Annotated in this window: 54 protein-coding genes and 1 rRNA gene (1 of these 55 only partly in view); 24 read left to right on the top strand and 31 right to left on the bottom strand. The window is 58.2% G+C overall.

The window, feature by feature from the left end; translation table 11 throughout:
- Positions 1-663, bottom strand: partial view of a DUF2066 domain-containing protein gene (locus JIF53_RS02360; protein ID WP_153741331.1) — the 5' portion only. 657 nt of this gene lie to the left of the window's left edge; the window shows 663 of its 1,320 coding nt (coding positions 1-663); the start codon lies at positions 661-663; the stop codon falls past the left edge of the window.
- Positions 664-851: 188 nt separating this feature from the next.
- Between JIF53_RS02360 and purM the strand changes: the two genes are divergently transcribed.
- From purM to JIF53_RS02345, 3 genes are all read left to right on the top strand, one after another.
- Positions 852-1,916, top strand: coding sequence for a phosphoribosylformylglycinamidine cyclo-ligase (gene purM, locus JIF53_RS02355; protein ID WP_199451767.1), 1,065 nt, complete (start codon positions 852-854; stop codon positions 1,914-1,916).
- Complete coding sequence (gene purN / locus JIF53_RS02350; protein WP_014421897.1) at positions 1,913-2,575, top strand: phosphoribosylglycinamide formyltransferase; 663 nt, start codon at positions 1,913-1,915, stop codon at positions 2,573-2,575. The genes purM and purN overlap by 4 nt, the downstream gene beginning before the upstream one ends.
- A gap of 73 nt (positions 2,576-2,648) precedes the next feature.
- Positions 2,649-3,389, top strand: coding sequence for a DUF3108 domain-containing protein (locus JIF53_RS02345; protein ID WP_199451766.1), 741 nt, complete (start codon positions 2,649-2,651; stop codon positions 3,387-3,389).
- Here the strand turns inward: JIF53_RS02345 and JIF53_RS02340 are convergent.
- The 4 genes from JIF53_RS02340 to apbC form a co-directional block, all read right to left on the bottom strand.
- Positions 3,386-4,663: a valine--pyruvate transaminase gene (locus tag JIF53_RS02340; protein WP_199451765.1), complete on the bottom strand. Its 1,278-nt coding sequence runs from the start codon at positions 4,661-4,663 to the stop codon at positions 3,386-3,388. The two genes, JIF53_RS02345 and JIF53_RS02340, sit on opposite strands and share 4 nt — an antisense overlap.
- A gap of 63 nt (positions 4,664-4,726) precedes the next feature.
- Positions 4,727-5,326, bottom strand: coding sequence for a YjaG family protein (locus JIF53_RS02335; RefSeq protein WP_011784458.1), 600 nt, complete (start codon positions 5,324-5,326; stop codon positions 4,727-4,729).
- Entirely contained in the window at positions 5,323-5,889 is a 567-nt protein-coding gene (dcd, locus tag JIF53_RS02330) for a dCTP deaminase (protein WP_011784457.1), read from the bottom strand. Before dcd ends, JIF53_RS02335 begins: the two co-directional genes overlap by 4 nt.
- 340 nt (positions 5,890-6,229) lie before the next feature.
- Positions 6,230-7,330: an iron-sulfur cluster carrier protein ApbC gene (gene apbC, locus JIF53_RS02325; protein ID WP_041656205.1), complete on the bottom strand. Its 1,101-nt coding sequence runs from the start codon at positions 7,328-7,330 to the stop codon at positions 6,230-6,232.
- Between the two features lie 180 nt (positions 7,331-7,510).
- On the opposite strand from apbC, the gene metG reads away from it, so the two are divergent.
- Genes metG through nth form a run of 8 tightly spaced genes read left to right on the top strand, consistent with a single transcriptional unit; the run spans position 7,511 to position 15,725 of the window.
- The gene (metG, locus tag JIF53_RS02320) at positions 7,511-9,547 is read left to right on the top strand and encodes a methionine--tRNA ligase (RefSeq protein WP_011784455.1); all 2,037 of its coding nucleotides are present in this window, start codon (positions 7,511-7,513) and stop codon (positions 9,545-9,547) included.
- 22 nt (positions 9,548-9,569) lie between these two features.
- Positions 9,570-10,151 (top strand): electron transport complex subunit RsxA, encoded by a 582-nt coding sequence (gene rsxA / locus JIF53_RS02315; protein WP_022990084.1) that lies wholly within the window; start codon positions 9,570-9,572, stop codon positions 10,149-10,151.
- A 15-nt stretch (positions 10,152-10,166) separates the two neighbouring features.
- The gene (gene rsxB / locus JIF53_RS02310) at positions 10,167-10,745 is read left to right on the top strand and encodes an electron transport complex subunit RsxB (protein ID WP_199451764.1); all 579 of its coding nucleotides are present in this window, start codon (positions 10,167-10,169) and stop codon (positions 10,743-10,745) included.
- Positions 10,745-12,574 (top strand): electron transport complex subunit RsxC, encoded by a 1,830-nt coding sequence (gene rsxC / locus JIF53_RS02305; RefSeq protein ID WP_011784452.1) that lies wholly within the window; start codon positions 10,745-10,747, stop codon positions 12,572-12,574. The genes rsxB and rsxC overlap by 1 nt, the downstream gene beginning before the upstream one ends.
- A gap of 20 nt (positions 12,575-12,594) precedes the next feature.
- A complete protein-coding gene (gene rsxD / locus JIF53_RS02300; RefSeq protein ID WP_011784451.1) occupies positions 12,595-13,647 on the top strand; it encodes an electron transport complex subunit RsxD in 1,053 nt (350 codons plus the stop codon).
- Between the two features lie 2 nt (positions 13,648-13,649).
- Entirely contained in the window at positions 13,650-14,351 is a 702-nt protein-coding gene (gene rsxG, locus JIF53_RS02295; RefSeq protein ID WP_011784450.1) for an electron transport complex subunit RsxG, read from the top strand.
- 2 nt (positions 14,352-14,353) lie between these two features.
- Positions 14,354-15,070: an electron transport complex subunit E gene (locus tag JIF53_RS02290; protein ID WP_011784449.1), complete on the top strand. Its 717-nt coding sequence runs from the start codon at positions 14,354-14,356 to the stop codon at positions 15,068-15,070.
- 16 nt (positions 15,071-15,086) lie between these two features.
- Positions 15,087-15,725, top strand: coding sequence for an endonuclease III (nth, locus tag JIF53_RS02285; protein ID WP_011784448.1), 639 nt, complete (start codon positions 15,087-15,089; stop codon positions 15,723-15,725).
- 73 nt (positions 15,726-15,798) lie between these two features.
- Here the strand turns inward: nth and JIF53_RS02280 are convergent, their stop codons facing one another.
- From JIF53_RS02280 to JIF53_RS02200, 17 genes are all read right to left on the bottom strand, one after another.
- Entirely contained in the window at positions 15,799-16,374 is a 576-nt protein-coding gene (locus JIF53_RS02280) for a chalcone isomerase family protein (protein WP_011784447.1), read from the bottom strand.
- Positions 16,375-16,569: 195 nt separating this feature from the next.
- The gene (gene rpoS, locus JIF53_RS02275; RefSeq protein ID WP_011784446.1) at positions 16,570-17,568 is read right to left on the bottom strand and encodes an RNA polymerase sigma factor RpoS; all 999 of its coding nucleotides are present in this window, start codon (positions 17,566-17,568) and stop codon (positions 16,570-16,572) included.
- Between the two features lie 194 nt (positions 17,569-17,762).
- Positions 17,763-18,536, bottom strand: a complete 774-nt coding sequence (locus JIF53_RS02270; RefSeq protein WP_041656697.1) for a peptidoglycan DD-metalloendopeptidase family protein — start codon at positions 18,534-18,536, stop codon at positions 17,763-17,765.
- 287 nt (positions 18,537-18,823) lie between these two features.
- Entirely contained in the window at positions 18,824-19,813 is a 990-nt protein-coding gene (locus JIF53_RS02265; protein ID WP_011784444.1) for a DUF368 domain-containing protein, read from the bottom strand.
- Complete coding sequence (locus JIF53_RS02260; RefSeq protein ID WP_011784443.1) at positions 19,813-20,469, bottom strand: protein-L-isoaspartate(D-aspartate) O-methyltransferase; 657 nt, start codon at positions 20,467-20,469, stop codon at positions 19,813-19,815. Before JIF53_RS02260 ends, JIF53_RS02265 begins: the two co-directional genes overlap by 1 nt.
- The gene (surE, locus tag JIF53_RS02255) at positions 20,466-21,236 is read right to left on the bottom strand and encodes a 5'/3'-nucleotidase SurE (protein WP_011784442.1); all 771 of its coding nucleotides are present in this window, start codon (positions 21,234-21,236) and stop codon (positions 20,466-20,468) included. The genes JIF53_RS02260 and surE overlap by 4 nt, the downstream gene beginning before the upstream one ends.
- Before the next feature lie 20 nt (positions 21,237-21,256).
- Positions 21,257-22,312 (bottom strand): tRNA pseudouridine(13) synthase TruD, encoded by a 1,056-nt coding sequence (gene truD, locus JIF53_RS02250; RefSeq protein WP_199451763.1) that lies wholly within the window; start codon positions 22,310-22,312, stop codon positions 21,257-21,259.
- Positions 22,309-22,788 (bottom strand): 2-C-methyl-D-erythritol 2,4-cyclodiphosphate synthase, encoded by a 480-nt coding sequence (ispF, locus tag JIF53_RS02245; RefSeq protein ID WP_199451762.1) that lies wholly within the window; start codon positions 22,786-22,788, stop codon positions 22,309-22,311. The genes truD and ispF overlap by 4 nt, the downstream gene beginning before the upstream one ends.
- 34 nt (positions 22,789-22,822) lie before the next feature.
- The gene (gene ispD / locus JIF53_RS02240; RefSeq protein ID WP_199451761.1) at positions 22,823-23,524 is read right to left on the bottom strand and encodes a 2-C-methyl-D-erythritol 4-phosphate cytidylyltransferase; all 702 of its coding nucleotides are present in this window, start codon (positions 23,522-23,524) and stop codon (positions 22,823-22,825) included.
- A gap of 144 nt (positions 23,525-23,668) precedes the next feature.
- Positions 23,669-23,941, bottom strand: a complete 273-nt coding sequence (locus tag JIF53_RS02235) for a septum formation initiator family protein (RefSeq protein WP_011784438.1) — start codon at positions 23,939-23,941, stop codon at positions 23,669-23,671.
- 199 nt (positions 23,942-24,140) lie between these two features.
- Positions 24,141-25,436: a phosphopyruvate hydratase gene (eno, locus tag JIF53_RS02230; protein ID WP_011784437.1), complete on the bottom strand. Its 1,296-nt coding sequence runs from the start codon at positions 25,434-25,436 to the stop codon at positions 24,141-24,143.
- A gap of 248 nt (positions 25,437-25,684) precedes the next feature.
- On the bottom strand, positions 25,685-26,530 hold the full coding sequence (gene kdsA / locus JIF53_RS02225; RefSeq protein ID WP_199451760.1) for a 3-deoxy-8-phosphooctulonate synthase: 846 nt from the start codon (positions 26,528-26,530) through the stop codon (positions 25,685-25,687).
- A gap of 2 nt (positions 26,531-26,532) precedes the next feature.
- Positions 26,533-28,161 (bottom strand): CTP synthase, encoded by a 1,629-nt coding sequence (locus tag JIF53_RS02220; protein WP_011784435.1) that lies wholly within the window; start codon positions 28,159-28,161, stop codon positions 26,533-26,535.
- Positions 28,162-28,249: 88 nt separating this feature from the next.
- A complete protein-coding gene (gene tilS / locus JIF53_RS02215) occupies positions 28,250-29,587 on the bottom strand; it encodes a tRNA lysidine(34) synthetase TilS (protein WP_199451759.1) in 1,338 nt (445 codons plus the stop codon).
- On the bottom strand, positions 29,571-30,524 hold the full coding sequence (accA, locus tag JIF53_RS02210; protein ID WP_011784433.1) for an acetyl-CoA carboxylase carboxyl transferase subunit alpha: 954 nt from the start codon (positions 30,522-30,524) through the stop codon (positions 29,571-29,573). Before accA ends, tilS begins: the two co-directional genes overlap by 17 nt.
- 102 nt (positions 30,525-30,626) lie before the next feature.
- On the bottom strand, positions 30,627-34,109 hold the full coding sequence (dnaE, locus tag JIF53_RS02205) for a DNA polymerase III subunit alpha (protein WP_228285445.1): 3,483 nt from the start codon (positions 34,107-34,109) through the stop codon (positions 30,627-30,629).
- A gap of 2 nt (positions 34,110-34,111) precedes the next feature.
- Complete coding sequence (locus tag JIF53_RS02200; RefSeq protein ID WP_141067926.1) at positions 34,112-34,588, bottom strand: TlpA family protein disulfide reductase; 477 nt, start codon at positions 34,586-34,588, stop codon at positions 34,112-34,114.
- A gap of 67 nt (positions 34,589-34,655) precedes the next feature.
- Between JIF53_RS02200 and arsC the strand changes: the two genes are divergently transcribed.
- From arsC to JIF53_RS02180, 4 genes are read left to right on the top strand one after another with little or no spacing between them, the layout of a single operon-like run.
- Positions 34,656-35,009 (top strand): arsenate reductase (glutaredoxin), encoded by a 354-nt coding sequence (gene arsC, locus JIF53_RS02195; RefSeq protein WP_199451757.1) that lies wholly within the window; start codon positions 34,656-34,658, stop codon positions 35,007-35,009.
- Positions 35,010-35,024: 15 nt separating this feature from the next.
- Positions 35,025-35,630: an NAD(P)H:quinone oxidoreductase gene (gene wrbA / locus JIF53_RS02190; protein WP_023007903.1), complete on the top strand. Its 606-nt coding sequence runs from the start codon at positions 35,025-35,027 to the stop codon at positions 35,628-35,630.
- Between the two features lie 42 nt (positions 35,631-35,672).
- A complete protein-coding gene (locus JIF53_RS02185; RefSeq protein WP_014421925.1) occupies positions 35,673-36,032 on the top strand; it encodes a DUF2069 domain-containing protein in 360 nt (119 codons plus the stop codon).
- A gap of 38 nt (positions 36,033-36,070) precedes the next feature.
- Positions 36,071-37,864: a GspE/PulE family protein gene (locus tag JIF53_RS02180; RefSeq protein ID WP_370231760.1), complete on the top strand. Its 1,794-nt coding sequence runs from the start codon at positions 36,071-36,073 to the stop codon at positions 37,862-37,864.
- Between the two features lie 13 nt (positions 37,865-37,877).
- Here JIF53_RS02180 and JIF53_RS02175 read toward each other — a convergent pair whose 3' ends face one another.
- From JIF53_RS02175 to smrA, 8 genes are all read right to left on the bottom strand, one after another.
- Positions 37,878-38,939 (bottom strand): DUF3080 domain-containing protein, encoded by a 1,062-nt coding sequence (locus JIF53_RS02175; RefSeq protein WP_199451756.1) that lies wholly within the window; start codon positions 38,937-38,939, stop codon positions 37,878-37,880.
- A gap of 10 nt (positions 38,940-38,949) precedes the next feature.
- On the bottom strand, positions 38,950-39,642 hold the full coding sequence (gene mtnC, locus JIF53_RS02170) for an acireductone synthase (RefSeq protein WP_199451755.1): 693 nt from the start codon (positions 39,640-39,642) through the stop codon (positions 38,950-38,952).
- On the bottom strand, positions 39,642-40,199 hold the full coding sequence (locus JIF53_RS02165; protein ID WP_199451754.1) for a 1,2-dihydroxy-3-keto-5-methylthiopentene dioxygenase: 558 nt from the start codon (positions 40,197-40,199) through the stop codon (positions 39,642-39,644). The genes mtnC and JIF53_RS02165 overlap by 1 nt, the downstream gene beginning before the upstream one ends.
- Positions 40,196-40,822 carry a methylthioribulose 1-phosphate dehydratase gene (locus tag JIF53_RS02160; protein ID WP_199451753.1) on the bottom strand — a complete coding sequence of 209 codons (627 nt, stop codon included), beginning with the start codon at positions 40,820-40,822 and terminating at the stop codon, positions 40,196-40,198. Before JIF53_RS02160 ends, JIF53_RS02165 begins: the two co-directional genes overlap by 4 nt.
- Before the next feature lie 89 nt (positions 40,823-40,911).
- Positions 40,912-43,110 (bottom strand): xanthine dehydrogenase family protein molybdopterin-binding subunit, encoded by a 2,199-nt coding sequence (locus tag JIF53_RS02155; RefSeq protein ID WP_199451752.1) that lies wholly within the window; start codon positions 43,108-43,110, stop codon positions 40,912-40,914.
- Position 43,111: 1 nt separating this feature from the next.
- Positions 43,112-43,600, bottom strand: a complete 489-nt coding sequence (locus tag JIF53_RS02150) for a (2Fe-2S)-binding protein (RefSeq protein WP_023011385.1) — start codon at positions 43,598-43,600, stop codon at positions 43,112-43,114.
- A gap of 59 nt (positions 43,601-43,659) precedes the next feature.
- Positions 43,660-43,851 (bottom strand): hypothetical protein, encoded by a 192-nt coding sequence (locus tag JIF53_RS02145; protein ID WP_023011386.1) that lies wholly within the window; start codon positions 43,849-43,851, stop codon positions 43,660-43,662.
- 53 nt (positions 43,852-43,904) lie between these two features.
- Complete coding sequence (smrA, locus tag JIF53_RS02140) at positions 43,905-44,486, bottom strand: DNA endonuclease SmrA (protein ID WP_014421934.1); 582 nt, start codon at positions 44,484-44,486, stop codon at positions 43,905-43,907.
- A gap of 181 nt (positions 44,487-44,667) precedes the next feature.
- Between smrA and JIF53_RS02135 the strand changes: the two genes are divergently transcribed.
- The 9 genes from JIF53_RS02135 to JIF53_RS02095 all read left to right on the top strand — a co-directional run bounded on the left by JIF53_RS02135 (position 44,668) and on the right by JIF53_RS02095 (position 56,919).
- The gene (locus tag JIF53_RS02135; protein ID WP_199451751.1) at positions 44,668-46,584 is read left to right on the top strand and encodes a putative nucleotidyltransferase substrate binding domain-containing protein; all 1,917 of its coding nucleotides are present in this window, start codon (positions 44,668-44,670) and stop codon (positions 46,582-46,584) included.
- Positions 46,585-46,599: 15 nt separating this feature from the next.
- Positions 46,600-47,307, top strand: coding sequence for a PolC-type DNA polymerase III (locus JIF53_RS02130; RefSeq protein ID WP_121208670.1), 708 nt, complete (start codon positions 46,600-46,602; stop codon positions 47,305-47,307).
- 210 nt (positions 47,308-47,517) lie between these two features.
- Entirely contained in the window at positions 47,518-47,781 is a 264-nt protein-coding gene (locus JIF53_RS02125; RefSeq protein ID WP_011784417.1) for a DUF4212 domain-containing protein, read from the top strand.
- 6 nt (positions 47,782-47,787) lie between these two features.
- On the top strand, positions 47,788-49,554 hold the full coding sequence (locus JIF53_RS02120; protein ID WP_022991676.1) for a sodium:solute symporter family protein: 1,767 nt from the start codon (positions 47,788-47,790) through the stop codon (positions 49,552-49,554).
- 97 nt (positions 49,555-49,651) lie between these two features.
- On the top strand, positions 49,652-50,158 hold the full coding sequence (locus tag JIF53_RS02115) for a hypothetical protein (protein ID WP_199451750.1): 507 nt from the start codon (positions 49,652-49,654) through the stop codon (positions 50,156-50,158).
- Positions 50,159-50,185: 27 nt separating this feature from the next.
- Positions 50,186-53,704, top strand: a complete 3,519-nt coding sequence (locus tag JIF53_RS02110) for a PAS domain-containing hybrid sensor histidine kinase/response regulator (protein ID WP_199451749.1) — start codon at positions 50,186-50,188, stop codon at positions 53,702-53,704.
- Entirely contained in the window at positions 53,701-55,341 is a 1,641-nt protein-coding gene (locus JIF53_RS02105; protein WP_199451748.1) for a tetratricopeptide repeat-containing response regulator, read from the top strand. The genes JIF53_RS02110 and JIF53_RS02105 overlap by 4 nt, the downstream gene beginning before the upstream one ends.
- Positions 55,338-56,018 (top strand): sensor histidine kinase, encoded by a 681-nt coding sequence (locus tag JIF53_RS02100; RefSeq protein WP_014421940.1) that lies wholly within the window; start codon positions 55,338-55,340, stop codon positions 56,016-56,018. Before JIF53_RS02105 ends, JIF53_RS02100 begins: the two co-directional genes overlap by 4 nt.
- Before the next feature lie 148 nt (positions 56,019-56,166).
- Complete coding sequence (locus JIF53_RS02095) at positions 56,167-56,919, top strand: response regulator (RefSeq protein WP_199451747.1); 753 nt, start codon at positions 56,167-56,169, stop codon at positions 56,917-56,919.
- 66 nt (positions 56,920-56,985) lie between these two features.
- Here the strand turns inward: JIF53_RS02095 and rrf are convergent.
- Positions 56,986-57,072 (bottom strand): 5S ribosomal RNA (rrf, locus tag JIF53_RS02090); the annotation flags it as partial.

Genomic DNA, 57,072 nt, shown 5'->3' with positions numbered 1-57,072 from the left:
ACTGATACGCACCAGAGCCAGGGCGTCGTGGGACAGATCGTCTGAAGCTTGTTCGATGCGGCCGACAAACTGGCCCCACAAATCCGACAGCAAGGCCCGGTCACCGGCATAGGTCTCCGGCGGGAAGGCGATGGGCAGACCGCGATCGGCCGCTGCTGATAAGAGATGCTGGGCCCAGAGCCCCTCGTTACTGCCCGCCGCTGAATCTGCTGAACGGGTCAGTAATTGCCGGTCTCCCCGGTCTTCCACGGCAATCCAGGCCAGTGTCAGGGGGCGGTTGGCGCCCCATACCGGCGCCTGCACAGACGCCAGCGCGCGGTTAACCCCCACGGCCCCGAAACTCATCTGCAAACGCGACTGCCCCGCGGTACGGTTCACCTGATAAGACAGCAACATGGACTCGGCGTCTGCCAGTACCTCGTCTATCCCTTCGAGTTCCAGCACCTCACGGGTCCCGGACACCCTCACCATTACCTGACGCAGCCCTTCAGCGTATCCGGCCTTCAAGGCATCCGCCGAGGTGCCTGCAACCGGAACATCGGCCGTGTAAAGTCCCGACACGCTGACCGCCGATGCCGGGCCGGCCGAGAGTACCCAACATACTGCCGCCAACAGAAACGCAGCAACTCGCCCGTTCCTGGCTGTTTTCACTGATTCGGTCATGAAACACCTTGCCATTCCCATGGTTGGCGCACAGGATACACCATCACCAGAGCCGAGAGTAGCAAGCACAGGTTGCAGTCAGGCAATCTGAAACCGGCAATATTGCCTGTGCTCCCAATTCCATTTGGAGCCCCCGTGCGCACCTGTTAAAATCCGCGCCTTGACTCACAGGCCTACGGTTATTTTCCATGAGCGAACAGAAGCCCTCCCTGACCTACCGCGATGCCGGCGTGGACATCGACGCAGGTAACGATCTTGTCAACCGAATCAAGAGCACTGCAGCGCGCACCCGTCGCCCGGAAGTACTCGGCGGCCTCGGCGGCTTTGGTGCCATGGTATCGATTCCGGCAGGCTACAAAGAGCCCGTACTGGTTTCTGGCACGGACGGCGTAGGCACTAAGCTTCGGCTTGCCATGCAACTGCAGAAGCATGACAGCATCGGCATCGACCTGGTGGCCATGTGCGTGAATGACCTGGTGGTCGGTGGCGCCGAGCCTCTGTTCTTTCTGGACTACTACGCAACCGGCAAACTGAATGTTGACGTTGCCGCCCAGGTAGTAGAAGGCATTGGCCAGGGTTGTGAGCAGGCCGGATGTGCTCTGGTTGGTGGCGAGACCGCCGAGATGCCGGGCATGTATGAAGGCGACGATTACGATCTGGCCGGCTTCTGTGTAGGCATTGTGGAGCGTGACAAGATCATTGACGGTAGCCGCGCGCAGCCGGGTGACGCCCTGCTGGCGCTGGGCTCCTCCGGCCCCCACTCCAACGGCTACTCGCTGATTCGCAAGATTATCGAAGTCAGTGGCGCAGACCTGAGCCAGTCAATGGGCGACACCACACTGGCCGACGCCCTGATGGCGCCCACACGCATCTATGTTAAGAATCTGCTTAAACTGATTCGCGAAGTCGATGTTCGGGCCCTTTCGCACATTACCGGCGGCGGCCTGCCCGAGAACATCCCCCGGGTACTGCCCAAGGGCACCATAGCCGCACTCGACACCCAGAGCTGGGAGCTGCCCCCGGTATTCCAGTGGCTTCAGAATGCCGGCGGCGTAGCCCAGGAGGAAATGTATCGCACCTTTAACTGTGGTATCGGCATGGTCATCTGTGTACCGGAAGACCAGAAGGCACTGGCCATGGACACCCTGAATGCCATGGGTGAAAAGGTATGGCAGATCGGCGTAATGGAAGTAGCCGAATCCAGCGATGCTGAGCCCGTTGTTCGCTACGCACCGGGGCTTTTGACGGCATGAAGGCAGATCCGGCCCCCGTTCCGAAGATCCTGGTGCTCGCCTCTGGCAGCGGCACCAACCTGCAGGCTTTGATCGACGCCACCCGTGAACGCGACTTTCCGGGTGAGATCATTGCCGTTGGCTGCAACAAACCGGGCGCGTTTGCCCTGGAGCGCGCCGCCCAGGCCAATCTCACCACCTTTGTGGTCGACCATACAAAATACGGCTCCCGAGAAGAATTCGACGCCGCCCTGCTGGCCGAAATCCTTCGCCACAATCCGGATCTGGTAGTGCTGGCCGGCTTCATGCGGATTCTGACCAGCGACTTTGTCCGCGCATTCCGTGGCCGAATGCTTAACATTCACCCGTCCCTGTTGCCGGCCTACACCGGACTGAACACCCACCAAAGGGTCCTGGAAGCCGGTGACCGCACCCACGGTGTATCCATTCACTTTGTGACCGAGGAACTGGACGGCGGGCCCGTCATCGCCCAGGCGGAAGTTGCCGTGGCAGAGGATGACACTCCGGAGTCCCTGGCGGAAAAAGTTCAGCAACAGGAGCACGTGCTCTACCCCATCGTCGTGCGCTGGTTCTGCGAGGGTCGCATACAGCTGGGCGCTGAGGGCGTTCTGTTTGACGGCGCGCCCATCGAGCGTCCCATGCGACTGCCGGCGAACTGAACAGATTGTCATCACAAGGCCTCGCCGAACCAACTACACTGTCGCTAGCGTAGACGGTCAAAGAGGCTTTTTGATGCACACAGACACCCCCCACAAACCACGTTTTCAGCTCTGGGCAGCCCTAATTGCCGGCATGATTGCACTGCCGGCGTCCGCCGGCGATGTTGATTATGCCCCTCTGGCACCCTATGAGGCCCGCTACACCGCCTCCATGTCCAAGGGCGTCAGCCTCAACGGCGAAGGTGTTCGGGAACTGACAGACCAGGGCAATAACGTCTGGCTCTACCGTACGGATGTCGACTCCTTCATCGCCGATATCAACGAATCACTGATTTTTCGCTGGGAAAATGGCCAGGTAATTCCCCTGCGCTACCGCTATCACCTCTCCGGCTTCCTGATCAAGGATCGCAAACAGTCCATTGATTTTGACTGGCAGGCAGGCACTGCCACCGGCAGCTATCGCGGCGAGAAGTTTGAAGTCGAGTTGCGGGATAAGACCCTGGACCCACTGGGCTACCAGTTACAGCTCCATCAGGATCTCAAGGCGGGCAAACGCGATGTCACCTACCAGGTGCTGGACAAGGGGGATTACGACGACGACCGCTTTGCTGTCATCGACGAAGATAGCCTGGGCGACAATGGCCGCACCATGAACACCCTGAAGGCGGAAAAGGTCCGGGACGAAGACTCCAAACGCCAGACCCTGATGTGGTTTGATCCGGCCCGGGATTACCTGCTGGTTCGCCTGCTCCAGGTAGAGCCGGACGGCAGCGAGTACGAGCTGAAACTCAAAGACGCGACACTGGCCGACTAACCGGCCAGTCCCTGCTCGGCCCACACCGCTTTTACTTCTTCAGCAATGATTCTCAGGCCCTCAGCCACCCGGGCATCGTCCTGCGAATAGGTGACCCTGAGGCACTCATGGCGATGACGCCAGCCATCCTCGGGCAAGCCCGGGAAGAAATAATGCCCGGAGACCACCAGCACACCCCGAGCCTTGAGGCGCTGATAAAGCTCCAGACTGGAGACTGGCAAATCCGGGAACCAGAGCCACAGGAACATGGCGCCTTCGGGCTTGTGGATGTACCAGCGGCAACTGTCTTCGCCCATGGCGTCCCGGAACACCGATACCGCCCGCTCCATTTTTGCTTTATAGAACGGGCAAACCACATCCCGGCTCAGGGACAGAATCTCTCCGGAGCGCACCAGCGGTTCTGCCAGCATCGCACCAAAGCTTCCGGTGGCCAGGTTCATGATGGCGTTGATACCCGACAATGCCTTGATAATGGACTCTTCGGCAATAACAATCCCGGTTCGCGCCGCCGGCAAGCCCAGCTTTGACAGGCTCAGACACAGGATAACCTGCTCGTTCCAGCTCGGCTGCGCGTCGACAAACAGCAGGCTCGGAAATGGCGTTCCATAGGCTCCGTCGACAATCAGCGGAATATCGTTTTGCCGGGCCAGTTCTTCCAGCCGGGCCAACTCCTCATCGGTGATGACGTTTCCCGTGGGGTTTGTGGGCCGGGATACACAGATAGCGCCGGTTTCTCCGGTCACCTCCACGGCCTCAAAATCCACCCGATATTTGAATTCATGGGCATCGGTGAAGGAGATGTCCGGCTGTACCGCGTGGAACAGCCCTTGCTCAATGCCGGCATCGGCGTAGCCAATGTATTCAGGCGCCAGCGGCAACAGGATATGCTTGCGATGTCCATCACCGTAGTCACCACCAAACATGTTGAAAAGCATGAAGAAGGCAGCCTGACTGCCGTTGGTCAGCGCAATGTTTTCGGGCTTCAGGCCCCAGCCGTATTCCTGATTCAGCAACTGGGCCAGGGAGGCAATAAACTGTTTTTCCCCCTGAGGGGGGTCGTAAATACCCACCAGCCGACGTACGTCCGCTTCACTGGAGGCCATCTCCGCCAGAATGCTCTGAACTCTCTGCTGGATCTCCGGAATGTGGCCGGGGTTACCACCGCCCATCATGATCATGTCCTCACCGGAGGCCATGGCATTCCCGAGATCGTCCATCAGGGAAGTAATGCCGGCATCAGCGGTGAATTTACGACCGAAAGCAGAGAGTTTCATGATTCATTCCGTTCAATAAAGTACTGAGGGAGGTTACAGGCAGTGTAGCTTGGTTGCCTTATGTCAGCCTTCCAGGGAGATTCCCAGATTGCTGACACCGTCGTTGGCGGCACCGGCTCGGAGTTCAGCCAGGAAGGCTTCTTTGGGTGTTCGCTGCTTTTTCAGCGCCATGACGGTGTCACGCTGAAACAGTTTGTCGTCCTTGAGCAGGGGGTGGTGTTCAAACACGCGCACCAGTTCGTTTTCATCCATTCCCTCACCTTCGGACATTTCAACAAAATCCATGACGGTGCGGGTCGCCAACTGGGAAGCTTCGGTGGCGCGATGCTTGTTCGGATTCAGGCGGTTCAGCAGCGCCTGCTCAAGCAACTGGCAGAAATCGAAGGCTGGGTAGACACCGTAGGCATCGTACTCATCCACATTGGGGCACAGGGTTTCTAGCTTACTGAGCAGCTGCGGAATTGCGGCATCGGCCACGTCTTTCTGGAGCATGTCCCAGGCCAGATCGAGCAACTGGCGCATCTTGCCGCCGGTTTTCAGGCCAACGGCGTCGGCGAACAGGGCGTAGTTGGGAAAGGAGCGTTCGGCCAGGGCCAGCAGGAAGGCGCATTCGCGCCAGCCCTGCAGCTGTGAGACGGCTTTGAGAAACTGGTTGGCGTTCATGTCCTGGGCAGGGTCACGCCGGTCTGGCCAAGGTACTTGCCGCCGCGGTCTTTGTAGCTGGTTTCACAGATTTCGTCGGATTCGAAGAACAGCATCTGGGCAACGCCTTCGTTGGCGTAGATTTTCGCTGGCAAATTGGTGGTGTTGGAGAATTCCAAGGTTACCTGACCTTCCCACTCCGGCTCCAGCGGGGTGACGTTCACGATGATGCCGCAGCGTGCATAGGTGCTTTTGCCCAGGCAGATAGTGAGTACGCTTCTGGGGATGCGGAAGTATTCAACGGTGCGCGCCAGGGCGAAGCTGTTCGGCGGGATGATGCAGACGTCGCCGGTGTAGTTGACGAAGCTGTTTTCGTCGAAGTTCTTCGGGTCTACGGTGGCGCTGTGGACGTTGGTGAAGATTTTGAATTCGTTGCTGCAACGTACGTCGTAGCCGTAGCTTGAGGTGCCGTAGGAGATGACGCGGCCTTTTTCGCTTTCCCGAACTTGTCCGGCTTCGAAGGGTTCGATCATGCCGTGCTGTTCGGACATCCGGCGGATCCACTTGTCGGATTTGATGCTCATGGGTGAATTCTCGTTTCCAGCTGGTGGGAAAATTGGGGCGTAGTTTACCTTGTCGTGCGGTGACTGTCGAAGATATAGGACTGGTTGCCCAACACCGCGCACTGGGGGCTGCGCCATCAGGCCCTTCTGTCCAAAAACCGCTACGAGCACCCGCAAGCGGGTCCAGCCAGCAATCATAGATTGCTGTCGTTCGGCGGCGCATGAAGCTTTGCTTCATAAACGCTTGCCTCACCCATGTGCGCTTCTCTCCGGCCATCCATGGCCTCCGACATTTTTGGACAGAAGGGCCTGATGCCGCGAACAGACTATGGAGCTGGAGTCCCTCTGTACCCGGTCTTGGTTAATGCTCCGTCACGGAGACACTGGAAATCGTCCCACCAAGATTCCGCTCGCGGGTGGACAGCTCCGCCCCCACCCTTCTGGCGATGTCGCGGTAGCGTCTTGCCACTTCCGAATCCGGCTCGGCGACCACAGTCGGGGCGCCGCTGTCGGTCTGCTCGCGGATGGTCATGTGCAGGGGTAGCTGGCCCAGGAGGGCGGTTTCGTATTCTTCCGCGATGCGTTCGCCGCCACCGTGGCCGAAGAGGGGCTCTTCATGGCCGCAGTTGGAGCAGATGTGGACGCTCATGTTTTCGACTACGCCCAGCACCGGGATGTCGACTTTGCGGAACATTTCGATGCCTTTTTTGCCGTCCAGCAGGGCGATGTCCTGGGGGGTGGTGACGATGACGGCGCCGGTGACCGGGACTTTCCGGGCCAGGGTGAGCTGGATGTCGCCGGTGCCGGGAGGCATGTCGATGATGAGGTAGTCGAGTTCATCCCACAGGGTTTGCTGGAGCAACTGCATCACCGCACCGCTGACCATGGGGCCGCGCCAGACCATGGGGGTTTTGTCGGTGGTGACGAAGGCCATGGAGTTGGCTTGCAGGCCGTGGGCCAGCATGGGGACGAAGTATTTGTTTTCGCGTACGTCCGGGCGTTTGCCTTCGGGTACGCCGAGCATCATGCCGATGCTGGGCCCGTAGATATCGGCGTCAAGGATGCCGACCCGGGCGCCTTCGGCGTGCAAGGCGAGAGCGAGGTTGACGGCGGTGGTGGATTTGCCCACGCCGCCTTTGCCGGAGGCGACGGCGATGATGTTTTTCACACCGGGGACGGCCGGCAGGTCTTTGTTGGTTTTGTAGCTGTGGATTTTCTGGGCTACGTGTACTTCGGCACTTTCAACGCCATCGACAAATTCCAGAGCGTTGGCGACGATCTGTTTCAGACCACCAGCGATGCCTTTTGAAGGGTATGGCAGTTCGACCATCAGGGTCACGTTGCCGCTGTCGTCTGCGCTCAGGTTTTTCACAGCTCCCAGTTCGTACAGGTCTTTGTTCAGGTAGGGGTCCCGGTATTCGCGAACGGCGGCTTCTAGGGCCTGTTGGGAAATCTGGGTCATCGGGGTCTCCGGAATAAGCTCATAAGCTTGAATGCAGGTGAAAAATGATGGCTCGGAAGGTATCATCTGTGCCCGTTTCTGACCATATGGGGTCTTTACCTGGAACAATCAATTGCGATTGGCGCCGGAACCCCGTTTTTGTCTTTCCAACCCGACTCAACATAAGGTTCGGACATCACCATGACGCAAGCGAGCAAGCAACAGCGCGATATTCTGGTTACCAGCGCCCTGCCCTACGCCAACGGGCCCATTCATCTGGGGCACCTGCTGGAATACATTCAGACCGATATCTGGGTGCGCTTCCAGAACATGCGCGGCCACAACTGCTACTACGTTTGTGCAGACGATGCTCACGGCACTGCCATTATGCTGCGGGCCGAGCGTGAGGGAATTACCCCGGAGCAGCTGATCGACCGGATTCGTCAGGAGCATCAGGAAGACTTCGCGGGCTTCCACATCCGTTTCGACAATTATTACTCCACACACTCGGAGGAGAATCAGTACTTCTCGGAGTACATCTACCGCCAGCTCAAGGACAATGATCACATTGCCACGCGCAAGATCACGCAGTTCTTTGATCCGGAAAAAGAGATGTTTCTGGCGGATCGTTTCATCAAAGGCACTTGCCCCAAGTGCAAAACCGAAGACCAGTACGGTGATAACTGTGAGGCCTGCGGCGCCACCTACACACCCGCCGAGCTGATCAATCCCCGCTCTGCGGTGTCTGGCGCTACCCCTGTGGAAAAGGAATCCGAGCATTACTTCTTCAAACTGCCGGAGTTCCACGATTTTCTGAGCAAGTGGACGCGCAGCGGTGCTCTGCAACCCCAGGTGGCCAACAAGCTGGCCGAGTGGCTGGATGCGGGCCTGCAGGAGTGGGACATCAGCCGGGATGCGCCCTATTTCGGGTTTGAGATTCCGGATGCACCCGGTAAATATTTCTACGTGTGGCTGGATGCGCCTATCGGCTACCTGGCCAGCTTCAAGAACCTGTGCAACCGCGAAGGCATCGATTTCGAGCATTTCTGGAAGAAGGATTCCAGCGCCGAGGTGTACCATTTTATCGGCAAGGACATCATCAATTTCCATGCCCTGTTCTGGCCGTCGATGCTGCACGATGCAGGCTTCCGCACGCCAACCGCGGTCTGGGCCCATGGCTTCGTGACGGTGAACGGCAAGAAGATGTCCAAGTCCCGCGGTACCTTCATCATGGCCCGCACCTACCTGGATCACCTGGACCCGGAATACCTGCGTTACTACTTCGCCGCCAAGCTGACCGGTGGCGTTGATGACATGGACCTGAACCTGGATGACTTTGCCGCACGGGTGAACTCGGACCTGGTCGGCAAGGTGGTGAACATCGCCAGCCGCAGTGCCGGTTTCATTACCAAGCGCTTCGACGGCAAGCTGGGCAAGGTCACCGAGCAGGACAAACTGAAAGAGTTTATCGATGCCGGTGAGCAGATCGCCGAGTTCTACGAAGCCCGCGAGTTCGGCCGTGCCATGCGCCGGATCATGGAGCTGGCAGACATTGCTAACCAGTATGTGAACGATGAGCAGCCCTGGGTGATTGCCAAGCAGGAAGGCCAGGACGACAAGCTGCAGGCCATCTGCACCAACGCCCTGAACATGTTCCGCCTGCTGATGACTTACCTGGCACCGGTGCTGCCGAAGACAGCAGATGCCGCGCAGTCGTTCCTGAACTCCCGCCTGGACTGGAACAACCGCGCCGCCCTGCTGGAAAATCACGGCATCGACAAGTTCAAGCCGCTGATGAACCGGGTGGATATGGCGCAGATTGAGAAAATGCTGGACGCTTCGAAAGAAGAAATGCCGGCAGCCGTCGGTCAGCCCTCAGCGGCGCCGACCGCAGACCTGGAACCTGTGGCTGAGGAGATCGAATTCCCCGACTTTGCCAAGGTGGACCTGCGGGTCGCCAAGATCGTCAAAGCCGAGCATGTGGAAGGCGCAGACAAGCTTCTTCGCCTGACACTTGATATAGGCCATGGCGAACGCAACGTGTTTGCTGGTATCAAGTCCGCCTACAAACCGGAAGACCTGGAAGGCCGTATGACCGTGATGGTGGCCAACCTGAAACCCCGGAAAATGAAGTTCGGCATGTCTGAAGGTATGGTTCTGGCCGCAGGCCCGGGTGGCAAAGAGATTTTCATCCTGTCTCCGGATTCCGGCGCCACACCCGGCATGCGGGTAATGTAAGCAGCAAGGCTGAGACGCTCCGATGACAGAGTATTTGCTGATACTGGTCAGCACCATTCTGGTGAACAACTTCGTGCTGGTGCAGTTTCTGGGACTGTGCCCCTTCATGGGGGTTTCCGGGAAACTGGAAACCGCCATGGGTATGTCGCTGGCCACCACATTTGTGCTGACGCTGTCTTCGGTGTGCAGTTACCTGGCCTATACCTATCTGCTGGCACCGCTGGACCTGGCTTTCCTGAAAACCATCACCTTCATCCTGGTAATTGCGGTGGTGGTTCAGTTCACCGAAATGGTGGTGCGCAAAACCAGCCCCTTGCTGTACCGGGTACTCGGTATTTTTCTGCCGCTGATTACCACCAACTGCGCGGTTCTGGGCGTGGCCCTGCTTAACCTGAATAAAAACAACAACTTCGTTGAATCCGTGCTGTACGGCTTTGGCGCAGCGGCCGGTTTCTCCCTGGTGCTGGTGCTGTTTGCGGCCATGCGCGAGCGGATTGCCGTGTCTGATGTACCGGTTGCCTTTCGTGGCGCCGCCATTGGTATGATTACCGCAGGTCTCATGTCGCTGGCGTTTCTGGGCTTTACCGGCCTGGTTACGGTCTGACGGAGCAATTGTTTTATGTGGACAAGCTTTCTGATTGCCGTTGTGGTTCTGCTGGCACTGGCGCTGGTCTTTGGCGGGTTGCTGGGGTTTGCCGCTGAGCGGTTCAGGGTTGAAGGCAATCCGCTGGTAGACCAGATCGATTCACTGTTGCCGCAGACCCAGTGCGGCCAGTGCGGCTTCCCCGGCTGCCGCCCCTACGCCGAAGCTATCGCCCAAGGCGAAGCCATCAACAAGTGCCCGCCAGGCGGCGAAAGCACCATCAAGGCCATGGCAGACCTGCTGGATGTAGAACCCCAGCCCCTGGACGCCGAACACGGCGTTGAACAGGCCAAGCGTGTCGCAGTCATTCGTGAAGATGAATGCATCGGCTGCACCAAGTGCATCCAGGCCTGCCCGGTAGACGCCATCCTCGGGGCCGCCAAGCATATGCACACCGTCATCGAAAGCGAGTGCACCGGCTGTGACTTGTGCGTGGAACCCTGCCCGGTGGATTGCATCGACATGATCACCATCGAGCCGGATATCCGTACCTGGACCTGGACACCTCCAGCGCCCCAAATCATCGCCACCGATCGCCAGGGAGCCAGCGCCTGATGACTCAGCTGTGGGATTTCACCGGCGGCATTCATCCGCCCGAGAACAAGCATCAGTCCACGGCCCGCCCGATCCGCAAGGGCGCCATGCCCGATCGCCTGGTATTGCCATTGCAACAACACATCGGCGAACCGGCAGAGTTGGTGGTTGCGGTGGGCGACCGGGTGCTGAAAGGTCAGAAAATCGCAGACGTTACCAATGGCATGGGTGTGCCGGTGCATGCTCCCACTTCGGGGGTGATCGAAGCCATTGAACAGCGTCCGGTTCCCCACCCGTCCGGTATGGCGGACTGGTGCGTGGTACTGAAACCGGATGGCGAAGACCAGTGGTGCGCCCTGTCACCGATTGACGATTACAAACAACTTGACCGGGAAGCGGTGCTGCAGCGAATTCGCGAGGCCGGCATTTCCGGCATGGGGGGCGCCGGTTTCCCTACCGATATCAAGCTGAGGCCACCAAGGGATCGCAAGGTCGATACCCTGATTCTCAACGGCGCGGAGTGCGAGCCCTACATCACCGCCGATGACATGACCATGCGCGAGCAGGCCGCCGAGGTGGTTGCCGGCCTGAAAGTGATGGCGTGGATTCTCCGGCCTTCCCGGTGCGTTGTCGGCATTGAAGACAACAAGCCCGAGGCCATTGCCGCCATGCGCAAGGCGGTGGCGGGCACTCAGATTGAAATTGCGGTGGTGCCCACCAAGTACCCGTCTGGTGGTGAAAAACAATTGATACAGATTCTGACCGGCCAGGAAGTCCCCAGTGGCGGTATTCCTGCCGATATCGGGGTGATGTGCCAGAACATCGGAACTGCCGTCGCCGTGGGCCGTGCTGTCTTTGAGGGCAAGCCGCTGATATCCCGTGTGGTAACCGTTACCGGCGAGGCCGTGCGGGAACCCGGCAATTTTGAAGTCCTGATTGGCACGCCGATCCATCACCTGCTCGAAACGGCAGGGATGGCGCAGGAACGTCTTGAGCGGCTGATTCTTGGCGGCCCCATGATGGGGTATACCCTGACCACCGATTCCGTGCCCGTGGTAAAAACCACCAACTGCGTGATCGCGGCAACCGCGGCAGAACTGCCGGCTCCGCCGCCAGAGCAGCCGTGCATCCGTTGTGGACAGTGCGCCGAGGCGTGCCCCATGGAACTGTTGCCGCAGCAATTGTTCTGGTATTCCAAGGCGGGTGAATTCGAGAAAGCAGAACACCTGAACCTGTTCGACTGCATCGAATGCGGAGCCTGTTCCTACGTCTGCCCCAGCTCCATTCCGTTGGTCCAGTACTATCGGTTTGCCAAAGGCGAGATTCGCACCCAGCGCGCGGAACAGCTGAAAGCGGATCGCGCTCGCGAGCGCTTCGAGGCACGTCAGGCCCGCCTGGAACGGGAGCAACAGGAAAAGGAATTACGGCGCAAGGAGCGGGCCAAGGCTGCTGCCGAAGCTCAGGCCAAAAAGCAGGCGGAAGCAGAAATGGCCGCCGCCGATGGCCAGGCAAGCGACGACCGGGCAGCCAAAGCCGCCCTGGTACAGCAGGCCCTGGAACGCAAGAAGGCCAAAACAGCCGCCGACACCAAAGAGCAACCGGTACCGAGCAGCACTGAAGTGGCCGATGACAAACCCGACATAGAGGCGCTGGAGAAGCAACTCACCCAGGCAGAAGCCAAGCTCAACACCATGCAGGGCATGCTCGATGAGGCCCGGTCTCAGCAGGCGGATAATGTTGAGAAACTGGAACGTGCTGTCGCCAAGAACCATGATCGGGTGCAACGGGCTCAGCAGGCGCTTGATCAGGCTCGCAAGCAAGTGGCGGAAGAACCCGCGTCGTCTCAATAATTCAATCAGGCTGGAACTTCATGGCTCTTGTTCAACAGTCCTCACCCCATGCTCGTCGCGCGCGGCCCACGTCACGGGTCATGCTCTGGGTCATTCTGGCCGCTCTGCCCGGCCTGCTGGCCCAGACTCTGTTCTTTGGCTGGGGCAACCTGATCAATGTCGTCTGGTGCATTGCCCTGGCGCTGGGCTCTGAAGCCGCCTTCCTGAAGCTGCGCGGCAAACCCGTCGCCTTTTTCCTGCGTGACAACACCGCGGCGGTCACCGGCCTGCTGCTCGGGCTATCCCTGCCCCAGTTCACGCCCTGGTGGGTCTCCGGTATTGCCGTGGTCTCAGCAATCGTAGTGGCCAAGCAGCTTTACGGTGGTCTGGGCTCCAATCCCTTTAACCCGGCCATGGTGGGCTATGCCCTGGCATTGATCTCGTTTCCGGTCGCCATGACCACCAACTGGGCCGAAGCAGCCACGCTCTGGGGCGGCGCGCCCGGCTTCGGTGAGACCCTCGCGAAGATTTTCACCGGGGGCCAGACCGCCGTCGACGGCTGGACCATGGCAACACCGCTGGACGAATACAAACACAAGATTGCCAGTCACACGTCAGTGGAAGTGCTCGGCCACCCCACCTTTGGCGACCTGATTGCCCGGGGCTGGGAGTGGGTCAATCTGGCCTTCCTGGCCGGCGGCGTCCTGCTGATCGCCCTTAGAATCATAACCTGGCATATTCCGGTCGCCTTCCTGGCCGGTATTGCCGCCATGAGCCTGGCCTTTGGCAGCAACGCCGACCAGTACGCGCCTTTGCAACTGCACCTGCTGGCCGGTGGTACCATGCTTGGCGCGTTCTTTATTGCCACCGACCCGGTTTCGGCAGCCACCAGCCATCAGGGCAAGCTGATATACGGTGCCGGCATCGGTGTCCTGGTGTACCTGATTCGCAGTTGGGGCAACTATCCCGATGCGGTCGCGTTCAGCGTGCTACTGATGAACTTCGCGGTCCCGTTTATCGACCATTACACACCACCCCGCACTTACGGCCATCACAAGGCCCGCCGGGGTGTCCCGGGCCGGAGTGGAGGTTGACCATGAGTGCAGTAACCACCGCCATCCGTCGAAGCGCCATCGGCCTGGGCCTGTTTGCCATTATTACCGGCGGCACCATTGCCCTGACTCAGGGGCTGACCAAAGACCGGATTCAGGAGCAGGCGGCCCGCGCCGAGGCCAGGGCACTGTTCGAGATTATTCCGGAAAGCCAGCATGATAATGACCTGCTGAAAGATGTGGTCGCCCTGCCTGCCAGCGAGCGGCTACCCGTTGAAGGCCCCGTGCGGGCCTGGGTTGCCAGAAAAGACGGCCGGCCTATCGGCATGATACTGCCCACCGTGGCACCAGACGGCTACTCCGGTAATATCCGCCTGTTGGTTGGCCTGGATCTTCAAGGCCGGGTATTGGGGGTTCGGGTCACCAGCCATAAGGAAACACCGGGGCTTGGCGATCGTATCGAAACCCGCAAGTCTGACTGGATCTATGGGTTTGACGGGAAGTCTCTCGGTAACCCTGCCCCCAACGCCTGGAACGTGAAGAAGAACGGTGGCATCTTCGACCAGTTCACCGGAGCCACCATCACTCCGAGAGCCGTAGTGAAAGCGGTACAGAAAACCCTGGTCTATTTTCGCCAGAACCGTGAGATCATCCGCGAACGGGTGAACGCGCCCCCGGAGCCCGGTAAGCGCCGCCTGTCTCCGGAAGCCATTGCCGCCGATACTCAACCAGCGGAGCACTCCTGATCATGAGCACGAAAACGTCCAGCGAAATCATCAAGGATGGCCTCTGGCACAACAACCCTGCCCTGGTGCAGGTTCTCGGGTTGTGTCCGCTGCTTGCCGTCACCAGCACGGTCGTCAACGCCATCGGCCTGGGCCTGGCCACACTATTGGTGTTAATGGGCTCAAACCTGTCGGTCTCCCTTATCCGGAACTTCGTCAGCGAATCCGTTCGACTGCCGGCGTTCGTCATGATCATTGCCTCGTTCGTAACCTGCGCCGAACTGCTGATGCAAGCGTTCACCTATGAGCTGTACCAGATTCTCGGCATCTTCATCCCGCTGATCGTTACCAATTGCGCCATTCTTGGCCGTGCCGATGCCTTTGCTTCCAAGAATCCACCGTTACCGGCCATTCTGGACGGCGCCATGATGGGGATCGGCTTCCTTGCGGTATTGATGACCCTGGGCGCTATGAGGGAACTGATCGGCCAGGGCACATTGTTCGCCGACATGCACCTGCTCCTCGGCCCCATGGCGGCGGATTGGGTCATCCGGCCGCTCGAACAGTACCCCGACATGCTGTTCATGGTGCTTCCACCGGGCGCCTTTGTGGGCCTCGGGTTGTTGATTGCCCTGAAGAACGGCATCGACAATCACCTCAAAGAACGCAGAAAAGCCGCCGAACCCGCTCCGGCCAGCACAGGTAGCAAACGGGTGCGCGTAACCGGCACTATTTCCTGAACCAGATCGGGCCAGCATGAACAAAGAAAAACGTACCGAGATTTTCTCCCGGTTGCGGGACGCTAACCCCAATCCGACCACGGAGCTCAATTACAGCACGCCATTTGAGCTACTGATTGCGGTCATTCTCTCCGCTCAAGCCACAGACGTAGGCGTGAACAAGGCCACCGACAAGCTGTTCCCGGTAGCGAACACGCCCGAGGCCATTCTTGCCCTGGGCGTTGACGGCCTGAAGGAATACATCAAGACCATCGGGCTGTTTAACAGCAAGGCCGAGAATGTGATCAAGACCTGCCGCATTCTGATCGAGAAACACGGCAGTGAAGTCCCGGCCCGGCGGGAAGACCTGGAAGCCTTGCCCGGCGTCGGCCGTAAAACGGCTAATGTGGTGCTGAACACAGCGTTCCGGCAGCCAGCCATGGCCGTGGACACCCACATTTTCCGGGTCTCCAACCGTACCGGTATCGCGCCGGGCAAGAATGTACTGGAAGTCGAGAAACGCTTGCTCAGGCTGGTGCCGAAAGAGTTCCTGATGGACGCTCACCACTGGCTGATCCTTCACGGCCGGTATACCTGCACAGCCCGAAAGCCAAAATGTGGCGCCTGCATTATTGAGGATCTGTGCGAATTCAAGCAGAAGCGGGACTACCAGTAGACTGTCTTGAAAGCGAACTGACAGGAACAAAAAAAAGCCGGCGAATGCCGGCTTTTTCAGATCTGGGTTGCGATCAACGCTGGCCCAGCATTTTCTCTTTCAGGTCTTCCTGGGCGGGCTTGTCTGACAGCCAGATACCAAACAGCGCCTTCTTGAACTCCAGGCCGCCAACGGTATCTTTCTGCTCGCCGTTCTTGAGTACGCGAACGCCTTCGCCGGGCAGGTAAACCAGATCAAACACATCACCTTCGGTGATCTCTTCCTGGAATACCGCCATGAACTGGTCCACATCCGACTGGATAGCAGACAGGTCACCATCGGTGGATGCCTTGAAGCCGTCCATGGTCGCCTCGGTCATGCGCTCGCTGGTGATCATCCCCGAGGTAATGTGCAGCGTGATGGCCTGGGGCTCATCAGCGTTGATAACCGCTTCGCCATCGCTCACCTGTTCAGGTACATAGAGACCACCCACATAAAGATCCATAAACCACTTGGAACGGGTGCCGGCGCCATTGAGCTTGAGTTCCTGCCCCATGGCAGAATAGGTATCGGGCACATCGACATCCCCTACGGTCAGGGCGGAAGCCGGGGCTGACAGAACACCGGTTAGCAAAAGGGATGCAAATCCTGCAGTAAGAGCCTTCTTCATAGTCCTTTCCTTTCGATCGTTATTATTGAGTGTTTCATTCGACACCAGGGCGACTCCCTAGATCTGCCCGGTGGCCCATTCTAACAACGAACTTTGCGGCCTGATCGCCACCTGGTTCTCATTTGCCGCCACATTTAACAAAAAAGCCGACCATGTTTCCATGGCCGGCTTTTTCACTGATCTCGTCAATCCAGTCTATTTGAACAGCAGACTTCCGGACAATCCCTCTTTCTCAAGGATCTCCCGCAGGCGACGCAAGGCTTCCACCTGAATCTGCCGCACCCTTTCCCGGGTCAGGCCAATCTCCTGGCCAACCTCTTCCAGGGTACTGATGGGATAGCCCCTCAGCCCGAAACGGCGGGAAAGCACTTCCTGCTGTTTGTCGCTGAGCTGATCAATCCACTTCTCCAGGCATGAACACATGTTGTTGTCCTGCAGCAGATCCGCAGGATCCGACGCGCCCTCATCGGCCACGGTATCCATCAGGGACTTGTCACTCCCGGCCCCGATCGGAGTGTCCATGGAGGCAACGCGCTCGTTGAGGCCGAGCATGCGTTTTACGTCGTCAACCGGCTTGTCGACCATGCGGGCAATTTCTTCCGCGGTCGGTTCATGGTCCAGTTTCTGGGTCAGCTCACGGGCGGCCCGCAGGTACAGGTTCAATTCCTTGACCACATGAATCGGCAGACGGATGGTGCGGGTCTGGTTCATGATGGCTCGCTCGATGGTCTGGCGAATCCACCAGGTAGCGTAGGTGGAGAAACGGAATCCACGCTCGGGATCGAACTTCTCAACCGCCCGAATCAGCCCCAGGTTGCCTTCCTCGATCAGATCAAGCAGTGTCAGCCCACGGTTGACGTAGCGGCGCGCAATCTTGACCACCAACCGGAGATTACTCTCGATCATGCGCTTACGGCCGCTCTCTTCCCCTTTACGGGCAAGCCGCGCGAAGTACACCTCTTCTTCCGGAGTAAGCAGGGGAGAAAAACCAATTTCGTTGAGGTACAGCTGAGTGGCATCCAGCTGCTTCTGGTTGGAGTAGTACTTTCCCTGTGCGGGAAATCCGTCTTCGACTTCTGCAGTTTCGTCTTCAGCAGAAGCTTTTTCAGGCTTGTCTTCGGCTAACAGTTGATCGTCGGCGTCTTCCAGATCTGCTACGCGATCAATGATGATATCTTCCTGTTCTACTGACATTGTTTACCCCGCCTCTCAATAATCCTGTTGTCACCCGCTACTTCTTTTTATTCCGGGAGTGTTTCAGTTTTGGTTTTCTTCAGGACATTTACTTGTTGGCTGGCAATTACCGTTGCCGTTTTTGTTCTTCTGTTTCGCGGTTTCAGTCAGGCTGTTGGGTAATACCCTCCGGGCCTCGGGCCCGTGCGCGTTTTTCAGCGCCTTGGCAAATACCTGGATGGATCCACCGGGTTGCCATTCTTGCGTATCTCGAAATGCAACTTCGGTTTGTCGGTTCCGGTATTGCCCAGTTCGGCGATTACCTGTCCAGCTTTCACACCCTCCCCTTCCTTAACGAGAATTTTCCGATTGTGTGCGTAGGCGCTCAAATAATGTTCGTTATGGTTCACGATAATCAGATTGCCATAACCTAGCAACCCGTTTCCTGCGTACACCACGCTTCCATCAGCCGCCGCCTTGACAGCATCACCGGGATTGCCGGCGATATCAATGCCTTTATTGACTTTGCCAGACGAAGAAAAGTTTGCAATTACAGTGCCAGAATGCGGCCAGTGCCATCGCACATTGGCCACCACCTGACTACCGGATGACCTGGCCGTCGGAGCGGAGGTCGCGGGTTTGGCAGCCGGTTTCGACACCGTCGCGCCTGCACCTGAACGGGAAGGGGGTGGTGATGCCGCGGGCCTGGAGGGCGCGGTCGTCCGCGCGGTCCGGGGGATCGTGCCCTTGCGATCAAGTCGAAGCACCTGCCCCGGACGAATATTCCAGGGCGGCCCGATGCCATTGGCATTACCCAGCTCCCGATAGTCCCGGCCGTACTGCCAGGCGATCCGATACAGGGTTTCGCCCTTTTTGACCACATGGGAGCCCCAGTAAACCGGAGGGTTATACAGATCGTCCTGATAGATTGCACTGGTATTGCAGCCTGAGAGCACAAGCACAGCGACGGCCAGGAGCGCAGTCATCATGGCCCGGAACAATGGAGGGCTCCGGCGCTCAGAAGCCGGGACTTCAGACCACCAAACGGGGAAATGCTCGAATTGAATGCGCCCGTTAAAAAGAGTCACGTATTAAAAGCTGCCCGGTTATGAAAAATCCGTCTTAAGAATCGCCCTGATTTTATCCAGTTTCTTATCATTCAGGACTAACTTACTAATATATTGCACGATTATCGGGCAATTCCAAGTTACCCTGTGCACAGGATTGTTACCCTCGGGAACAGTCTTTTTGTGCGCCAGGTAACATTTTCTCTTGCTCAGGCCGAACCACTCTCCGCAGGCCTTGCCTTTTTGCCGGCCAATTCAATCACTAATACCAACGCCAGCCCGAGCGCCGCCATTAACACCGCCAGCAGAATCTGGGGATCCTGCCCGTAAAGCGTTGTCCAGGTTTCCGGTGTCACCGGGGTCTGGCTCAACGGTACCTGATGCCCGGCACTGTTGGTACGCCAGCTGAGGGTTTCCTGCCAGGGCCAAACCTTACTCAAGGCGCCCACCATAAAGCCGGTGAGCAGCGCTAACACTGTGTCGTGAAAATGCCGAAAGGCCAGCGTAATCAGGCGCGCAACCGACAACAACCCAATCAGGCAACCCAGCACAAACAGCCCCAGATGGGTCACTTCAAGGTTTTTGATCGCGGCAAGAACAGGGGCGTACATGCCGATAATCAACAGCAGGAAGCTACCGGAGATACCGGGCAGAATCATGGCGCAGATAGCCAGCGCGCCAGCTCCCAGGAAGGCAATGCCCGTGGGCGCAAGTTCACTGGCCGGCAAGGTCGTCACCCACCAGGCAAAGACAGCCCCCGCCACAAACGGCACCAGCAAACCGGCCCGGGGCCGCTGGACCTGCTGACCAACATGCCAGACCGAGGCCACAATCAAACCGAAAAAGAAGCTCCAGATCAGAACTGGCTGGGTTTCGAGCAACCAGGTAATGACAGAGGCCAGGCTGGCAATACTCGACACAATCCCCGCCAGCAAACAGACCAGAAACGTCCCGTCGATGGCACGCCAGAACCCTGCCACATTGCCCCGCACCAGCTGGCGCACAAAGGCTACGGGAGCGGCACTGATGGCCTCCAGCAACCGGAAGTAGATACCGGTGATGAAGGCAATGGTGCCACCGGAAACGCCAGGCACAATATCTGCGGCGCCCATCGCCATACCCCTGAGAAATATGGCCGGCAGGCGATGATGGTACTCAGTCTGGCTTTGGTCTGTTCCCGATACCAACGATTCTGACATTAACGGATAACTCCACCCAACAAAGGCACAAAATGCACCGGTTCAAGATTGTGGCGCTCAAAGTGATTGCCTTTGCGGATAATCTCCACCAACACCTGATTCTCTTCCCCCACCGGGGCTATCAGCACGCCACCATCGGCCAGCTGATCCAGCAGTTCTCTGGGAACCTCCACCGGGGCTGCCGTTACGATGATGCCATCGAAGGGCCCTCGTTCTGGCCAGCCCATACCACCATCCGCATGTTTGAGCAGGACATTGCGCACGTTTAACTGGCGCAGCCGGTCCCGGGCGCGATCCTGGAGCGGGCGGATACGCTCAACGCTGTAGATCTCGGGGAACAGTTGCGAAAGCACGGCCGTCTGGTAACCGGAGCCGGTCCCCAGTTCCAGCACCCGTTGCGGCGCATGGGCCAGTAACAGCTCAGTCATCCGGGCGACGATGTAGGGTTGGGAAAGAGTCTGGCCATGCCCGATGGGCAGCGAAGTATCCTCGTAGGCCCGGTGTGACAACGCCTCATCCAGAAAAATATGCCGGGGCACCTGGCCAATCACCTCAAGCACCCGGTCAGACTCTATTCCCCCCTCACGCAGGCGCTGCACCAGACGCATGCGCGTGCGCCGTGATGTCATACCAATGCCTTCGAGCTGGGCCGTCATGGCTGACCTCCGGTACTCTCATCCATACCGTCAACCCACTCCCGGAGGCCAGACAAGGCTTCGTGCCGGGTCATATCTATGTGCACCGGGGTGATGGATACATAGCCTTCACGCACCGCATGAAAATCCGTACCCGGGCCTGCATCTCCGCCCTGACCCGCTGCCCCTATCCAGTATCGCTGCTTGCCTCTCGGGCAGGTCATCGGCACCGCACCTTCGGCCCGTTCCCGGTGCCCCAGACGGGTCACGCGGAACCCGCTAAGCCGTTCCCAGGGCAGATCCGGCACATTTACATTGAGAATGGAACGGGGGCCCAGTTTCAGGGCCTGCTTGTACTCCAGCAACAGCCGCACTACCCGGGCAGCCGTGTCGTAATGGAAGTGGCCATTGTTGACCAGCGATACAGCAATGGCAGGCAGCCCCAGATGGCGCCCCTCTGTAGCCGCGGCCACCGTACCCGAGTAGATGATGTCATCACCAAGATTGGCGTGGGTATTGATGCCCGATACAACCCGGTCAAACGCCGTGTCGAACAGACCGTTAACGGCCAGGTGTACGCAATCTGTTGGCGTTCCGTCGACAGACCGGAAACCATTGGGATGCTGCTCTACCGTAAGAGGCCGGTTCAGTGTCAGGGCATTACTGGCACCGCTGTGATCCCGGTCCGGGGCAACAACTTTCAGCTCCCCGAGGCCCTTCAGACCCTCATACAGCGCCACCAGACCCGGCGAATGAACGCCATCGTCGTTGGACAACAGAATTCGCACAATTATCTCCGCTAGCCTTACTACTTGTTATCACGGCTGAGGCTCAGGTCCTCAAGCTCGAAAAGGTCGCCCAATACCGTTGTGGCGTATTGCCCGGGCGACAACACAAACTGAACTCGCAGGGTGGTGGTATCCAGCCACTGCCATTTGAACTCACCCGGGTGGGCAACCAGGGGGCGCCGCTCCGGTTTCATGCGGGTGGACTGGAACAACCTGGCCAACCCCGGGCAGGCATCCACCACACCACGCTCAAGGGTTTCCTGCTCGCCCGAGGCCAGCGTACCGCCATCGCCCCAGAGTGGTCCGGTGGGCCCGGCACCTGAGGGTTCCGGCTCTCCCGGTAACACCTCGGTCCAGGTTCGATTGCTGACCCGCTCCGCAAGTACCTGATTGAACAGCCAGGAACGTGCCGCCGAAAAGTACAATACGTTTTTCGACGCGCTTCTGCCAGCGCGTCCGCGCTTGCGATTGAGCCGTGAGGGATCAATCTGTACCGCACGGTCGAGATTCCCTCCCTGAAAACCGAACCGCTGGGGACCAAAATAATTCGGAGCACCTTGACTCGCCAACCGCTCAAGCCCGGCTTCCACAAGCTCGCGCTGGCCCGTCACATTGCGCAGCACAATCTCAAAACCATTGGCCTGATGATCACCCCGCCTCAGTTTGCGGGAATGGCGAACCGCGGCCCGAACCGGCCAACGCTGGCCAACCTCTGCCATCAACGCCTGATCGTCCGCCTCCTGGCCTGGCCGATAAAGACTGAACCACTGAACCGTCACCGCATGCCGGTCTTTCAGGCCACAGAAACCAACATCGAAAGAACGACAGCCCGCCAGAGCCGCCAGCTCCCGGGCGACGTACTCGGTATTGTCACCGGTTTTCTCCAGCCGCAGGCAAAGGTGCTCACCGTCGCCGGATACCTCAACCGGACCTGGTGCCGCGGCATCCTCCTCCCGCTCCGGCCAGAGCAACTCCGTAACCCGAAAATCCTCGGGCGACGTTTTCAGTTCGGCCCGACCAACCCGAGCTCCGCCAGACACCGGCCAGTCCAACAGCCACTGAGAATCCTCACTCACTGGGGAACCGCCTCCAGCAGACACACGGCCTGACAGGCAATGCCTTCCCCACGCCCGGTGAAGCCCAGCTTTTCTGTGGTGGTGGCTTTCACACTCACCCGATTAGCCGGCACGCCCAGATCCTCGGCAATGTTCATCCGCATGGCCTCAATATGGGGCGCCATTTTCGGCGCCTGGGCAATGATCGTGGCATCAATATTGGTGACCGCGTACCCCTCATCCAGCACCCGCTGCATCACCCGCCGCAACAAATCCCGGCTGTCTGCACCGGCCCACTCCTCGCTGGAATCCGGAAAGAAATGGCCAATATCACCCAGCGCCACCGCGCCCAACAGCGCATCCGCAAGCGCATGCAACAGAACATCCCCGTCCGAGTGCGCCATGAGACCGTGGCTATGGGGAATTGTCACACCCCCAAGAATGACAGAATCGCCCTCACAGAAGGCATGGACATCAAAGCCCTGACCAATGCGCATGATCATCTCCGAAAACAGAACAGAATGCAGGGAATCACTGACGCCCGAGGATAAACTCCGCCAACGCCAGATCCGAGGGGACCGTAATTTTCAGATTATCCGGGCGCCCTTCCACCAGAACCGGCATGTTACCGGAAAACTCCATGGCAGAGGACTCATCCGTAATCGCCTGGCCACGTTCCAGACACAATGACAACGCCTGTTTTAACGCTCCGAACCGGAACATCTGCGGCGTCAACGCCCGCCACAACCTGCTCCGGTCAATGGTCTCACTCACCACCGGCAATGATCCGGCCTCGGCAAGCTTCAACGTATCCGCCACCGGCGCCGCCAGCAAACCACCCACCGGATGCTCAGACAACGTCTCAATCAGACGGGACAGATCTTCAGAATGAACACAGGGCCGCGCCGCATCATGTACCAGCACCCAGTCATTATCCGCGGCCTGCCCCTCCAGGGCTACCAGAGCCGACAACACCGAATCCGCCCGTTCTTTGCCCCCAGTACAGGTCTGCACCCGATCATCCCTCGCCGACTCACTCTCCGGCCACCAGTGGTCCTTCGGATTCAGCGGCACCATACAACCTTTAAACGGGGCGTTGTCCAACAAACGGGACAGGGTGATGTCCAGGATAAAACGGTTATTGATCCTGAGGTATTGCTTGGGGCATTCGGCTTTCATGCGCTGGCCGATACCGGCGGCGGGGACGATAAGCCAGAGATCTGGGGTACTCATAGACGGCTCTGCACAAGGTACGGAGAGTATCATGGGCCTTCTTTCCGGGAATTTCGGAGGCCATGGATGGCCGGAGAGAAGCGCACAGGGAAGTGCTTGTAGCGGTTCCCGGAAAGAAGGCCCATGATGCTCTATGCACCGAAGTTAATTCTCGACGACCAGAAAGAACGTCTCATCCTCACGAATCAGGCCAAGATTCATCCGGGCCCGCTCCTCAACGGCGCCCTGCTCATTGCGAAGATTCCGCACCTCCGCATAAAGCCGGTCATTCCGGGCCGCCAACTCGGCATTCTCCTCCCGCTGCTCGGCAATCGACTGCTCCAGGGCCCACACCTGCGCAAAACTGCCCTCCCCGATCCACAGGCGAACCTGCAGCAGGAGTATCAGCACTACCAGAATGGCCCAAAGCGATTTCATGCCGAATCCGTACAGAAAATGAACAACAATATAAACGAGTCGAGGGTCAAGTATAGACCTTATAGTAGATTAGCAACAATTTTCTGTAAGTCACTGTACAAAAAGGCCATCGTGTCTGAATTTTCATTCAGAACGCGATGGCCTTAACATTTTGTTACCTGCCGGAATGGACCGGCGGGTCAGAAAAGGTTGCTAATCCTCAACCCTGACCTTTGATTTCGCTCAGGCCACGGTAAGGTGCCTTGCCTTCCAGCGCCTCTTCAATACGCAGCAGCTGGTTGTACTTGGCAACCCGGTCGGAACGACACAGAGAACCAGTCTTGATCTGGCCAGCACAGGTAGCCACGGCCAGATCCGCAATGGTGGTATCTTCGGTTTCGCCGGAACGGTGAGAAATGACCGCCGTGTAGCCAGCATCCTGAGCCATCTTGATGGCATCCAGAGTCTCGGTCAGGCTACCGATCTGATTGAACTTGATCAGAATGGAATTACCAATGCCCTTCTCGATACCCTGCTTCAGAATCTTGGTGTTGGTGACAAAAAGGTCATCCCCGACCAGTTGAACCTTGCTGCCCAGTTTGTCGGTCAGCACTTTCCAGCCGTCCCAGTCGCTCTCGTCCATACCATCCTCGATGGACACAATCGGGTAACGGTCGCACAGGCCGGACAGGTAATCGGCAAAGCCTTCGGAATCGAAGCTCTTGCCCTCACCAGACAGCTGGTACTGGCCATCTTTGTAGAACTCGGAAGAGGCACAGTCCAGCGCCAGAGTGACGTCTTTGCCCAGTTCATAACCGGCTTTCTCGACGGCTTCCTTGATCGCCGCCAGGGCTGCTTCGTTGGACGGCAGGTTGGGGGCAAAACCGCCTTCGTCGCCTACGGCTGTATTCAGGCCCTGGGCCTTCAGCACTTTCTTGAGGCTATGGAAGATTTCGGCACCAACGCGCAGGGCTTCACCGAAGCTGTTCACGGAGACCGGCTGGACCATGAATTCCTGGATGTCGACGTTGTTGTCGGCGTGCTCACCACCGTTGAGGATGTTCATCATCGGCACCGGCATGGAGAATTTGCCGGAGGTGCCGTTTACATCGGCGATGTGCTCATACAGAGGCTTGCCCAGGGAGACAGCTGCGGCTTTGGCAGCAGCCAGGGATACGGCCAGGATGGCGTTGGCGCCCAGGTTGGCTTTGTTTTCGGTGCCGTCCAGGTCGATCATGATCTGGTCCAGACTGCGCTGGTCGGCGGCATCTTTACCCAGCAGGGCGTCACGAATCTGACCGTTGATGGCTTCAACGGCTTTGCGAACACCTTTACCGAGGTAACGGGAGGCGTCACCATCGCGCAGTTCCAGAGCTTCGCGGGAACCGGTAGAGGCGCCGGACGGTGCGCAAGCGCGGCCCAGTGTACCGTCTTCCAGGATGACGTCTGCTTCCACGGTGGGGTTACCACGGGAATCCAGAACCTCACGGGCTTTGATGTTGGCAATCTTGGTCATTCGTATGGTTCTCCAGATTTTATCTTCTAAACACTGAACAAGCTTTGAATTTTGGTGCAAGAGCAAACAACTGGAAGGCCTTGGCGAAAACCGCTACGAGCACATCCATGTGCGCTTCTCTCAGGCCATCCTTGGCCTTCGAAATTTTCGCCAAGGCCTTCCAGCCGTTTGCTCACGAAACCTGCAGTATGCCGTCAAACTGTTTAACGCCAGAAATCTGCGGGCTTTTAAATTGCCAACACCGCCAATCAGGCGGTGTCGATAGGTTTAAAACTTTTTACCAGATCGTCGACAGCTTTCACTCGCTCAAGGAACGGTTCCAGCTGGCTCAGGCGCAACGCGCAGGGGCCATCGCATTTGGCGTTATCCGGGTCTGGGTGAGCCTCAAGGAACAGGCCCGCCAGGCCCTGAGACATTCCCGCCAGGGCCAGGTCGGTGACCTGGGCACGACGCCCGCCGGCGGAGTCGGCACGACCGCCCGGCATCTGCAGGGCGTGGGTGACGTCGAAGAACACCGGCACGTTCATCTGTTTCATGATGCCAAAGCCGAGCATGTCCACCACCAGGTTGTTGTAGCCGAAGCTGGTGCCGCGTTCGCAGAGGATGATCTGGTCGTTGCCGGCTTCTTCGCACTTGGTGATGATATGCTTCATTTCCTGGGGTGCCAGGAACTGGGCTTTCTTGATGTTGATGACCGCACCGGTTTTGGCCATGGCCACCACCAGGTCAGTCTGGCGACTCAGGAAAGCAGGCAACTGTATGATGTCGCAGACTTCCGCCGCCGGGGCAGCCTGGCCGGGCTCGTGCACGTCCGAGATGATCGGTACGCCATACTTGCTCTTGATATCAGCCAGGATCTGCAACCCCTTGTCGAGGCCGGGGCCGCGGAAGGAGTTGACGGATGAGCGGTTGGCTTTGTCGAAGGACGCCTTGAATACGTACGGGATGCCCAGGCGAGTGCAGACATCCACATACTTTTGCGCGACTTCAAACGCCAGTTCCCTGGACTCAAGCACGTTCATGCCGCCGAACAGCACAAACGGCTTATCGTTGGCGATCTCAATGCCCGAGACGTTCAGGTTGCTGCGCGCCATAATCAGGATCCTTTCTTGTTCGCCAGCGCGGCTTCAACAAAGCCCTTGAACAGCGGATGGCCGTCGCGGGGTGTTGAGGTAAATTCCGGGTGGAACTGGCAGGCCACGAACCAGGGATGATCAGGTGCTTCCACCACTTCAACCAGTTTGCCATCGGCAGAGCGGCCGGAGATTTGCAGGCCTGCTTCTTCCAGTCTCGGCAGGAAGTGGTTGTTGACTTCGTAACGGTGACGATGGCGCTCACGAATGGTCTTCTTGCCGTAACAGCCAACGATGGTGGAGCCTTCGGTCAGCACACAATCCTGGGCCCCCAGACGCATAGTGCCGCCGAGGTCGGATTCTTCGGTGCGCTCTTCTTTTTCACCGGTGGCATCGAGCCATTCGGTGATCAGGCCGACAACCGGCTCCGGTGTGTGTTCACGGAATTCCGTGCTGTGGGCGTCTTTCAGGCCGGCCACGTTGCGGGCGTATTCGATAACCGCCACCTGCATACCCAGGCAGATGCCCAGATACGGCACCTTGTTTTCACGGGCGTACTGTACGGTGCGGATCTTGCCTTCCACGCCACGCTCACCAAAGCCACCGGGCACCAGAATGGCATCGGCGGATTCCAGCACGGAGGTGCCGTCGCGTTCGATGTCTTCGGAGTCGATGTAGTTGATGTTGACCTTGGTGCGGGTCTTGATACCGGCGTGCAGCAGGGATTCGATCAGGGACTTGTAGGCGTCCAGCAGCTCCATGTACTTGCCGACCATGGCGATGGTGACTTCATCCTGCGGATTCATCAGTGAATCCACAACCGCGTCCCATTCGCTCAGGTCTGCTTCACGGGCATCGAGACCGAAGCGTTCGATCACCAGCTGGTCCAGCCCGTATTCGTGCAGCATGCGCGGAATGGCGTAGATGGACCTGGCATCCTGCATCGGAATGACCGCACGCTCTTCCACGTTGGTGAACAGGGCAATCTTGCGACGGGAGCTGGCATCCACTTCGTGTTCAGAGCGGCACAGCAGGATATCCGGCTGCAGGCCGATGGAGCGCATTTCTTTCACGGAATGCTGGGTCGGCTTGGTTTTGATCTCGCCGGCGGTAGCAATGTACGGCACCAGCGTCAGATGCATGAACAGTGCACGCTGGGAGCCTACTTCCACCTTCAGCTGACGGCAGGCTTCCAGGAAGGGCAAGGACTCGATGTCACCCACCGTGCCACCAACTTCAATCAATGCCACATCGGCACCGGCTGCGCCTTCCACCACACGGCGTTTGATTTCATCGGTGATGTGCGGAATGACCTGAACGGTACCACCCAGATAATCGCCCCGACGCTCCTTGCGAATAACCTCTTCGTACACCCGGCCGGTGGTGAAGTTATTGCGCTTGGTCATTGGAGTGCGAATGAAACGCTCGTAGTGGCCAAGGTCGAGGTCGGTTTCCGCGCCATCTTCGGTGACGAAAACCTCACCGTGCTGGAACGGGCTCATGGTGCCGGGGTCCACGTTGATGTACGGGTCCAGCTTGAGAATGGTGACCTTCAGGCCGCGTGCCTCAAGGATGGCTGCCAGTGAGGCAGACGCAATACCTTTCCCCAATGAGGACACGACACCGCCGGTGACGAAAATATAACGCGTCATGCAGATTCCGTGATTATCTGGTTCGGTGAAGGAGGGAGATTATTCATCTCAAGATGGGACGCCAGACTACCAGAAAGCCCCTCTCTACTCAATCACAATCCCGCTCCACAATCAGCCGCCAGCCGGCGGCATGGGCGCCTCCGGAGTATTGTTCAGAACACCACAAATCGCCAATGGCAATCCATGCCTCTCCAGCCGCCGAGACCTCGTAAACCAGCGGCAGAGCCGCTCTCTCCCAGGGTGGCACGCCCTGCTCCTGCATCCAGGTTTTCAGCGATCGGGAGGGTAAATTGCTGCCGAACCGGATTCGCTCGCCGCCCTGCCTCGTAGATACCCTTATTTCCGGACAGGAGGCTTCCGTTGTAGCGCTCTGCGATGCAGGCACAAGCCGAAGGGTCCACCACCCCCACTCCATGACCTGGCCCGGCAACAAGGGCCTGGGACCCACAGGGATTGCGACCTGGGGCACCAGGTAAAGATGATCCCGATAACGGCGGATACAGAATCCGTCTCCACGAATTTCCGGAGTTCGATCCGACCCTGCATGAAGCAACTGGTCGAGTGCTGAGCACCAATCTGACAGCGCCGGAACCGGCAATCCCCGGCCATGAATCCACCAGCGCACCAGGTTCCGGCGCTCGATCTGCCCAAGTGCCGAGAACGGGGCCAGGCGGATTCGACCTTTATCGTCGCCGCAACTCTGCCATTGCAACTCCGCCAGCCTCTGACTCAGGGTTTCACTCTCGGCGCAGGCCCGGGCACTATGAGCAAGGCGCCTCAACAAACCCGGCCAACGCTGTTTAAGGCCCGGCATTACCGAGTGCCGCAGATAATTGCGGTCGTGTACTTCACTCTGGTTGCTGGGATCTTCTACCCAGCTTACCCCCTGCTCACGCGCCACCTGCTCCAATCGACTGCGGGATACGTCAAGCCAGGGCCGGTAGAGATGCCCCAGCCCGAGCGACCGGGCAGCAGGCATTCCGGCCAGACCGTTTACGCCAGTACCACGCAGCAGCCGGAACAGAACCGTTTCTGCCTGGTCGTCTGCATGGTGCGCCATCAGTAGAAGGTCGTTGTCTCCCAGAACCTTCCTGAAGACCTCGTAGCGCGCCGCTCTTGCTGACTCTTCGAGGCTCCCCGCGCCCGCAGCTACATTCACTCGACGCACCTGGAGTTCGACGCCCAGTCCAGCACAGAGATCGATACAGGCGCGCTCCGTCTGATCGTGATTGGACTGTAACTGATGATTGATATGCAACGCTCTGACGCGCGGATGGGCGGCCGCAACGACATGCAAAAGCAGGGATGAGTCCAGGCCGCCGCTCAGGGCGACCCAGAGTTCATCACAGGCGGGAAGTTTCTGAACCGGCCCGATCAGGTCTTCGGGCCAGGTATCCCGGCGAGCGGTGTTACCGCCCGCCGTCATAGCGGGTAAGACGCTCGTACCGGCGGGAAACCAGTTCATCCAGCGGCAATCGGCTCAGCTCAGCCACGCCCTGGGCCAGCGACGTCTTCAGGGTTTCCGCCATTTTTTCCGGATTACGGTGAGCGCCGCCCAGCGGCTCATCGATCACGTGATCCGCCACACCCAGCTCTTTCAGACGATCGGCGGTAACGCCCATGGCCTCAGCCGCCTGAGCAGCGTACTCGGCGCTCTTCCAGAGGATGGAGGCGCAGCCTTCCGGAGAAATAACGGCGTAGGTGGAGTACTGCAACATGTTGAGCTGGTCGCAGACACCGATCGCCAGTGCGCCACCGGAACCACCCTCGCCGATCACGGTAGAGATAATCGGAGTTTTCAGTCTCGACATCACCGCGAGGTTGAATGCGATGGCTTCACTCTGTCCGCGCTCTTCGGCACCGATACCGGGATAAGCGCCCGGGGTATCGATAAAGGTCAGAATCGGCATTTTGAAACGTTCAGCCATTTCCATCAGGCGCAGAGCCTTGCGATAACCTTCCGGACGAGGCATCCCGAAGTTGCGCTTGACCTTGTCCCGCACTTCACGACCCTTCTGGTGACCGATAATCATGACCGGCGTGTTGTCCAGGCGGGCCGTGCCGCCAATGATCGACAGGTCATCGGCGTAGCGTCGGTCACCATGTAGTTCATCGAAGTCTTCGAAGATCAGGTCGATGTAATCCTGGGTATAGGGCCGGCGTGGATGCCGTGCCAGACGAGCAATATCCCAGGACTTAAGGTCTGAGAAGATCGACTCCGTCAGGCTGATGCTCTTCTTTTTCAGGCGGCTGATTTCGTCGGTGATATTGATATCGGTGTCATTGCCCACCATGCGAAGCTCTTCGATCTTGGCTTCCAGGTCGGCGATCGGCTGTTCGAAATCCAGGTAGTTAGGGTTCATGATGTTCCATCATTTTATTGCCAGGCGGGCCGAAACCCGCCAAAACCAGAATTTGGGACAAAGATAGCAGCGCTGCCGGCACGGCTAAAGCGGACATTGGTCTTAATCATAGACCAGTTCCACAGACTGGTCGCCCACCAGGTGTTTCAGCTCGAACAACAGCGTGTCGTCTGGCTGTACCCGCCAGCTTTCACCCAGTTCGATACGTGTGCTGGCCTCGGCACTGCGGTACTCAATCCAGACCGGACTGCCTTCGTTACGAAACGGTCTGAGAGTATCATCCAGCTTGTCCAGAAGACCATTTTGCAACTGCTCTGAGCGCAACGCCAGTTTGATACCCCGGCTGAACTGCTGACGAGCAGTGGCCACATCCATCACACTACTGACCCGCATTTTCATCTGGCCGGAGTAGTCATCGTGGCTGACCTGTCCTTCCACCACAATCACCTGATCCGACTGCAGTAACTCCCGGTTCTCGAAGAAGGCCTCGGAAAACAGGGTAGCCTCAATCCGGGCACTGCGATCATCCAGGGTAATGAAACACATGGTAGAGCCGGTCTTGGTCTTCATGGTGCGCTGGGCCACCACCAGCCCGGCCACCCGCTGGGGCGATTTATTGGGTTTCAGATCGGCGATGGAGCAACGGACAAAACGGCGTACTTCCCGTTCGTATTCGTCAAAGGGATGTCCGGTAAGGTAGAGACCCAGAGTGTCCTTTTCACCTTTCAGGCGCTCTTTCTCCGGCCACTCCCGAACCTGGGCAACGTCCGCATAGGTGTCTTCATCATCGCCACCGCCCTCAAGCATCTCTCCGAACATGTCCACCATGCCGGCGGCATCGTTGCGGGACTGCTGATCCGCCTGCTGAATGGCCTTGTCGATACTGGCCATCAGCTTGGCGCGGTCGGCGCCCAGTTTATCCATGGCGCCAGAGCGAATCAGGGCTTCCATGGCCCGCTTATTGACCTTTTTCAGATCCACCCGGCGGCAGAAATCAAAGATATCCTGGAAGGGGCCTTCTTTGGCCGCTTCTACAATGCTCTCGATGGGCCCTTCACCGAGACCCTTGATCGCGCCCAGACCGTAGACAATCTGCCCCTGATCATTAACGGTAAAGGTATAGGCCGACCGGCTGACGTCCGGCACCAGCAAGTCCAGCTTCATGTTGCGGCACTCTTCCACCAGCGTCACCACCTTGTCGGTGTTCTGCATATCGGCAGTGAGTACCGCGGCCATAAACTCGGCCGGATAGTGGGCTTTCAGCCACAGAGTCTGGTAAGACACCAGCGCGTAGGCGGCGGAGTGGGATTTGTTGAAGCCGTAACCGGCGAATTTCTCCACCAGGTCAAAGATGTTTTCCGCCAGGGTCTTGTCTATGCCGTTGTTTTCACAACCGTCCAGGAAGATGGCTTTCTGCTTGGCCATTTCTTCAGGCTTTTTCTTACCCATGGCCCGGCGCAGCATGTCGGCGCCGCCAAGGGTATAGCCCGCCATCACCTGAGCGATCTGCATGACCTGCTCCTGGTACAGGATAACCCCGTAGGTGGGCTCCAGAACCGGCTTCAGGCCCGGATACTGGTAATCCGGGTGCGGGTAAGACAGCGGCTGACGGCCGTGCTTCCGGTCGATAAAGTCATCCACCATGCCGGACTGCAGCGGGCCCGGCCGGAACAGGGCAACCAGGGCGATCATGTCTTCCAGGGAATCCGGCTGCAGGCGGCGGATCAGATCTTTCATACCCCGGGATTCCAACTGGAATACCGCCGTGGTCTCTGCCTTCTTGAGCATGTCAAAAGAGGGCTTGTCGTCCAGCGGAATCGCGCTGATGTCGAGCTCGCCTTCCCCACGCTGCTGCCGGCGCGGGTTGATCATGTTCAGTGCCCATTTGATGATGGTCAGGGTTCGCAGGCCCAGAAAGTCAAATTTCACCAGGCCGGCGTCTTCCACATCGCCCTTGTCAAACTGGGTCACCAGACTGCCGCCTTCGTCATCACAGTAAAGCGGCGAAAAATCGGTGATCTTGGTGGGTGCGATCACCACGCCCCCGGCGTGCTTGCCGGCGTTGCGGCACACGCCTTCCAGCTTCAGAGCCATCTCCCAGATTTCCTGGGCTTCTTCATCCTGCTCCAGGAATTCCTTGAGCTGGGGCTCCTGCTCGATCGCCTTGTTCAGGGTCATGCCCACTTCAAAGGGGATCAATTTGGAGAGTTTGTCTGCCAGACCGTAGGATTTTCCCTGCACCCGGGCCACATCCCGCACCACCGCTTTGGCGGCCATGGTACCGAAGGTAATAATCTGGGAAACCGCTTCCCGGCCGTATTTCTGGGCGGTGTAGTCGATGACGCGGTCCCGGCCTTCCATGCAGAAGTCGACGTCGAAGTCCGGCATGGAGACCCGCTCCGGGTTAAGGAACCGCTCGAACAGCAGGTCGTATTCCAATGGATCCAGGTCCGTGATCAGCAGCGCATACGCCACCAGCGAGCCTGCACCGGAACCCCGGCCCGGCCCTACCGGAACGCCGTTGTTCTTGGCCCATTTGATGAAGTCCATTACGATCAGGAAGTAGCCGGGGAACCCCATCTGGATAATGATATCCAGCTCAAACTTCAGGCGCTTGTAATACTCTTCACGCTTTTGATCATACTCCGGATCGTCCTTGCTCAGGGTCTTCGCCAGCCGGGCTTCCAGTCCTTCTTCCGACACATGGCGAAAATATTCGTCCATGGTCATACCGTCCGGAATGGGGTAATTAGGCAGAAAGTATTCGCCCATCCGGACCTTCACCGAACAGCGCCTGGCGATTTCCACGGTGTTTTCCACGGCTTCCGGAATGTCCGAGAACAGCTCGATCATTTCCTCGGCGCTGCGAAGATATTGCTGGTCGCTGAACCGACGATCCCGCCTGGGATCGTCCAGAGTCCGGCTTTCTCCGATGCAGACCCGGGCTTCGTGGGCTTCAAAATCATCCGCCTCAAGGAAGTGAACGTCATTGGTCGCCACCACCGGCAAACCGAGTTCAGCCGCCAACTCCACACTCATGTGCAGACAATCCTCGTCACCGGCCCGCCCTGTGCGCTGCAGCTCCAGGTAATAACTGTCGGGATAGAGGTTTCGCCAGTAGTCTGCACGCTCCCTGGCCAGTTCCGGCTTCCCCGCCAGCAAGGCCTTGCCAACGTCCCCCATCTTGGCGCCGGACAGCACAATCAGGCCCTTGGCACGGGATTCCAGCCAGCTTTTCTGGACAATCGGCTTGCCGTAGCGCTGGCCTTCGGTATAGCCCTGGGAAATGATCTCCGTCAGGTTCAGGTAACCATCGTTGTCTCGGGCCAGCAAGGTCAGCCGGAACGGGGTTTCGGGCTCATCCGGATTCTCCAGCCAGATATCGGCACCGATAATGGGCTTGACGCCCGCGCCCATGGCGGCCTTGTAGAAACGTACCAGTGAGCACATGTTGGACTGTTCGGTCAGGCCAACCGCCGGCATGCCCAGTTCCGCGACCCGGCTGATCAACGGTTTGACCCGAACCAGGCCATCCACCATGGAGTATTCGGAGTGAACGCGCAGGTGTACAAAGGTGTTTGCCATGGTCATTCGCCAATCAGTGCTCGGATGTCTTCTTCGGTCTGGGGCCCGAATCGGGCCTCAATCAGGGTGCCTTCAGGATCCACAACGAAAGTGGCAGGCAGCGCCATCGGCACCTGCCAACCGAACCCGGGCCCCGGATCAGAGGCCAGCATGGTAAATTCAATCCCCATACGTTCGCCGAGTTCAACCAGCGGCACACCCGTAACGCCATCAAAATTAACCCCAAGCACCGCAATATCCGGAGCCTTGTCCAACTCGTTCAGCTCGGGGATTTCCTCAAGGCAGGGTTTGCACCACTCCGCCCAGTAATTCACCAGTACCCATTGGCCGCGGTACTTGTCCCAGTTGGCCAGGGTGCCGTCGGCCCGTTCCAGCTCGATCTTTTCACAACCTGAGACCAACAATAACATCAGCATGAGTACCGGCCATGCCAGCCAACGTGCGCCACTACAAAAGAGCCCGGACTGAGGGTACTGCAAGGGTTATCCTCCTGTTAGACTAACGCCCCGGAAAAGTCTGCAATCAATAGGTTAAACGGCCACGACCATGACAGAAGCTACCCGTATTTTCCATAACCCCAGGTGCTCAAAATCACGCCAGACCCTGGAACTGTTGCAGCAAAAGGGCATCGAACCGGAGATTATACGCTACCTTGAGACGCCACCGACAGAGCAGGAACTTCTACACATTCTGGACCTGCTTGGTTGCGAACCCAGGGAGCTCATGCGAACCAAGGAAGCCGAATACCGGAAACAAGGGCTGGACAACCCGGATCTCAGCCGCGAAGCCCTGATACGTGCCATGGCAAACACACCGAAGCTGATTGAGCGCCCGATCGTACTGGCCAATGGCAAGGCTGCCGTCGGCCGGCCTCCAGAAAACGTACTGGACATTCTCTGACTACCAGGGCTACCCATGACAGAAACAACTCCCTATGTGCTGGTGCTCTACTACAGCCGCAACGGACAGACCGCCGAGATGGCCACACAGATCGGCCGCGGCGTTGCCAGAGTGGCAGGAATAGAAGCCAGAATCCGGACGGTTCCGCCGGTTTCCCCGGATACCGCCGCCAGCCTGCCCCCGGTTCCGGATGCGGGAGCCCCCTATGCCACCAAAGCCGACCTGGCGGAGTGCGCCGGGCTGGCCATGGGTAGCCCGACCCGCTTCGGGAACATGGCAGCGCCACTCAAGCACTTTCTGGACGGCACCGGCGACCTCTGGCTCAACGGCAAACTGGCCGGCAAACCGGCAGGCGCCTTTACCTCCACCGGCAGCCTGCACGGGGGCCAGGAAACCACCCTGCTGACCATGATGATGCCGTTACTGCATCACGGCATGGTACTGTGTGGCCTGCCCTATTCCGAAAGCGCGCTCAACGAGACCGCCACCGGAGGCACACCGTATGGCCCCTCCCACTGGGCCGGCACCGGTGAACAGCAGGCCCTGAGTGACCATGAGAAAACCCTGTGCCAGGCCTTCGGTGAACGCCTCGCCAGACTGGCCCTGAAACTGGCCAACTAAACTGGACCAAACTTTCAAACAACCCTTAATGCGGACTGCTCCATGCTCCACAACGACAAAGCCAGAAATACCGCACGCCTGACCATCGCCCTTTACCTCGCCGTGCTCGCCACCCTGCTGGTCACTACGTTCTGGCCCGCACCGGTGGAGGGTGTTTCCATACCCCTGATGCTGACCGTCAAACTCCTGCCGCTGCTAGCGTTCGCGGTACCGGTTTTCCGGGGTCACAACCGGGGTTATATCTGGCTGGCGTTTGTGGTGATTTTCTACTTCACTCAGGCCGTGGTTTCAGCCTGGCTGTCGGAGGGCGCCGCCGGTCCTGTGACACTGACTATCCTGACGTTCCTGTTGTTTACCGTTGCCATGGTGCATCTCAAGGTCAATCGACCGGTTGCAAACTGATGTTGCTGGCTCCCGGAGGCACATAGATGGCGAATGACATCGTGACCATGCCAGCACCGCCGCATCGCCAGACCCTGACCCTGAGGGACATCTGTTCAGCGCTGGTGGAAAGCGGCGAGATCGCCCAGCGAGATGCTGAAAAAGTACTGACGGCCAATCTCGGTGCCGCCTCGGGTGCCGGCCATACGCCACAACGACATCCTCTCGAGCTGGTGGCAATTGCCGCACTGACCAGCCAGCGGGACGGCCGAACTCTTGATCTGGAGCGGCTGACCCATTGGCTTGCCCGTTGGGGTGGACAGGACTACTACCATATCGATCCGCTTAAGATCGACACGCCGGCCATCGCGCGGGTGATGTCCTACGCCTTCGCCCAGCGCCATGGCATTCTCGCGGTGGAGATCACCCCGGATGAAGTCGTGATTGCCAGCACCGAACCTTTCAAGCGGGAATGGGAAAGCAACCTCCGCCAGGCGGTACGCAAGGACATTCGCCGGGTGGTCGCCAATCCAGAGGATATCCGCCGTTACACCGTCGAGTTCTATCAACTGGCAAGCTCGGTCAGCAAAGCCAGTGGCGGCCAGTCGTCAAGCGGCACCGGCAATCAGAATTTCGAACAGTTACTGGACCTGGGCGCCAGCGAGAATCCGGACGCCAACGACCAGCATGTAGTCAAAATTGTTGACTGGCTGCTGCAATATGCCTTCGAGCAACGGGCCTCGGACATTCACATAGAGCCCCGCCGCACGGTTACCCAGGTGCGGTTCCGGATCGACGGTGTGCTGCACAATGTCTACGAATTCCCGGAACACGTTGGCGTGGCCGTGACCAGCCGCCTGAAAATCCTCGGGCGCCTGAACGTGGCCGAAAAACGTCGGCCCCAGGACGGCCGCATCAAAACCCGCAAACCCGACAACAGCGAAGTGGAGCTGCGCCTGGCCACCATGCCAACGGCGTTCGGCGAAAAAATGGTGATGCGGATTTTTGACCCGGAGGTACTGCTCAAATCCTTCGAGCAACTGGGCTTCAGCAAGGAAGACCGGGAACGCTGGCAAACCATGACCTCGCGGCCCCACGGTATCGTGCTGGTAACCGGGCCCACCGGTTCCGGTAAAACCACCACGCTGTATTCCACGCTCAAACAACTGGCATCTCCGGAGCTCAACATCTGCACCATTGAGGATCCGATCGAGATGGTGGAGCCCGCATTCAACCAGATGCAGGTGCAAACCAATATCGACCTGACCTTTGCCCACGGTGTGCGTGCTCTGCTGCGGCAGGACCCGGACATCATCATGATCGGTGAGATCCGGGATCTGGAAACGGCTGAAATGGCAGTGCAGGCAGCGCTGACCGGGCATCTGGTTCTCTCAACGCTGCATACCAACGACGCCCCCAGCGCCATCACCCGCCTGATGGAGCTGGGCATTCCGCCCTATCTGATCCGGGCCACGGTACTCGGCGTGATGGCCCAGCGACTGGCGCGTACGCTCTGCCCGCACTGCAAGCAGCCCGGGGAGTCGGATGCTCACGCCTGGCAGACGCTGACCCGGCCGTGGAAGGCACTGCTGCCCCGGCAGTTCTACCAGCCGGTCGGCTGCCTGGAATGCCGGAACACCGGTTACATGGGCCGAGCCGGGGTATACGAGATTATGGCCCTGTCAGACAAACTCACCCGCCAGATCACCGATCACTGCGAGCTGGAACAGCTTCGGTTGGATGCCTACAAAGAAGGCATGAAGTCGCTTCGGCTCAATGGCGCCCAGAAAGTGGCAGCGGGACTGACCACGGTGGAGGAAATTCTGAGAGTAACGCCGGAAAGCCAACGCTGAGTAAAACGGACAATCAGGCGCCCGGACGAAGCCCGCACTGCCCCAACAGATCCTGCCAGTGCCGGGTATGCCGCATCATGGCCTGATCCAGTTCCTGCCAGAGGCTATTCTTGGTATCAGCCGCCAGATGGCGCTGGTACCAGGGCGTAAAACTCTCAGGCATCACGGCTTGCTGCTGCCTGGCGAGTTCCGCAAAGCCTGCAATCAGCGAATCCCGTGCCCGGCTGACATCACTCATGTACGGCTGGATTTTTCCGATATAGATACTGAGGAAGAAGTTCTGAACAATTTCCGACTGGTTATTGGGCTGGCCGTTGAGACACAGCGGCCTGCCCTCCAATCGAGTGCCGAGCAGCTCGGTGCCGGCATTCAGGGTGCTGATCAGCAAGCGCGCGCTGTTAATAGTCTGGCCCGCCAGCACATCCGCCTGCCAGCGCTGATGAACCTGGCCGAGGTTCTCCAGAGATAGCTCAAGCTTATCAGCCAGTATGGCTTCCACCTGGCGGTTCAACTGCTGCAGATCCCTGACCAGATCCGACGCGGGATTACCCGCTTCCGCCACCGGATAATAGCCTTTAGACAGGGTAAACTGGCGCTCCACCTCTTCGGTCCCCCAGGTGGCATTCCAGACCGCCAGCGGCAGACTGTCCCGTTTGCTTTCAATGGCGGATTCCAGAGCTTCTGTGAGTTCCTCGTCGTCTACCTGGGGCAGACAGGCCTCCGCAGCTCGGATAAAACGAATCTCATAGCGTAACTGATTGATGGGCTGCATCACCTTGCCCATCACGGAATTGCGTTCGCCCACCACATACTGAAGCTCGCAGCCGTACAGCGACAGAAAATCCAGCATGCCCAGATCCAGCTCCGGCAGGGCAAGTATACGTTCTCTCCGCCTGGGTGGAATGGAGGCGGCGGGCAGCTCGGCCCTGGGAACGGGCGCGGTATCGAGTACCCGGGCCAAACGTTCCAGGTACTCATCGGTGAGGGATTCAGCGTCTGAAAAGGGATTGCACCCGAGCAGGCTCAGTGCACACACAGCCGGTACCAGCCATGAATACCAGCGGCGCCCGGGCATGAATCACCTCCTATCGTTTGCGCAACAGCGCATCAACCTCCGAAAAATCCCTGGCCACGACCCGAGCGGTACCCGGCAGTTCGCCCTCTCGTACCAGCCAGGCGGTTTTCAGGCCGGCTTCCTCGGCGGCACGCAGCTCTTCCTCAACATCGGACAGAAACAGCACTGTGCCCGCGTCTACCCCCAGCTCCGCAAGAATGTTGCGATAGGACTGGGACTCCTTTTTGCCCCCGACGGCCGTGTCGAAATAACCAGAGAAGAAAACCGTGAAGTCGCCTTCATTGCTATGACCGAAGATCAGCTTCTGGGCCTTGACGGACCCGGAAGAATATACGAACAGTCTCAGGCCCCGATCATGCCAGCGCTGGAGATAATCCGCGGCATCCGGATAGATATGGCCTTTCAGTTCACCGCTGTGATACCCCTGCTCCCAGACCATGCCCTGCAGCGCCTTTAGTGAACCCTCCTTGCGGTCTTCGGCAATCCACCCTTGCAGTACATCGATGAGGCCATCGATGTCTTTCCGGTCGGTACCGCTGATCTCTGCCACCCGAGCCAGCTGTTCCGCCACCGCCGGCAGAGTGTGGTGGTTGGCCCGGATAAACCCTGGCAGGTGCTCGCTGGCGTAGGGAAACAGGACATCGTGCACGAAGGAGATCGAACTGGTGGTGCCCTCAATGTCCGTCAGAATCACTCGAATCATCAGGCCCCTCCCGCCAGGCTCTCATAACGTGGCAGCCGGGAAGCGATATCCTCACCGGTAAAGCTCGCAACCCAGCCTTCCGGGTTGCTGAATAACCGGATACAGGTGAACTCAGGCTCCGGCCCCATATCAAACCAGTGCCGGGTGCCGTCAGGCACACTGATCAGGTCATTCTTCTCGCACAGCAGCGCGTATACCTGGTCACCGAAGTGCAGGTAAAACAACCCCTGACCACGAACGAAGAAGCGCACTTCGTCCTCGCTGTGGGTGTGCTCATCCAGAAATTTCTGGCGGAACGCGTCTTTCTGGGGGTGATCCGCGGTCAGGCTGACCACGTCGGCGGTCTGAAATCCCCAGTCCTGCTTGAGCTTTGCCACTTCGTCGGCGTAGGCCTCAAGAATCTCTTCCTGGGTGGCGTCGGCCGGCAGATCGCGGGTTGCCCAACGGTCAAAATGCACGCCGTGGGTGCTCAGCTTTTCCCGGATCGTCGCCGGGTCGGTCACAACCGTGTGCGCCTGCTCGGGCTGGTTCTGATGAAAAATGCTCAGGGTGGTCATCGGCGTAACCTCATGGTTTCAAGTTCGCATTCAAAGAGAAATTCAAAGGCTTCAATATGGCGCAGGCAGTCGGCCATGGTGCGACCCCAGGTGTAAAGACCGTGGCCGCGGATAAGGTATCCAGGCTGTTCCGGATGGCGGGCAAACCAGTCCCGGGTTTCTTCAGCCAGTGCCGGAATGTCCTGGGTGTTGTCGAAAACGGGAACAATCAGCCTACCTTCATGGGTTTGCACGCCACTGAAAGCTTTCTGTAATTCATAGCCTTCCAGCTCCAGTGCCTGCCCCGCCGGGGTCAGGCGGCTGAGCACGGTAGCCTTGACCGAGTGCGTATGCAGAACGGCGCCAACCTCGGGATAAAGCTGATAGATCACCGTGTGCAGAAGGGTTTCTGCCGACGAGCGACAGTCGCTTTGTACCGGCTGGCCGTGCAGATCCACCACCATGACGTCGCCTGCGCCCAACTGGCCCTTGTGCCGGCCAGATACCGTAATCGCCACATGGTCGCCATCGATACGGGCCGAATAATTACTACTGGTGGCGGGCGACCAGCCGCGGTCGTAAAGAAAGCGGCCGGCCTCGACGATGGATTGGGCGGCGGTGGCGTAGCGGGTTACATCAAACACAGGCATCCTCCGGGTTGGTACGAGCCCTGCCCGGGCGCGAATCTGGCGCCATTATAGAACCACCCCAGCCCGGGTAAAACCGATTCCGCTCAGGCTTTAAGGGGCAGACGGCGCTGGCGCTTGCCGGTCAGCGCAAACAAGGCGTTGCCCAGGGCCGGAATCACCGGCGGGACGCCAGGTTCCCCAACGCCGGTGGGCGGCTCTTCGCTGTCGACAATATCCACCACCATCTCCGGTACCTGATGCATATGCAGCAGACGATAATCATGGAAGTTACTTTGCTGCACCTCGCCGCCGTCCAGGGTAATTTCCCCGTTCAGCGCCGCCGTCAGGCCAAAGACAATGCCGCCGGTCATCTGATCCTCGACAATTCGCGGGTTCACCACCTGACCACAGTCCACGCTGCACGTGACCTTATGAACGCGAATTCCACCCTGCTCAATACTGGCTTCCACCACCTGGGCAACATAGGTACCAAAGCTCTTGAACAAGGCCACTCCGCGCGCCCTGCCCTCTGGCACCGGCTGGTTCCAGCCCGCCAGCTCGGCAGCCCGCTCCAGAACCCGCCGATGACGGGGCTCACTCTCCAACAGTTTCAGCCGGAAACTGACTGGATCTTCGTTGGCCTGGTTGGCGAGTTCATCCATAAAGGTCTCAACCGCGAAACCATTGTGGGAATAGCCCACGGAGCGCCACCAGGTAATTGGCACGCCCGGGTCAGTATGGGTATGCCGAACCCGGACATTGGGTACCGCGTAGGGATAGCCAATAGCACCCTCAATGGCCGAAATGTCTTTCGGGGTTGCGATACCTTCAACCATCAGGCCAACCCGGCCCAATGTGCCGTACAGTAATTTTGGTGCCCAGGGGTACTGGGCTGGTGCAGCGTTCCGGACGTACCAGTCAAGTATCTGCGGGCCAACAATCTGATGATCCCAGCCCGTCAGCTGCCCATCCTCCAGACTGGCCGCCATACGATGCAACATCGCGGGGCGGAAAAAGCCATGGCGGGTGTCTTCTTCCCGGGACCAGATCAGTTTGACCGGCACTTTCACCCGGTAGGCGACCAGGGCTGCTTCCTCAATGTAGTCCTGGGTCAACCTGCGGCCGAAGCCACCGCCAAGAAAGGTAGTGTGGATAGTCACGTCATCCGGAGAGAGATCGGTGTGTCGCGCGGCGGCTATGCGGCCCAGGTCCGGGGCCTGGGTCGGCGCCCAGACTTCCATGCCACCGTCCCGATACCAGGCGGTCGCATTCATTGGTTCCATGGTGGCGTGGGCCAGGTACGGCTGCTCATATTCTGCCTCCACCAGGGTACCCGCTTTCTCCAGAACAGCCTCGGGGTCACCGTCCACCCGTTCGTCCTCGCCGGGATCGTCACCGGCGGCCTGACGATAGTGTTTGAACACGTCCGGATTGGATAACCCGACGGCCTCGGAAAAATCCCACTCAACCGCCAGCGCTTCCTGAGCCTTGCGGGCTCGCCAGTAGCGATCTGCCACTACGGCCACACCGCGCTCGGTGATGAAGGCATCAAGCACGCCCGGCATGGCCCGAACCTGATCGCGGTTGAAACTGACCGCCAGTCCGCCATAGCGGGGGCTCCGGGTCATAACGGCATAGACCATATCCGCCAGCTCTACGTCTATCCCGTACATCGCCTGGCCGGTGGACTTGGCCTCGGCATCCAGCCTTCCGGCCTGTCGGCCGATGTATTTCCACTGGGAACGGGGTTTTAGTGGCACATCACCACGAATCACCTCTTTGTCCGCCAACTCCACCAGTTTGCCATAGGGCATGGAATCCAGGCCGTTGGGGTGGCGTACGTACCCGCCCTCCGTTTTGCATTGTCCCGGCTCGACCCGCCAAACCCGGGCGGCGGCCATCACCAGCATCAGTCGCGCCGAAGCTCCGGCCTCCCGCAGGGGCTGCCAACTGGAGGCGACACTGGTGCTGCCACCGGTAAGCTGAAGCCCGAACAACGGGTTACGGTACTCCGGAGCAACCGGGGCAAATTCCACGCGAATGGCCTCCGGCGCTACATCCAGCTCCTCCGCTATCAAAGTGGTAAGACCGGTGTAGGTGCCCTGGCCCATCTCAACCCGATCGAGGGTGAAAATAATGTCGTTGTCCCGGGTGAGTTCCAGCCAGGCGTTCGGTTTCCATTCACCGGTTTCAGGCTCATAGCCGGTTTGCACGGAGGCACAACCAGGCAGATTCAGCGCCAATAGCAGTCCACCGGAAGCCGAGGTGCTGACCTTCAGGAAATCCCGTCGATTCATCGCCATATTACGCATCCTCCCCGGCCGGCTGGTACTGACCCACACCACCGGCGACGGACTCAACCGCAGCCACAATGCGAGTATAGGTGCCGCAGCGACACAGGTTGCCGGTCATGGCGGTGACGATCTGTTCGCGATCCGGAGAGGGGTTGTTGGCCAGCAGGTGCGCGGCCGTCATGATCTGGCCAGACTGGCAATAACCGCACTGGGGCACCCCCTGTTCCACCCAGGCTTTCTGTAACGGATGCAACTCGCCATCAGCGGACAGGCCTTCGATGGTGGTGATTTCGGCACCTTCAGCCATCTCCACCGGCGTAGAGCAGGAACGGGCGGGCTGACCGTTCAGGTGCACAGTGCAGGCGCCACAGAGGCCTGCACCACAGCCAAACTTGGTCCCTTTGAGCCCAAGTTCATCCCGCAGCACCCATAACAACGGGGTATCGGGTTCGACATCCAGCGAATGCTGGCGACCGTTCACAGTCAGCGTGAAAGCCATTCCGTGCTCCTCATCATGTTATTGTTTTGGCAGGTTCGGCGCGTTTTACCGCCACGCCTTTACTTGACGACGTCTTCACCATCCTTGTTTACCCAGATTTTGCGCTCACCGGTTTCCAGCTTGCCGTTGGAATCCCACACTTCACGGTTCTGGGTGGCACTTTCCACTTTGCCGTTATCGTTCCAGATTACCCGGTCTTTACAGCCGGCCAATGTCAGTACAGAAATCAAAGCCACAAAAATCAAACGCATCTTAATTCTCCCGATTCGGTGTTTCCGTCGTAGCGAATGATCCAGACGATTCCTTATCTGGAACCATGGATCTCCCGATTATGCTGTTTTTCCCGATCGTTTTTCCTGACCATTACGTAAACCGCGCCGGTGCCACCGTGGTGTTTCTTTGCCGAATGGAAAGCGAGAACGTTGTCCAGCTCCGGCAACCACTTCGCCAGGTAGCTCTTGAGCTGGGCGATGCCATCAGGATTGCGTTCTCCCTTGCCGTGCAGGATGATCACCGAGCGCAAACCGTAATGTACGCAGTCGTTGATAAAACCGAACACTTCCCGGCGGGCTTCCTCCACCGTCATGCGATGCAGATCCAGCCGGGCCTCGATCGGGTACTGGCCAAGACGCAGCTTGCGGAAAACCCCATGCTGCACGCCTGGGCGCTGCCAGCTGAGAATGTCGTGTGCCGTTAGCGGCTCTACCATATCGGACGTCAGTGGGTTCAGGTCTCGCACCGGCTTTTCAACCGCCGCCCTCTGGCGTTCAAGGTGCCCGGGCGTCAGCTCCTTGGGCACCGATACTTCGGCCCGATTGGGTTTGCGTATCCGCTGCACATCCTTCATTTCTTCGAGGAAGGCAAGGCGTTCATCTTTACTGGTCATGACACTAACTGATTCCGGTTTGACGAGTATCAGAACTCTATCACCGCACCGGTCTACCATAAAGAAAAGCTCTGCGACGAAAATCGTAGAGCCCCTCCGGGTTCCGCTGAACTACACTGCAAGCGGAGAATAATAATGACGGAGCTCCCCGTACCTGGCTCCCAAGCTTACGGATCACGATATGGCCGCAGCAAATCAGGACACTACCCGCCCTCAGAACACCCGAGCGATTATGTCATTCCTGAGGGAACATGCCCCGTTCTCCAGCATGGACGACACCCATCTGGCCCATTTTGCTGAGCATGCGACCCTGAGGTTTTACGCCGATGGCGACGAAGTGCTCTCGCCCGACGATGGAGTGGTCAAGCGGTTTTATGTGGTCAAGCAGGGACGTATCCGGGGTGAGCGCCACAATGAAAAAGAAGACCGGGCAGAAACCACCTTTGAAATCAGCCAGGGTGAGTGCTTTCCGCTTGCGGCACTGATTGGCGAGCGCCCGACCCGAACGCTACACAGGGCTTCCGGCGATACCTTCTGCCTCAGTATTGAACAGAACGCCTTCATCACCCTGTTTTCCGAAAGCGAATCCTTTCGCGATTTCTGTCTGCGGGGCGTGAGCAGCCTGCTGGACCAGGTCAATCAGCGCATCCAGTCCAAGGCCATGGCTTCCATTGGCTCCAGCAACAGCCTCGACACCCCCCTGGAGCGCTACGCGCTGCGCAACCCGATTGTCTGCTCGCCGGATCTGCCGGTTCGCAAGGCCGTAGCCCGGATGCACGAGAATAATGTGGGCAGTATCATCATCACCGATGACAATCGCCATCCCACCGGCATTTTCACGCTGCGCGACCTGCGCACCATGATCGCTGAGGAAAAGGGCCCCCTCGACACGCCCATTCGTCAGGTGATGACAGGCAATCCCTGTCGCCTGCCCGCCACAGCGGACGCCTTTGAGGCGGCAATGCTGATGGCGGAACACCATTTTGCCCATCTGTGTGTGGTCGACGAAGAGGACCGCCTGATTGGCGTGGTATCCGAGCGGGATCTGTTTTCTCTTCAGCGGGTAGACCTGGTCAACCTGGCTCGAACCATCGGCACTGCCACCCACTTGCGTACCCTGGTCAGCCTTCGCTCCGATGTCTCAAGGCTGGTCGACGCCATGCTGGCCCACGGCGCGGATTCGGGCCAGGTGGTGAAGATCATTACCACCCTGAACGATGTCACCGTGCGCAGGGTACTCGAACTTAACCTCAAGAAGAACGACCCTGGCATTCCGTTTACCTGGCTTACCTTTGGCAGTGAGGGCCGCCAGGAGCAAACACTGCTGACCGACCAGGACAACGGTATTCTGTTCGAGACACCGGAGGGCATGACCGAAGACCAGGTGCGTGAGAAACTGCTGCCCTTTGCCCGCAAGGTCAACGACGAACTGGCAGAGTGCGGGTTCACCCTGTGCAAAGGCAACATTATGGCCAGCAACCCCAAACTCTGCCTGAGTGACCGGGAATGGGACGACTGGTTTATCCGCTTTATTGATGCCTCAACCCCCCAGAACCTGGTCTACTCGTCGATATTCCTGGATATGAGAGCGGTCTTCGGCCCCACTGAGCCACTCCATCGTCTGCTGGAGAAGGTGCTCCAACGCATCCGCAAGAACGCCCTGTTCCAGAAAATGCTCGCTGGCAACGCGCTGCAGCGAAAACCGCCCCTGACCATGTTCCGGAACTTCCGCTATCTGAACGACGAGAAGAAACACTCGCTGGATCTGAAACGTCAGGGCCTGGCGCCATTTGTGGAATCCGTAAGGGTGTTCGCACTGGCCCATGGGGTGGAAGCCGCCAATACCCTGGAGCGCATTGACGCCCTGGCCAGAAAAGACATCTTTGACGCCAAGGACGCCAACGCCTGGAAGGAAGCCTACAGCCTGATTCAGGCCATCCGTATGCGTGCTCATCAGGAGATGCTCGACCGGGGCGAGGATCTGACCAATTACATCGATCCGGACGACCTGAATCCTCTGGACCGGCGCATACTTCGCGAGTCTTTCCGCCAGGCCCAGCGGCTCCAGCAGAAACTCGAAGTTACGTATCAACTATAGGCCCGCGCACAGATCATGCTGGAATACATCAAACAGTGGCTGGCCAGAAGGCGCGGTGGAACGGTCGGCGAACACGATGCCGCCAATCTGCCCAGCCCGAAAACGGTTGGCGACCAGCCCTTGTCCCGGAGCCGGCTGATTGTCCTTGACCTTGAGACCACCGGCCTGAACGCGTCCAAAGATGAAGTGATTGCCATCGGAGCGGTTGCCATCGAAGGTGGTGTCATCCACCTGAATGACCAGTTTGACCTGATACTGCGCCGCCCTGAACTGGACATTCGGGAAACCGTGCTGATCCATGGCATCGGCCCAGAAGCCCTGACTCAGGGCTACGAAACCCAGGATGCACTGCTCTACCTTCTGGAATGGATGAACGGGGACCCGATTCTTGCCTACCACTCCGCCTTCGACCAGAAGTTCCTCGAAAAGACACTGAAAAGCCAGTTGGGCTACACCCTGCCCCACGTCTGGATGGATGTTGCCGAGCTGATGCCGGCGTTCTTCCCGAAAGCAACGATCAAAGGGCGCGGTCTGGACGACTGGGCGGATGTATTTGGCCTGGAAATCAGTGAACGCCATCACGCCGCAGCCGACGCGCTGGTTACCGCAGAACTGGCACTGATAGCCCTCAATAAAGCCCGGAAAAACGACGTCAAAACTCTCAAAGAACTCAGTGAAAAGCTGCATTATCAACGCCGTTTACAGCATATGCACCGCTATTAGCGGAACAGGATCTACTGGCGATGTCCTTGACCAAATACAAGGCAAGTTACTGAGAGTTAGACCATTTGCCAATATCCATAAATCCATTGACCGGTAAAGTCGGAGGAGACAACAAGTCGGAGAAGTACTACATGAATAATAAATTCTCTATCCGCAACACCTCACCAAAAAAACACCCAATCTCCACAACAACAATACAGGAGTGATTGTATGTCAGGTCATAGCTACGACGCTGAAAACTACTGGAAGGCGAATCTACGCCTGATATTCGGGAGCCTGATTATCTGGGCCCTGGTATCTTACGGCTTCGCTATTCTGTTACGCCCGATGCTGGCGGGAATCCCCGTAGGCGGCACCGATCTGGGCTTCTGGTTTGCCCAGCAAGGCTCCATCCTTACCTTCATTGTTCTGATCTTTCACTATGCATGGCGCATGAACAAGATCGACGAAAAATTCGGCGTGCATGAGGAGTAAGGACAAATGAGCCAATTTGCAATCAACATTATGTTCGTAGGGGGCTCGTTCCTCCTCTACATCGCCATCGCTGTCTGGGCCAAGGCCGGCAGTACCAGCGATTTCTACGTTGCGGGCGGTGGTGTGCATCCTATCACCAACGGCGCCGCAATCGGTGCTGACTGGATGTCTGCCGCTTCGTTTATCTCCATGGCTGGTCTGATCGCGGCCGGTGGCTATGCCAACTCCACGTTCCTTATGGGCTGGACCGGTGGCTACGTCCTGTTGGCCATGCTGCTGGCTCCTTACCTGAGGAAGTTCGGTAAGTTTACGGTTCCGGAGTTCATCGGGGATCGATACTACAGCGCAAACGCGCGACTGGTAGCCGTTATCTGTCTGATCGTTGCCTCGGTAACCTACGTTATCGGCCAGATGGCTGGCGCTGGTGTGGCCTTCTCCCGCTTCCTGGAAGTGGATGCCACCACCGGCCTGATCATCGCAGCAGTTGTTGTATTCGTCTATGCGGTACTCGGTGGCATGAAAGGCATTACCTACACCCAGGTAGCACAGTACTGTGTACTGATTGTCGCTTACACGATTCCCGCAGTATTCATTTCCATTCAACTGACAGGCAACCCGATTCCGGGCCTGGGCATGTTCTCTACCCATACCGACTCTGGCTTGCCGCTGCTTGAGAAGCTGAACCAGGTCATCACTGATCTCGGTTTCAACGAGTATACCGCTGATGTGGACAACAAACTGAACATGGTTCTGTTCACACTGTCCCTGATGATCGGTACTGCCGGTCTGCCACACGTTATCATTCGTTTCTTCACTGTGCCCAAGGTGGCTGACGCGCGCTGGTCTGGCGGCTGGGCTCTGGTCTTCATTGCCCTGCTGTACCTGACGGCTCCTGCTGTCGCTTCCATGGCTCGCCTGAACCTGATGACCACTATCTACCCGGACGGAACCCAGGCCGCTCCCATCGAATATGATGAGCGCCCGAACTGGGTCAAGGAATGGGAAGTAACGGGTCTGATTCAGTTTACCGACAAAAACGAAGACGGCCGTATCCAGCTTTACAACGACGTACCTGCGTTTGAAGCTGAAGCCCAGGCCCGCGGCTGGAACGGCAACGAACTGGTGGTTAACCGTGACATCCTGGTACTGGCCAACCCCGAAATCGCCAACCTGCCAGGCTGGGTCATTGGCCTGATCGCAGCCGGTGGTCTTGCAGCCGCGCTGTCGACAGCCGCCGGCCTGCTGCTGGCGATTTCCTCGGCGGTGAGTCACGACCTTATCAAGGGACGATTCAACCCCAGTATCAGTGATAAGGGCGAACTGATGGCTGCCCGGATATCCATGGCCGTTGCCATTGTTGTCGCCACCTATCTCGGTGCAAACCCGCCAGGGTTCGCGGCTCAGGTGGTTGCCCTTGCCTTCGGTATTGCGGCTGCCTCGCTGTTCCCGGCACTGATGATGGGTATCTTCTCCAAACGCGTAAACAACGTGGGCGCGACTCTGGGCATGCTGTCCGGCCTGATCTTCACTCTGGTGTACATCTTCGTGTACAAAGGCTGGTTCTTCATCCCGGGCACCAACAATCTGGCAGACACTCCCGAGAACTGGGTGCTGGGTATTTCCCCGCTGTCTATCGGTGCCATTGGTGCGATCGTCAACTTTGCGGTAGCCTTCGCAGTATCCAAGGTGACTGCAGAGCCGCCCGTTGAAATTCAGGAACTGGTTGAAAGCGTCCGCTACCCGCGTGGTGCCGGTACTGCCCAGGATCACTGAAGCGAAAGACAATCTGATTCATCGCACCTGATGACAGGTTGAAACCGAACGGGCTTCCTCAGTGAGGGAGCCCGTTCTTTTTTGAGGAAACCGTTGTATGTTCTGGACATTTGTAGCCACCGTTTTTTGCGGTCTTGGTGCCGCTGGCATCGCCATGGGTATTCGCGCGGCCACCGCCAAAAAAGCCCCGAAGTGGCTGATTCCGGTCTTTGCCGGTGCGGGCATGCTGGGTTATCTGATCTATGGAGAATACACCTGGTATGACCACAAACGAGCCATGCTGCCGGAAGAAGCTGTGGTTGTGGCCACCGAACAGGAGAGAATTTTCTTTCGCCCCTGGACCTTTGTGTTTCCCTACGTGACCTCATTCTCTGCGGTCGACAATGAAAGTATCAGCCGTGATACCGGTGATCAGAACATTGTTCGCTTCACCCTTTACCGTTTCGAGCAGACGGTCACCGATGCGGTTTCGCACCGGATTCATCTCATTAACTGTGGCAGCCGGGAGCTGGTACCACTGGGTTCCGACGGGGCGCCGAGAGTAGATAACATGAAGTTGCTGGAGAGCGACGATCCACTCTATACCATCATTTGCAGAAGCTGAGACCACAGGAGCGGATAACAAGACCCCATGATTAGCGCCTGGCTGCTTGTCCTTATATCGATCACTTACATTTCACTGCTGTTCCTGATCGCCTGGGCAGGTGACCGGCACCCGGGGCTCTACAAGCGCCGTCTGGCCAGAACCCATATTTACGGTTTGTCCCTGGCCGTCTATTTCACGTCATGGACCTTCTATGGCGCAGTTGGTCGGGCCACCCAGGAAGGTCTGGCATTTCTCCCCATCTACCTGGGCCCGTTACTGGTATTCATTTTCTTTGCGCCGCTGCTCCGGCGCATCATCTACATCAGTAAACGCAACAACAGCACCTCCATTGCCGACTTTATTGCCTCGCGTTACGGCAAATCCCAGGTGCTGGCGGCCATGGTGGCCATCTTTGCCCTGATCGGCAGCGTTCCCTACATTGCCCTTCAGCTCAAAGCCATTGCCCTGGGGTTTAATGTCCTCTCGGGCACCGGTGACAGTTATCAGGAATTGAGTACAGCGGCCTGGAACGACTCTGCCTGGTACATCACCCTGGCTCTGGCGGTCTTTACCGTGCTGTTCGGAACCCGGCACCTGGAGTCCACAGAACATCATCGGGGCATGATCCAGGCCGTTGCCTTTGAATCACTGATCAAGCTCATCGCCTTTGTGGCGGTGGGGCTGTTTGTTGGCTACGGGCTGTACGATGGCTTCGGGGACCTGTTTACCCGAGTCCGCGAAGCTGACCTGATGGGCACGCTTACCACAGAGTCGCTGGAAGCCCCTGCGTTCCTCACACAGACGCTGGTTGCCATGCTGGCCATCATCTGCCTGCCACGGCAATTTCACGTGATGGTGGTGGAGAACACCGATCACCGGGATTTTGAGGTCGCTCGCTGGGCGATGCCGATCTATCTGATCATCGCCAGCGCATTCGTCATTCCCATTGCCGCAGCCGGACTGTTGAGCACTCACCTGGCGGGCAGCGATCCGGACATCGTCATCCTGCAACTGCCGATCATGGCAGGGGAACACTGGCTTGCCGTACTGGCGTTTCTGGGCGGTGGATCAGCGGCGGCCGCCATGGTGATTGTCTGTTCCGTCGCCATAGCCACCATGGTGAGTAATGAAATCATCATGCCAGGCCTGCTCAAGTTCTTCCGACCAGGCATGAACCGACGAACTGATCTCAGCTTCCTGCTGCTGACGATCCGGCGGGTTGCCATCTTTGTAGTACTGCTGACCGCCTACGGCTTCTACCGCATGGCTGGCGAAGACTACAGCCTGACGGCGTTTGGCTTACTGTCCTTTGCCGCAGCGGCCCAGTTTGGTCCCGCGCTCGTAGGCGGTATTCTCTGGCGCCAGGGTAACTTCACCGGAGCTGCCTGGGGCCTTGGGCTGGGCTTCCTGATGTGGTGTTACACCTTGCTGTTGCCCGCGCTGGTATCCACCGGGTGGGTTGCGGATACCCTGATTGAGCACGGCCTGTTTGGCTGGAACTGGACCCGACCAACAGCCCTGTTCGGTTCCGACCTGGATCAGATTAGCCATGGCATTCTTTGGAGTCTGGGGGTAAACACCGGGGCCTATATTCTGCTCTCCCTGATTACCCGGCAACGTATTCGGGAGAAGATTCAGATTGCCGCGTTCTTCCACGATGCGCAGCCCAAAGCCGAGAATGCCCAGCACCAGAGCTGGCAGGGTGAGATTCTTACCTCCGACCTGCAGGCCCTGACCGACCGGTTCATGGGGGAAGAACGTTCCGAAAGCATTTTCAGGAACTACGAACGACGTAATGCCATCCGGCTCTATCCTCAGCGGCCAGCTTCCACCCACCTGATGAAGTACATAGAGCGCCAGCTGGCATCGGTGATTGGAGCCTCCACCGCCCGCGTGGTTCTGGAGTCGACCCTGACTGGCCGCGATATGCAGATTGAGGACGTGGTCAGCATTGTCGATGAAGCCTCCCAGGCCATGACCTTCAGCCGGGAATTACTGCAGTCTGCCATCGAGAACATCAGCCTGGGCGTGTCCGTGGTCAACCATCAGCAGCAACTTGTCGTCTGGAACCATCGCTATCTCGAGCTGTTCAACTATCCCAAGGGCTTTGTCCGGGTTGGCCGGCCGGTTGAAGACCTGATGCGCTATAACCTCACCAACGCCAACCTGTCTGCCCGTCGAATTGACGACATCGTCGAGAACCGCTGTAACAGCATGCGTGAAGGCAAACCCATGTCTTACGAGCGTCAGCGCCCCGACGGCACGGTCGTCCGGGTGGATGGCAGTCCGATTCCAGGCGGCGGCTATGTCACCACATTCCAGGACATTACCGCCATGCGCAGGACCGAGCAGGCCCTGAAGGAAACCAACATCTATCTGGAGCAAAGGGTCCGGGAGCGTACCCAGGAACTGCAGGTGATCAATGAGCAGATGCTCAAGGCCAAGTCGGTAGCCGAGCAGGCAAACCAGAGTAAAACCCGCTTCCTTGCCTCTGCAAGCCACGACCTGCTGCAACCCCTGAACGCAGCAAGACTCTTTACCTCCGCGTTGTCCGGCAAAGTGAACGAGGGCGAAACCCGGGATCTGGTAGACCACATCGACAGCTCGCTGGGCGCGGCTGAGGAGATCATCAGTACACTGCTGGACATTTCAAAGCTTGATGCCGGGGCGCTTGAGCCGGATATCGGCGTGTTTCCGGTCAACGAGCTGCTTCGGCATCTGGCCACCGAGTTTTCAGCCATCGCCAAGGATCAGGGGCTGGAACTGCATGTAGTCCCCAGTACCGCCTGGGTCCGTTCCGATGCGAAACTTCTGCGTCGTGTGGTACAGAACTTCCTGTCCAATGCCATCCGCTACACTGCAAGCGGCAAGATCCTGATGGGCTGCCGACGCCTCAAAGGCTATCTTCGCATTGAAGTCTGGGATACCGGCCCGGGCATGTCGGATGACCAGCTTAATCACATCTTCGAGGAGTTCCGCCGATTCCAGCATGGTCGCGACAAGAAGGGGCTGGGGCTTGGCCTGGCCATTGTTGATCGTATCAGCGGCATGCTGAATCACCCCGTCACCGTGCACTCCATCCAGGGCAAAGGCAGCGTATTCGGGATCACGGTTCCGGTCGCCCCGGCCGATCAAAGCCGGCTGGATTCCCAGAAAAGCGGCAGCAGTTCAAGGCGGGTCTCCAATCTCGGGGGCCTTCACGTTCTGTGCATCGACAATGACGCAGCCATTCTGCAAGGCATGGTCGCGTTGCTGGGCAACTGGCAGTGTGATGTCACTGCCGCCGAAAGCCTGGATGATGCCCTGGACAAACTGAACGCACGCAGGCCCGATATTATACTGGCTGATTATCAGCTGGATGATAACCGCAATGGACTGGATGCCATGGACAGCATAAGGGAACATCGGGGAAGCGACATTCCCGGCATCCTCATTACCGGCTATATGGCGCCGGAGGTACGTGACGACGCAGGCAACCGGGGCTACCAGGTACTGTACAAGCCAGTGAAGCCTGCAGCCCTGCGAGCACTCGTAAACAAACTACTTAAACAGAAGCGGTCATGAATCCATCCGACCGGAAAGACGCAGTAAATCCGTTTGGCAAGCTTACTTTTCTTGTTGTCGACGATTTCGAGAACTTTCGGCTATCCATGCGGCAGATGCTCCGCAGTTGTGGTGCCGACAAGATTGAGCTGGTTGCTCACGCCACGCCCGCCATCCAGTACTGTACCTACAATCACGTCGATGTCGTGCTGTGCGATTACAACCTGGGGGAAGGCAAAAACGGCCAGCACGTACTGGAAGAGCTGAGGCACAAGAAACTCCTCAAACGCTCATCGCTGTTCCTGATGGTAACCGCGGAAACCTCCAAGGAAATGGTCATGGGGGCACGGGAATATCAGCCTGACGGCTATCTGACAAAGCCCATTAACCGTGCCATGCTGGAGCAACGTCTGGGCAGCCTGATCAAACAGCGCAATGCCCTGCTCCCCATCACCCGGGAGATCGACCGGGAAAACTACCCGGAAGCCATCGTTCTTTGCCTGCAAACCCTGCCCAAACAGCCCCGCTACAAAACCTGGCTGATGAAGACACTCGGGGAACTCTACTTCATGGTCGGCGACCTGGCCCACGCCCAGAAGGTCTACGATGATGTTCTGAATCAGCGGGAGCTGTCCTGGGCCCGGCTAGGCCGGTGTAAGGTATTGCTCGCCAACCGGAACTTTGATCAGGCCGTCGACGGCCTCAAGGCTCTGATTGAAAAACACCCGGACTATATGGAAGCCTACGACCTGCTGGCCGAAGGCCTTCAGAAACAGGGACGATCGGCCCAGGCCCAACAGGTTCTTGAGAAAGCAGCTGAACATTCCCCCAACGCTCTGCTCCGCCAGAAGCATCTCGCTGAACTTGCCGGCGCAAACCAGGATATTGACACCGCCTCCCAGGCCTGGCGACAGACGGTGTCTCTGGGCACCTATTCCATACACGACAATGCAGAGCATTACCTGTCGCTCGCCCAGAGCCTGTCCGATCTGAGCGAGGGCGATCTGGACGAAGAAGGCGCGGCGCGCTCGTCAGAAGCCCTCTCTGTGCTTACGAAAATGGAGAAACGGTTCGACAACGATGAAACCATCGGGCTCAAAAGCCGGATCGTGCAGTGCCGTCTCCATGCCGGACAAGGCCGCCACCGGGAGGCCGAAAAGATTCTTACCGCGGTCAGCTCGGAGCTCGAGAGCCTGGCGGAACTCCCGGCCGATATGGGGCTGGATTTCGCAAAAACCCTGTTCCGGATGGGCCGGGAAGATCAGGCCAAAAGAATCCTCGGCGATCTGGCCTCACGATTTGATAACGACCCGGACACCTTGCAGAAAATTGAAAACCTCCTGGACGAGCCCGTTGGCTTCCGTCAGAAACTGGAAGCGCGCAGCATGAACCGGGATGGCATCAAAGCGTTTGAGGCAGGCGATCTTGACGCTGCAGTGGAAGCCTTCAACAAAGCCCTGGCGATCGTTCCGGACCATGCCGCCCTGAACCTGAACCTGGTTCAGGTGTTGATGAAGCAATATGACCAGAGCCCGGAGCCTGCGTTACTGGCTGCCTGCCAACAGCGCCTGGATCGTCTGAGCAAGCTGCCAGAGCAGCATCGTCAACACCGTCGATACCTGGCCCTCACCCGAAAACTGAAAGGACTGACCGCATGACCGACCCAAACATCGACTTTTCGATGGTGCTGGCCTCTGCCGTGCACGACATGAAAAATTCTCTCGGCATGTTACTGAACAGCCTCGACGAACTTCGTGGTGAACATGAGCAATCCCTTGCTGGCTCCGACAAATTCAACATGCTCCAGTACGAAGCCGAGCGTATGCATAACGATCTGGTTCAGTTACTGGGTATCTATCGCCTGGGAGAAAACAATCTCTCTGCCCACATTGACGAGCATTTTGTGCCGGATTTCCTGGAGGAGCACCTCGCCAGGCATATCCCTTTGTTGCAGGGACTCGGCCTCAAATATTCAATTGCCGCAGATGACATCAATGGTTTTTTCGACGAGGACCTGTTGACCGGCGTACTCAACAACACCATCAACAACGCCATCCGTTATACCAAAAGCCAGATACGGCTTATTGCGCGCGAAGAAGACGGTTATCTGGTGCTGGGGGTTGAAGATGATGGCCAGGGCTACCCGGAAAGCATGCAACATACTGGTACCCTGAGTTTCAAGTCGCTGGACTTCAATACCGGCAGTACCAGCCTGGGGCTGTTCTTCGCCTCGTCTGTGGCCGCACTGCATAGCGAAGGCGAGCGAACCGGCTCCATCAAACTGCACAACGGCGGCAGCCTGGGTGGAGGTGTATTCGAAATCTGGCTGCCCTGACGCAAAAATGAAATGGGAGTCTCAAAAACGGAACCCGGGCCCGCCAACCCACTGCATATTTTCTGAGCTGCACTTATAGTGCCCGAGTCTTTCGGACTGATTCATCACGGCGTAACAACGTCTGTCACTTCCAGGGAGGAGCTCTCTCATGCCGCGAGGGCACGCACTGATCATCGAAGACTCGTCAACGGCCCGTATTCTGCTGTCCCGGCTGCTTGAACGGGCGGATATCTCCACCAAAGGGGTTGCCACTGCGGAGCAGGCCTTTCCCCTGCTTCAGCAGGAACATTTCGACCTTATCTTCCTTGATCATCTCCTCCCGGGTATGAATGGCTTTCAGGCACTGGAGAGATTCAAGCAGCAGCCGGAGACGCGGGACATCCCGGTATTCATGTATACCTCCCAGAACGCAGAACGTTACCTACAGGAAGCCAGAGCCCTCGGTGCTGCCGGTGTCATTCGTAAGCAGGTGGACCGGGACCAGCTGATGCGAACGCTGGATATCATTCTGTCTAACGTGCCTGATCAGGAACAAAGTGAAGCCATCCGCCTGGCCGTTGAGGAAGGAGGACATCACGGGTTGGAAGCAACGGAACAGAACTCCCGGGGTATGACCGGGCGCCTGTCCACACTGGAAATTGCCTATGAAGAGCTGGAGGAAGAAATCCGTGAATTGCGCGCTGCCTTTACCGAATGTCAGTTACAACAGGTTCAGAAGTTAGACCAGCAACGACGGCAAATGCGCTGGCTGGGCGGCTTATCCATTGCGGGTCTGGTGGCACTGGTTTGGCTTGTCACATGGCAGGGAGGGGTTCTGGACGACTATATTGCGCGCACCGATGAACAATTCAGTTTGCTGCATAGCATTGTTGGCGGCGTTATTGAATTAATCGGTCGCTAGTGACCATAAAGGCAGAAATAAAAAACCCCCGGCAGCTTCGCTGTCGGGGGTTTTTAGGCATTAGGCGCCTGACGATGACCTACTCTCACATGGGCAACGCCACACTACCATCGGCGCAGGTCTGTTTCACTTCTGAGTTCGGGATGGGATCAG

The sequence above is a fragment of the Marinobacter sp. bablab_jr008 genome (assembly GCF_016464145.1).
Classification (GTDB): Bacteria; Pseudomonadota; Gammaproteobacteria; order Pseudomonadales; family Oleiphilaceae; genus Marinobacter; species Marinobacter nauticus.
The sequence above is the reverse complement of the archived record's forward strand: the minus strand, read 5'-3'. Positions and strand labels throughout refer to the sequence as shown.

What these genes read in the sequence shown, in the direction of transcription:
- purM (WP_199451767.1), top strand. Translation starts at nt 852, where the DNA reads ATGAGCGAACAGAAGCCCTCCCTGACCTACCGCGATGCCGGCGTGGAC.
- purN (WP_014421897.1), top strand. Translation starts at nt 1,913, where the DNA reads ATGAAGGCAGATCCGGCCCCCGTTCCGAAGATCCTGGTGCTCGCCTCT.
- JIF53_RS02345 (WP_199451766.1), top strand. Translation starts at nt 2,649, where the DNA reads ATGCACACAGACACCCCCCACAAACCACGTTTTCAGCTCTGGGCAGCC.
- JIF53_RS02340 (WP_199451765.1), bottom strand. Translation starts at nt 4,663, where the DNA reads ATGAAACTCTCTGCTTTCGGTCGTAAATTCACCGCTGATGCCGGCATT.
- JIF53_RS02335 (WP_011784458.1), bottom strand. Translation starts at nt 5,326, where the DNA reads ATGAACGCCAACCAGTTTCTCAAAGCCGTCTCACAGCTGCAGGGCTGG.
- dcd (WP_011784457.1), bottom strand. Translation starts at nt 5,889, where the DNA reads ATGAGCATCAAATCCGACAAGTGGATCCGCCGGATGTCCGAACAGCAC.
- apbC (WP_041656205.1), bottom strand. Translation starts at nt 7,330, where the DNA reads ATGACCCAGATTTCCCAACAGGCCCTAGAAGCCGCCGTTCGCGAATAC.
- metG (WP_011784455.1), top strand. Translation starts at nt 7,511, where the DNA reads ATGACGCAAGCGAGCAAGCAACAGCGCGATATTCTGGTTACCAGCGCC.
- rsxA (WP_022990084.1), top strand. Translation starts at nt 9,570, where the DNA reads ATGACAGAGTATTTGCTGATACTGGTCAGCACCATTCTGGTGAACAAC.
- rsxB (WP_199451764.1), top strand. Translation starts at nt 10,167, where the DNA reads ATGTGGACAAGCTTTCTGATTGCCGTTGTGGTTCTGCTGGCACTGGCG.
- rsxC (WP_011784452.1), top strand. Translation starts at nt 10,745, where the DNA reads ATGACTCAGCTGTGGGATTTCACCGGCGGCATTCATCCGCCCGAGAAC.
- rsxD (WP_011784451.1), top strand. Translation starts at nt 12,595, where the DNA reads ATGGCTCTTGTTCAACAGTCCTCACCCCATGCTCGTCGCGCGCGGCCC.
- rsxG (WP_011784450.1), top strand. Translation starts at nt 13,650, where the DNA reads ATGAGTGCAGTAACCACCGCCATCCGTCGAAGCGCCATCGGCCTGGGC.
- JIF53_RS02290 (WP_011784449.1), top strand. Translation starts at nt 14,354, where the DNA reads ATGAGCACGAAAACGTCCAGCGAAATCATCAAGGATGGCCTCTGGCAC.
- nth (WP_011784448.1), top strand. Translation starts at nt 15,087, where the DNA reads ATGAACAAAGAAAAACGTACCGAGATTTTCTCCCGGTTGCGGGACGCT.
- JIF53_RS02280 (WP_011784447.1), bottom strand. Translation starts at nt 16,374, where the DNA reads ATGAAGAAGGCTCTTACTGCAGGATTTGCATCCCTTTTGCTAACCGGT.
- rpoS (WP_011784446.1), bottom strand. Translation starts at nt 17,568, where the DNA reads ATGTCAGTAGAACAGGAAGATATCATCATTGATCGCGTAGCAGATCTG.
- JIF53_RS02270 (WP_041656697.1), bottom strand. Translation starts at nt 18,536, where the DNA reads ATGATGACTGCGCTCCTGGCCGTCGCTGTGCTTGTGCTCTCAGGCTGC.
- JIF53_RS02265 (WP_011784444.1), bottom strand. Translation starts at nt 19,813, where the DNA reads ATGTCAGAATCGTTGGTATCGGGAACAGACCAAAGCCAGACTGAGTAC.
- JIF53_RS02260 (WP_011784443.1), bottom strand. Translation starts at nt 20,469, where the DNA reads ATGACGGCCCAGCTCGAAGGCATTGGTATGACATCACGGCGCACGCGC.
- ispF (WP_199451762.1), bottom strand. Translation starts at nt 22,788, where the DNA reads ATGCGCATTGGTCAGGGCTTTGATGTCCATGCCTTCTGTGAGGGCGAT.
- ispD (WP_199451761.1), bottom strand. Translation starts at nt 23,524, where the DNA reads ATGAGTACCCCAGATCTCTGGCTTATCGTCCCCGCCGCCGGTATCGGC.
- JIF53_RS02235 (WP_011784438.1), bottom strand. Translation starts at nt 23,941, where the DNA reads ATGAAATCGCTTTGGGCCATTCTGGTAGTGCTGATACTCCTGCTGCAG.
- eno (WP_011784437.1), bottom strand. Translation starts at nt 25,436, where the DNA reads ATGACCAAGATTGCCAACATCAAAGCCCGTGAGGTTCTGGATTCCCGT.
- kdsA (WP_199451760.1), bottom strand. Translation starts at nt 26,530, where the DNA reads ATGGCGCGCAGCAACCTGAACGTCTCGGGCATTGAGATCGCCAACGAT.
- JIF53_RS02220 (WP_011784435.1), bottom strand. Translation starts at nt 28,161, where the DNA reads ATGACGCGTTATATTTTCGTCACCGGCGGTGTCGTGTCCTCATTGGGG.
- tilS (WP_199451759.1), bottom strand. Translation starts at nt 29,587, where the DNA reads ATGACGGCGGGCGGTAACACCGCTCGCCGGGATACCTGGCCCGAAGAC.
- accA (WP_011784433.1), bottom strand. Translation starts at nt 30,524, where the DNA reads ATGAACCCTAACTACCTGGATTTCGAACAGCCGATCGCCGACCTGGAA.
- dnaE (WP_228285445.1), bottom strand. Translation starts at nt 34,109, where the DNA reads ATGGCAAACACCTTTGTACACCTGCGCGTTCACTCCGAATACTCCATG.
- arsC (WP_199451757.1), top strand. Translation starts at nt 34,656, where the DNA reads ATGACAGAAGCTACCCGTATTTTCCATAACCCCAGGTGCTCAAAATCA.
- wrbA (WP_023007903.1), top strand. Translation starts at nt 35,025, where the DNA reads ATGACAGAAACAACTCCCTATGTGCTGGTGCTCTACTACAGCCGCAAC.
- JIF53_RS02185 (WP_014421925.1), top strand. Translation starts at nt 35,673, where the DNA reads ATGCTCCACAACGACAAAGCCAGAAATACCGCACGCCTGACCATCGCC.
- JIF53_RS02175 (WP_199451756.1), bottom strand. Translation starts at nt 38,939, where the DNA reads ATGCCCGGGCGCCGCTGGTATTCATGGCTGGTACCGGCTGTGTGTGCA.
- mtnC (WP_199451755.1), bottom strand. Translation starts at nt 39,642, where the DNA reads ATGATTCGAGTGATTCTGACGGACATTGAGGGCACCACCAGTTCGATC.
- JIF53_RS02165 (WP_199451754.1), bottom strand. Translation starts at nt 40,199, where the DNA reads ATGACCACCCTGAGCATTTTTCATCAGAACCAGCCCGAGCAGGCGCAC.
- JIF53_RS02155 (WP_199451752.1), bottom strand. Translation starts at nt 43,110, where the DNA reads ATGGCGATGAATCGACGGGATTTCCTGAAGGTCAGCACCTCGGCTTCC.
- JIF53_RS02150 (WP_023011385.1), bottom strand. Translation starts at nt 43,600, where the DNA reads ATGGCTTTCACGCTGACTGTGAACGGTCGCCAGCATTCGCTGGATGTC.
- JIF53_RS02145 (WP_023011386.1), bottom strand. Translation starts at nt 43,851, where the DNA reads ATGCGTTTGATTTTTGTGGCTTTGATTTCTGTACTGACATTGGCCGGC.
- smrA (WP_014421934.1), bottom strand. Translation starts at nt 44,486, where the DNA reads ATGACCAGTAAAGATGAACGCCTTGCCTTCCTCGAAGAAATGAAGGAT.
- JIF53_RS02135 (WP_199451751.1), top strand. Translation starts at nt 44,668, where the DNA reads ATGGCCGCAGCAAATCAGGACACTACCCGCCCTCAGAACACCCGAGCG.
- JIF53_RS02130 (WP_121208670.1), top strand. Translation starts at nt 46,600, where the DNA reads ATGCTGGAATACATCAAACAGTGGCTGGCCAGAAGGCGCGGTGGAACG.
- JIF53_RS02125 (WP_011784417.1), top strand. Translation starts at nt 47,518, where the DNA reads ATGTCAGGTCATAGCTACGACGCTGAAAACTACTGGAAGGCGAATCTA.
- JIF53_RS02120 (WP_022991676.1), top strand. Translation starts at nt 47,788, where the DNA reads ATGAGCCAATTTGCAATCAACATTATGTTCGTAGGGGGCTCGTTCCTC.
- JIF53_RS02115 (WP_199451750.1), top strand. Translation starts at nt 49,652, where the DNA reads ATGTTCTGGACATTTGTAGCCACCGTTTTTTGCGGTCTTGGTGCCGCT.
- JIF53_RS02110 (WP_199451749.1), top strand. Translation starts at nt 50,186, where the DNA reads ATGATTAGCGCCTGGCTGCTTGTCCTTATATCGATCACTTACATTTCA.
- JIF53_RS02105 (WP_199451748.1), top strand. Translation starts at nt 53,701, where the DNA reads ATGAATCCATCCGACCGGAAAGACGCAGTAAATCCGTTTGGCAAGCTT.
- JIF53_RS02100 (WP_014421940.1), top strand. Translation starts at nt 55,338, where the DNA reads ATGACCGACCCAAACATCGACTTTTCGATGGTGCTGGCCTCTGCCGTG.
- JIF53_RS02095 (WP_199451747.1), top strand. Translation starts at nt 56,167, where the DNA reads ATGCCGCGAGGGCACGCACTGATCATCGAAGACTCGTCAACGGCCCGT.